Origin of the sequence: Roseateles sp. (genome assembly GCF_047654805.1) — a bacterium.
Lineage (GTDB): Bacteria > Pseudomonadota > Gammaproteobacteria > Burkholderiales > Burkholderiaceae_C > Pelomonas.
This window is the reverse complement of sequence record NZ_JASGIV010000001.1, coordinates 2227523-2283881: the sequence shown is the minus strand read 5'-3', so window position 1 is coordinate 2283881 and position 56359 is coordinate 2227523. Positions and strand designations below refer to the sequence as shown.

Below are 56359 nucleotides of genomic sequence, written 5' to 3'. Positions count from 1 at the left end.
ACGAAATCCATCGTCTTGTAGGGATGGTCCCACTCACCCAGCACGCCCAGGCGCTTGAAGTCCAGGCGCTGCTGGTCGATCTGTTCGGCGGCGTAGGCACGGCTCTTGGCCTGCACCTCGTCGCGCGGCAGGCCGCGGCCGAAGGTCTTCTCGATCTGGTTCTCGATGGGCAGGCCGTGGCAGTCCCAGCCGGGGATGTAGGCCGCGTCGAAGCCCGCCAGCTGGCGGGCCTTGACGATCATGTCCTTCAGGATCTTGTTGACGGCGTGACCCATGTGGATCTGGCCGTTGGCGTAGGGCGGGCCGTCGTGCAGCACGAACTTGGGAGCGCCGCAGCGCGCGTCACGCAGGCGCTTGTACAGGCCTTGCTCCTCCCAGGCCTTGACCCAGCCCGGCTCGCGCTTGGGCAGGTCGCCGCGCATGGGGAAGGGCGTCTCGGGCAGGTTGAGCGTGGAACGGTAGTCCGGGGTGGTCATGGCGTGCGGCCAGGCGGCGGGCCTGGCGGTCAGAAGGCGGGGGGAAGGCGAATGAGAGCGGCTGGGCGCCGCTTCAAATTCGGTCGCGCGTGGTCTGGCGGCGCTGAGCGGCGTGGGTGGCCAGGAAGGCGCGTGCTGCCTCGGTATCGGCGGCAATCGCGGCCGTCAGCGCGTCCAGCCCGTCGTAGCGGGCTTCGTCGCGGAGTTTGTGCAGCAGTTCCACGCGGGCGATTTTACCGTAGCCCCCTTCCGGATCCAGCGGCCACTGCAGGCAGTGGACTTCGAGCAGGACCCGGCCGGCCTCCTCCACGGTGGGGCGTCGGCCCAGGCTGGCCACGCCAGGCAGCGGTTCGGGTGTCAGGCCGTGGACAAGCACTGCGAAGATACCTTCGGCGGCGGGCTTGTCATGCGTGAAGCGCAGGTTCAGGGTCCGGAAGCCGTTGGCAGCGCCAGCGTGCGTCTCGCCGAGCTGGCGCCCGAGCTTGCGACCATGCGTGACGTGGCCCGAGATGGCGTAGGGCCGGCCCAGCAGCGCCGCAGCCGCGACCATGTCGCCCGCGGCCAGCGCCTCGCGCACGGCAGAGCTGCTGACGCGCAGGCCATGCACTTCGTAGCTCATCATGCGGGCGACGTCGAAGCCGCGGGCCTGGCCGGCGGCGTCCAGCGTCGCGTAGTCGCCCTGGCGCTTGGCGCCGAAACGGAAGTCGTCGCCGACCAGCACGTAGCGTACGCCCAGCCCTTCGATGAGGACCTCGCGGATGAAGTCCTGCGCCGGCAGCGAAGCCAGCCTTTCATCGAAGGGGAGGATGACGACCTGATCGATGCCGCAGCGCTCCAGCTCGACCAGCTTGTCGCGCAGCGTCGCGATGCGGGCCGGCGCCAGCTCGGGCTTGCCGGCCTTTGCGGCGAAAAAGTCGCGCGGATGCGGCTCGAAGGTCAGCACGCAGGTCGGCAGGCCGCGATGCCGGGCCTCGGATTGCAGCAGCGCCAGCATGGCCTGGTGGCCCCGGTGGACACCGTCGAAGTTGCCGATGGTCAGCGCACAGGCGGGCGCAATGCCGGGATGGTGAAAACCTCTGAAGACTCGCATGGGCGAGATTGTCAGGCCCAGACTTCGGAAGGACTCGCGACCCAGCGCCATTCACCCGGCTTGAGATCCGCCGGCAGGCTCAGCGCGCCGAACTGCGGTCGGTGCAGTGCCTCGACGCGGTTGCCGACGGCCGCGACCATGCGCTTGACCTGGTGGTACTTGCCCTCCAGCAGCGTCAGGCGCAGCAGTGTCTCGTCGGCGATCTCGGCGGCTTCGGCCTTGCTGATCTCGGGCGGGCGCTGGAACTTGCCCTGCGGCTCGCGCCGCAGCTTGTCTTCCGGCTCCTTGAGCTCGACCCCGGCCAGCAACTGCTCGGCCATGGCAGGCGTCAACGGGTGCTTGCAACGCGCCTCGTAGACCTTGGGTACATGGTGCTTGGGCGAGGTCAGCCGGTGGATCAGAGCGCCGTCGTCGGTCAACAGCAGCAGGCCGGTCGTGTCTTCGTCCAGCCGGCCTATGGGCTGCACGCCGCGTTCGCGCAGTGGCGCGGGCAGCAGGCTCATCACGCTGGGATGGTGTTTGGGCTTTTGCGAGCACTCGTAGCCCGCTGGCTTGTTCAGCAGGATGAGTGCCTTGTCGAAGCAGGGCCATTCCTGGCCGCCGACGGTGAAGCGCAGGCCCTGGGTGTCGAATTCGGCATCGGGGTCGTCGACGACATTGCCGTCGATGGAGACCTCGCCGTTCCAGACCAGCCCGGCACACAGCCTGCGCGTTCCGAAGCCCTGGCTGAAGAGAATCTGCGAGAGCCGCTGTTTCAAGGCTTGGCCTGGTCTTTCATCGGTTGAACGGTGCCGCAGTCACTGCCCAGCCAACGGCCTTCGCCGCTGACCTTGGTGGTCTCGGTCTTGCCCTGGCGCTGGTGGCGCACGGTGACGTCGTTGGTGAATCCCTCGTTGCCGCGCAGCGTGACGACGGCGTCACCCTCGGAGGCCGGGTCGGTGCAGACAAAATGGGTCTGGATGGTGCTGCCGCTGCGCTTGACGTCCTGGGAGCAGTTGCCGTGGTGGGTCATGGGCGCCATGTTGCGTTCCGCCTGCTCCTTGGTGATGCAGGTCTTGATGGTGATGGCGCCGCCGGACATGCTGACGTTGACACCCCGCTGCGCCATCATCTTTTCCATCATCTGCCGCTGCTCGGCAGGCATGTTTTCCATGGCTTTTTGCGCCTGCTCCATCTGCGCCTTGCGCGCCGGGTCGAGCTGGGGCGTTTGCTTGAACTCCCACAGTCCGGGTTTCATGGTCTGGGCATGGGCGGCGCCGGCCAGAAGGCCGGCAAGCGCCAGGGCAGGGGCGAGCTTCATGGGGTGACCTCCAAGGTCAGGCGAACACCCCTGCAGTGTCCTGCATCCGCGCGCTGACTTCACCGAGGTGATGCATCGTGTCACCCCATTGCATTTCCATGACGGTCAGCCGCTTGAAGTAGTGGCTGCCGGCGTATTCGTCGGTGACACCGATGCCGCCGTGCAACTGTGTGCACTGCTGGCCGACGAAGCGCATGGCGCTGCCGAGCTGTACCTTGGCCTGCGATACGGCGCGGCGCCGCACGGCCGCCGCATCGCCCAATCGCAGCGTGGCGTAGTAACTCATCGAGCGGGCCAGTTCGAGCTGCATCTTCACGTCGGCCGTGCGGTGCCGCAGGGCCTGGAAGCTGGCGATGGGCACGCCGAACTGCTTGCGAGTGTTCAGGTACTCGGCGGTCAGCGCGAGGTACTTCTCCATGACTCCGACGGCCTCGGCGGCCTGGGCCGCGATGCCGATGTCCGCCGCCAGCTCCAGAAGGGGCAGGCCCTGGTCCGGTCCGGCGATGAGCTGGGCGGGGGTGTTGTCGAGGTGGACCTCGGCGGCGCGTGAGCCGTCGTAGAGCGAGTAGGGCCGCGTATGCACCCCGACCGCCGAGCGCTCGACGAGGTAGAGGGCAATGCCATCGGGGGCGTCGTCGGCGCCGGACGCACGGGCCGGCACGATGAAGGCATCGGCCACGTCGCCGGCCGGGACCAGGCTCTTCACGCCGGTCAGCTTGCCGTCGACGACGCGCGTGACCACCCGGTTCAGTCGGTAGCGCGACCTGGGTTCCTGATGGGCCAGCACGACCAGGGCCTCGCCGCCGGCAATGCGCGGCAGCCAGGCCGCCTGCAAATCGTCGGGAGCCTTGCCCAGCAGCGCAGGGGCGATCAGTGCGCCCTGGGCCACCGGCTCGAGGACGAGCCCGCGACCAAGCTCTTCCATGACCACCATGGCCTCGACGGCGCCAAAGCCGAGGCCGCCGTGGGCCTCAGGCACGGCCAGCGCGGTCAGGCCCAGGCCGGCCAGGCCTTCCCACGCGCTGCGGTCGAAGCCACCGGCACGCTCGATCTGCGTGCGGCGCTCGAAGCCGTAGTCCTTGTCGATGAAGCGGTGCACGGCGTCGCGCAGCGCTTGCTGGTCTTCGCTGAAATCGAAATCCATTCTGTTTGCCTCCCTGTCAGCCGAGCACGGTTTGCGCGACGATGTTGCGTTGCACTTCGTTCGAGCCGCCGTAGATCGTCGTCTTGCGGACGTTCAGGTAGTTGCCGGTCAGCGGGATGGCATGGTCGGCCCCGCCGATCCAGGCACCACCCAGCCACTGGTCGCCTTGCCAGCCGGCCTCCATGGCCTCGTGGACATGAGGCAGGGCCAGCGGGCCGCCGGCGAGCATCATCAGCTCGGTGTAGCGCTGCTGCAGCTCGCTGCCGCGGATCTTGAGCAGGCCGGCCACGTCCAGCGGCTGTTTGCCGGTGCGCTCGCCGGACAGCACGCGCAGCACCATCATCTCCAGCGCCACGACGTCGACCTCGCACAGCGCGATTTGATCGCGGAAGCGGGCATCGTCCATCAGGCCCTCGGCCCTGGCGATGCGCTTGAGCCGCTCCAGCTCGCGCTTTGCGCGATTCACGTCGGCGATGTTGGTGCGCTCGTGGGAGAGCAGGTGCTTGGCATAGGTCCAGCCCTTGTTCTCTTCGCCGATGAGGTTCTCGGCCGGCACTTCGACGTTGTCGAACCAGACCTCGTTCACCTCGTGCTCGCCGTCCAGCATGATGATGGGCTTGACGCTGACACCGGGCGACTTCATGTCGATCAGCAGGAAGCTGATGCCAGTCTGCGGCTTGCCCTCGGATGACGTGCGCACCAGGCAGAAGATCCAGTCGCCGTACTGGCCCAGCGTGGTCCAGGTCTTCTGGCCGTTGACGATGTACTTGTCGCCCTGGCGTTCGGCGCGGCACTTCAGCGAGGCCAGGTCGGAACCCGAGCCGGGTTCGCTGTAGCCCTGACTCCACCAGACCTCCCCGCTCATGATGCCCGGCAAGAAGCGCTGCTGCTGCTCCGGTGTGCCGAAGGCCATGATGACTGGCGCCACCATCACCGGCCCGAACGGCACGATCCGTGGCGCGCAGGCGAGGGCGCATTCCTCCTCGAACAAATGGCGCTGCACGGCGTTCCAGCCCGGGCCGCCGAACTGCTTGGGCCAGGCCCAGCCGTGCCAGCCCTTGGCGCCCAGGATCTTCGCCCAGCGCTGCAGATCGTCCTTGTTCAGGCGCAGCGCATTGCGCACCTTGTGCGCAATGTCGGATGGCAGGTTGGCACGCACCCAGTCGCGTACCTCGGCGCGGAAGGCCAGTTCCGCCTCGGTGAAGTTGAGGTCCATGTCTCGCTGTGTTGTCGTGATGGGAATGCCGGGCTTTTTAGCACGGTCGTTCGCATCCTGGCTGTCCGGCCAGGGACAGGTCGGCGAGCTCGGGGCCTGAAGCAAAAAGGCACTCCGAAGAGTGCCTTTCGAGGTGGGGCGCGAAGCGGATCAGGCAGCGGTCTTGGACTGGCGACGGCGCAAGCCGGCCACGCCGATCAGCGCAACGCTGGCAAGTGCCAGGGTGGCCGGTTCGGGCACCTTGGTGGTCGTGCCGCCGCAGACCCCATTGGAATTGATGGTGCTCGTGCACTTCGTGCCGGCTGCGGCGAACAGCTTGAAGTAGTCGTCGCTGTTGGTCAGCGAACCGCGGTTCTCGGTGCCGGAGCTTTGCGTAAAGCCGCTGTTGTAGGCCGTGATCAACCACCAGCTGGACGTCTTGCCTTCGCTGTTGACCAGGTTGTAGGGATTGGACGTGTCCTTGATCATGTCGCCGTAGTTGCCCACCAGCTCCCAGCCGTCCATCGTGCCGGCAACGGTGCCAGCCAGCGTCGGGGCGGTGGTGCCGGTCCAGCGGAAGACGGAAATGTCGACCGTCACGTCGCTGGTCTTGGTGCCCTTGGCGCAGGAGCCGCTGCCGGTGACAGTGCCGATCACGGCGCCGCCGCTGACGCAGCCGTATTCAGCCGTGCCGGTGGTGGCGGTGAAACCCAGGCCGATGCTGGTCAGCACGGTCGAGGCACTGAAGCTCAGCAGCACGCCTTCGGTGTTCTGGTTGTTGTCCAGCGCGTGGTAGGGCGATCCGTTGTCCGAGCCCGAGTACATGCCCTGGCCGTTGCCCGCCCATTGCGTCAAGGCTCCAGAAGTCCACTTGCCCGTGAGCTTGTTGTTGGTCGTCGCATTGCCGACGTAGAAACCCGACATCTTGACGGTGTAGGGGTTCTGGGCCGTGGCGGCGCTGTCGTTGATCGTCGCGGTCGGCGTGGTGTCCAGGCTCCAGTAGGCCTGAGCAGCGCCGCTCCAGGCCAGGCCAGCGGCGAGCGCGATAAGGGCGGTCAGGCGGATGGAGCGGACTTTCATTTGTTTTCCTTGGTGGACGCCAAGCCGGCGGTCAATCTCGAGTGAACCTTAAGCAGATTCAGTGCCAATCGGAAAAATTCCTTGCCGTTCAAGCGTTTGCTGAATTGCCACGCTTGGCTTGATAAAAATTGTAAGAACAACCGACGCCGGTGGAAGGGGCCCGAACCCCTCAGTTGAGGGTGGATAGCAGCTTCCTGGCCTCGGCGGCCGAGGCGAAATTCACATTCGCCCGCAAAGCTGCGTTGAGCTCGTCCCGGGCCTCGCTCTTGCGCCCGGCCTTGGCCAGTACCGCGGCGAGGTGATAGCGGATCTCGGGGACGTCCGGTGCACGCAGGCGCGCCTCGCGGAGCAGTTGCAGTGCCCGGTCGCCATTGCCGGCCAGGTGGTTGGCCCAGCCTGCCGTGTCCATCAGCATGGGATTGCGCGTGTCGACCTTGTAGGCCCGCTCAGCCATGGCCACGGCGCCCGGGTCCTTGGTCACCATCAGCACGTTGGCGAGGTTGTTCAGCGTCTCGGCGTGATTGGGGCGCTGCTTCAGGATCGCCTCGTACTGCACTCGGGCGGCCGCGAAGTCGCGGCCGCGCAGGTTTTGCTCGGCGACGGCGCTGCGCACAGCCAGGTCGCCGGGGTTGCGCTTGAGCCAGGCCTCGCCGAGGTCGGTGGCTGCCTTGGGGCCGCTGTGGCTGCCGACCACTTGCATTAGCCTCGTGAGGCTGGCCTGGGATTTGTCGATGTCGTGCGCCTTGCGCAGCGCGTCGATGGCTGCAGGGGCCTGGTTGCGGTAGAGCGCGACGTCGGCCAGCAGGTTGTAGCCGATGGCCGACTTTGGCGCCACCTGGATGACCTGCTTGGCGCGTTGCTCGGCCTTGGCGGCATCGCCCTGGGCCAGGTCGATGCTGGACTGCATGGCCATGGCCGGCATGAAGTCGGGGCTGCCATTGAGGGCTTTCTCCAAGCTGTAGGAGGCGCCGCTGTAGTCCTTGATGCCGACTTGCTGGCGGGCGACTTCAAGCAGCCGGGACGCATCGAACGCGGCGCGGCGGGCTGCCTGGGTCAATGTCGACTTGGCGCCGGCCGGATCCCCGTTGGCTGCCTGGGCGCTGGCATAGGCCTGCAAGGCCTCGACGTCTTCCGGCAGCTTGGCCAGCAGGATCTTGGCGGCTTCGATGGCGCGGGCCGGCTGACCCTTGCGCACCTGCCAGGCGACGAGGGCGAAGTTGGCCCGGGTTTCTCGAGGGCCGGCAGCATCGGCGGCGCTTTCAAGCCATTTCAGTGCCTCGTCGTCCTTGCCCTGGCGCTCGTGCAGCAGGGCCAGTTCGAACAGTACGTCGGTGTTGCGCTCGTCGCCCTTCAGGATCTGGCGCAGCCGCTTGTTGGCGGCGTCGTAGTTGCCGGCCGCGGTATCGATGCGCACCAGGCCGAGGTGGGCCTCCGTCAGCTTGGGATCGAGCTTGAGGGCCTTTTCGTAGCCGGCGCGGCCGCCAGCAGCGTCGCCGGCCTGGGCCTTGGCATAGGCCTGGACCATGAGCACGGTGGCGTTGTTCGGGTTTGATCGGGCCAGCGTGTCGGCCACGGCGAGCGCCTTGGACACCTGGCCTTCGCGCAGGTACACGGTGATCAGCGCCAGGCCGGCATGGGTCTGCTTGGGATCGGCCTTGTAGGCCTTGGCCAGTTCGTCGGTGGCCGGTGCGACCTTGCCGCTCTGCAGCAGCGACAGGCCCAGGGCCGTTCGGTATTCGGGGGCGTCCTTGGCCCGGAGCGCCTCCTGCATCAGCGCGACGGCGCGCGAGTGCCGGCCCTGGCTCATGTGCGTCGACGCCAGCATCAGCAGGGCCTGACCATCGCCTGGTCGGGCCTTCACGTAGGCGTCAAGCAGTTCGACGGCGCGGTTGACGTTGGGCTCGTTCAGCGCGATCTGGGCCAGCAGCTTGACCAGCGGGCTGCCCGGGCCTTGCTGGCGCGCCGCGAGCTCGAGAAAGGGCTTGGCCTTCTCCTGCTCGCCCAGGCCGTAGTGCGCCAGGCCGTTGAGCATCAGCAACTGGGTGCGGTAGCGGATGTACTCGATCGGGACGGGGTCCAGCAGATCGGTGACCCGCTTCAGCGCTGCGCGGGCCGTGGGCTTGTCGTTGGCGCGCTCGGCCAGCACGGCGCGCAGATAGGCGCCGCGCGGATCGTTGGGCTTGAGGGTCTGCAGCTCGTTGATCTCGGCCAGCGCCTCGGCATCGCGGCTCAGGTCGACCAGCAGGCCGGCGCGCGCGAGGTGAGACTCTGCATGCTTGGGCTGAGCCTTGAGCGCGCGCTCGTATGTGGCCAGGGCCAGGGCGATCTGGCCGTTGGCGTGGTGGATGGAGGCCTTCTGGTAGAGCGCCTCGGCGTCGTCGGGAGCCAGCCTCAGTGCCTGGTCAGCGGCGGCATGCGCCTCGACGAACTGGCGGTTGCGCACGCGCAGGGGCACCTCGGCGAGCCAGGCGTTGACCTCGCTGGAATTGATGGCGCGAGCGTCCATCACGCTGGCCAGTGCTGCCTTGGTGTCGCCCATGTCGGACTGGGCCAGTGCACGCTCCAGCGTCAGTTGCTGCCGGATGCCGGGCGGCAGGCCGGCCGGCTGCAGTCGCGGGTCCTCCAGCACCTGTGGCTGCTTGCCCTGGGCGTTCAGGGTCATGGCCAGGGCGACGGCGACCTCCGCACGGTCGACGCCCAGGCGGATGGCCTCGCCGAGTTCGAACTCCGCAGCTGCCGGCTCGCTGTTCGCCAGCAGCGCCTTACCTAGCAGCACGTGTACAGGCAGCTGGTTCTTGTCGGCCTGCAGCGCGTTCTTGAGCTGGATGATGGCGCCGGAAATGTCGTGCTTCTCGTAGCGCTGCAGCGCATCTTCATAGAAGCGCGAGGCCTTGGCGGCGTCCTGGGCCAGGGCCGCTGGCGTGCCGGCGGTCAGCAGGGCGGCCAGCAGGCCGGTGAGCAGGGCGGTATGAGATGTCATCGATGGGGCCGGCGAAGGAGGGCGCCGGATTCTTGCAGAAGCCCCCTCGATGCGATCAGTAGCGCAGCTCCAGAGTCATGACGTCGTTCTCGCGCCGCATCTGGAATCGGTTCAGGAAGCTGTTGCCGAGCAGGACGTGGCTCATGATGCCGGGGATGACGATGGCTTCGACGTTGCGAACCTCGACGTCGCCAACCCGCACGCTGGCGAGCTGGAGCTGGTAGGCCGGTACGACGCCATTGGCGGTCTGCGTGACGACGCGCTTGCCGTACATGTAGCGCAGGCCGAGTTTTTCGGCCTCGATCTGGCTGATGGCCACGCTGGTGGCGCCCGTGTCGACGAGAAAATGGGTGACCTGGCCGTTGATCGTGCCAATGCTCGTGAAGTGGCCGCCGTGACCCATGGGCATGACGATCTGGCGCTGCGGCGGCACGGCGGTCTGCGCGACGACGCGGCCGGGCGCGGCACCCAGGGTCAGCGTTTGGCGCCGGTCTCCGTATTCGACGACGGCACGGCCGTCCTCCAGCGAAACCAGCTTCACGCCCGCGACCGTGGCGCCGACACCGACGGTGCGGGGCTCTCCGTCGATGATCAGCAGGGCTGCCCGTTCGCCCAGCGTGCCGTTGAGCTGGACCTGATCGGGCGTCTGCGCCTGGGCCATGGCCAGGAGGCCTGCCAGCAGCAGTGGCGTCAGGCGCCGCATGCTCAGTCGCGGAAGTTGTTGTAGGTCAGCGGCGTGTCGGCGAAGCTCTTCTTCAGGTGGGCAATGGCTGCCTGCAGGTCGTCACGGTTCTTGCCGGTCACGCGCACCGCGTCGCCCTGGATGCTGGCCTGGACCTTGAGCTTGCTGTCCTTCAGCGAGGTCACGATCTTCTTGGCGAGGGTGGCCTCGATGCCTTCCTTGATCTTGTAGACCTGGCGCACCTTGTCGCCCCCCAGCTTGTCGACCTTTTCGGCCTTGTCGAGGAAGCTGATGACGACGTCCTGCTTGGTCAGCTTGCCGTAGAGAACGGCCTCGATCTGCTCCAGCTGGAATTCGCTGTCGCCGGTGGCATGGATTTCCTTGTCCTTGAGCTCGACCTTGGCGCCCGTGCCCTTGAAGTCAAAGCGGGTGCCGATCTCCTTGATGCTGTTGTCCACGCCGTTGCGGATCTTGACGTGGTCGGGTTCGAGAACGGTGTCGAAGCTGGGCATATGCGGTCCGGGGAAGGTGTCTGCGAAAATTTTGCCGCTTGCGCGTCGCGCAAGCCATCCAAAAGTGTCCCATGTCCGCCGCCTCCCCGACCCCCTCGAACGAAGTCCCCGGCCTCCAGATCGAGACCGACGTCAATCTCAAGCCCTACAACAGCTTCGCCCTGCCGGCCGTCGCGCGTCGCCTGGTGCGTATCCGCGAGGCGGCCGACGTGCGCCGTGTCGTGGACCATCCCGACCTAGGCCGCGCGCCCAAGTTCGTGCTCGGCGGCGGCAGCAACCTGGTGCTGACCAAGGACCTGGATGCCGTGGTGCTGAAGGTTGAGATCCCCGGCATCCGGCTGCTGGAGGCGCGGGAGGACGCCTGGATCGTCGAGGCCGGCGCCGGTGTCGTGTGGCATGAGCTCGTCAGCTGGACGATGGATCACGGCTATCCCGGGCTGGAGAACATGGCCCTGATTCCGGGCACCGTCGGAGCCGCGCCGGTGCAGAACATCGGTGCCTATGGCATCGAGGTCAAGGACAGGCTGGAGGCGGTCGAGGTCATGGATCTCGTCACCGGCCGGCCGGCGCTACTGCCGGCCGAGGTGTGCCGCTTCGGCTACCGCGACAGCGTCTTCAAACACAGCGACTTCGGCGGCCTGGCGGGCAAGAGCGTCATCACGCGGGTGCGCCTGCGCCTGCCCAGGCCCTGGCAGCCGGTCCTCGGCTACCTCGAGATCGAGCGCAAGATGGCCGAGACCGGCATCGCGGCACCGGATGCCCGCCAGATCTATGACTGGATCTGCGCTGTGCGCCGCGCCAAGCTGCCCGATCCGGCCGTCATCGGCAACGCCGGCAGCTTCTTCAAGAACCCGGTGGTCACCGCCGAGCAATGCCGCGACATCATTGGCCGTGACCCCGGCATCGTTCACTATCCCATGCCGGACGGAAGCGTGAAGTTGGCCGCCGGGTGGATGATCGATGCCTGCGGCTGGAAGGGAAAGACGGTGGGCGGAGCCGCGGTCTACGAGAAGCAGGCCCTGGTGCTGGTCAACAAGGCGGACGCGCGCGGCGCCGAAGTCGTCACGCTGGCACGAGCCATCCAGGAAAGCGTCTATGGGCGTTTCGGTATCCGGCTGGAGCCGGAACCGGTGGTGATCTGACGATCGATGGCGCACGCTGCTGGCTCAAGCCCGTGGCGGGCGCCGGGTGTCGTCGCACCCCACGGCGCGGATTCACAGCCAGCTCAGCAGGCGCTGGATCCACTGGGGCAGCGGGCGACCGGGGACGTAGTTCTGGCGGTATTGGCTGTGCATGGCAGGCTCCTGGAGGAATACTGTTGATTTATACAGTATCCATCCAGGCGCCGTACAGCGCAGCCGTGTTTCTACTTACTCGATCTGCGGCAGACCGCCACCCGACAGCAGGCCTACGCCGGTGTAGATGCCCAGCTTGCCCCGGGTGTCACTGATGTCCAGGTTGCGCATGGTCAGCTGGCCGATGCGATCGGCCGGGCTGAACGGGGCGTCCTCCACCTTTTCCATGCTCAGGCGCTCGGGCGCGTAGGTCAGGTTGGGGCTGCGTGTGTCCAGCAGCGAGTAGTCGTTGCCGCGGCGCAGTTCGATGGCGACCTCGCCCGTAACGGCGCGGGCGATCCAGCGCTGTGCGGCTTCGCGCAGCATGATGGCCTGCGGGTCGAACCAGCGGCCCTGGTACAGCAGGCGGCCCAGCTTCATGCCGTTGATGCGGTACTGCTCGATGGTGTCCTCGTTGTGAATGCCGGTCACGAGGCGCTCGTAGGCGATGTGCAGCAGCGCCAAGCCCGGAGCCTCGTAGATGCCGCGGCTCTTGGCCTCGATGATGCGGTTCTCGATCTGGTCGCTCATGCCCAGGCCATGGCGGCCGCCGATCTTGTTGGCCTCGGCCAACAGGGCCACCGGGTCGCGGAACTCGACGCCGTTCAGCGCAACGGGCACGCCTTCCTCGAAGCGCACGGTGACTTCCTCGGCCTTGATGGCCACGTCGTCGCGCCAGAACGCCACGCCCATGATGGGGTTGACGATGCGGATGCCGCTGTTCAGGTGCTCCAGGTCCTTGGCCTCATGGGTGGCGCCCAGCATGTTGGAGTCGGTCGAGTAGGCCTTCTCGGCGCTCATCTTGTAGGCGAAGCCCTTGGCCGTCATGAAGGCCGACATCTCGGCACGGCCGCCCAGTTCGTCGATGAAGGTCTGGTCCAGCCACGGCTTGTAGATCTTCAGCGCCGGGTTGGTCAGCAGGCCGTAGCGGTAGAAGCGTTCGATATCGTTGCCCTTGAACGTCGAGCCGTCGCCCCAGATGTTGACGCCGTCGGCCTGCATCGCGGCGACCAGCATCGTGCCGGTGACGGCGCGGCCGATGGGTGTCGTGTTGAAGTAGGTCACGCCGGCGGTGCTGATGTGGAATGCACCGGCCTGCAAGGCGGCGATGCCTTCGGCGACCAGCTGTGCCCGGCAATCCACCAGCACGGCTTTCTCGGCGCCGTACAGCATGGCCTTGCGCGGGATCTCGTCGTAGTCGGGCTCGTCGGGCTGGCCCAGGTTGGCCGTGTAGGCATAGGGCAGGGCACCCTTGAGCTTCATCCAGTGCAGGGCCGCGGAGGTATCGAGGCCGCCGGAGAAGGCGATGCCGACCTTCTGGCCGACGGGAACGGATTGCAGGATCGTGGACATGGTGATGGTCTCAGGCGACGAGGTTTTGCCACTCGGGGTGGCGCTGGATGTAGAGATGGACGTAGCTGCAAGCCGGCACGACTTTGAGTCCCTGCTCGCGTGCCCATTGCAGGCCGGAATTGACGAGCAGCCCGGCCAAGCCTTGACCCTGGTAGGCGGGTGGCACGCCGGTGTGGGTGAAGACAACGCGGTCGCCGCTCAGTTGGTAGTCCAGCACGCTGGCGGGCGTGGTCGGCAGCGTGAAGCGCTGGTGCTCCGGTTCGTGCCGCGGTGTCATGCGGTGGCGGCCTTCAACGCGACAGGGTGGATCTCGACCGACGCGTTCGCGGTCGACACGTAGATGCTGCCGTCCTGGATGCTGATCTGCAGCTGCATGCTGCGTTCGGCAAGGGCGGCCAGGGCTTGCGATTGGTCAGCGGGGATCTGCCAGACCGTCAGCTTGGGCGCCCGGGTCAGCTTGCTCTCGAGGTTGCGCCACCAGACCTCAGTGCTCGAGGCATAGCTGTAGACGCTGACCCGCTCGCTGCGGCCATGGGCCTTCATCAGGCGGCGGTCGTCGGGCTGGCCGAGGTCGATCCAGTGCACGACGTCGCCCGTCAGGTCGAGCTGCCAGAGATCGGGCTCGTCGACATCGGACAGGCCTTTGGTGAACTCCAGTCGGCCACGCAGCTCGTCGGCTGGCACGTTCAGTGCGAACGCGAGCACGCGGATCATCAGCCTCTCCTCGGTCTCGCTCGGGTGGCAGGCGAGAGTGAGGTTGTGGTCGCCGTAGACATGGCGGTCCATGTCGGCGATCTGGAGCTGGGCTTTGTAGATGGTGGCTTTGAGCGCCATGGGCAGGAGGTAACCAAGAGCAGCCCGCGATTATCGCGGTGAAGCCCGTGGCATGATTCCGCCTCCCGTTTGGAACCTTCGCAACCCGAGTTGCGCCCTCGACATGAAACGCATCCTTCTCCCGCTGGCCCTGGTCATTGCTGTCTCCGCCCAGGCACAGATCACTACCAACACCAAGGCCAAGGTCGACCCGAAGAACAACAAGGTCAGCAACCCGGTCGTGGAGAAACCCAAGGTCAAGCTGATGACGCGCGACGAACTGCGCTCGTGCCTTGACCAACAGGAAAACAACAGCAAGGAAGCCGAGTCCATCAAGGCCGAGCAGAACGCCTACAAGGCCGGCGCCGAGCAACTCAAGGCCGAGAAGGCGACCCTGGAAGCCGGCGAAGCCGCACTGGCCAAGCGGGTCACCGAAGTGAAGGAGGAGCGCGAGGCCATCCTGAAGGCCCACGAGACGCTGACTGCCGAGGCGCCCAAGCTGTCCAAGGAAGACCTCAAGGCCCGCAACGAGGCCTACCAGGCCCGTGCCGCAGCCTTCGGTCCGATGGTCGATGCCGTGAAGGCCTCCGACGCCGAGCAGGGCGTCAAGCGCAAGGCCTTCAGCGAGAAGGTCGATGCGCTGGAGGCACAGTTCAAGGGCATCGAGGATCGCACCGAGAAGCACTTCGACGCCAACGACAAGTGGAAGGCCGAGTGCCAGAACAAGGCCTACGACGAGAACGACGAGAAGGCCGTCCGCAAGGAAAGGGCCGCCGCCGCGGGCAAGTGATCCGCGACGCGCACTGACGATCGTTGACGGGCCGCCTCCGGCAGGAAGCGGCCCTTCTTGTTTTTCCCCACCAGGATCCCCCAGGAGGCCTCCGCATGAGCAACCCGCTGCTGAAGGACTGGGCCGGCCCACACGGCTTGCCGCCCTTCGCCGACATCGCCCCGGCGCATTTCCAACCCGCCTTCGATGCTGCCCTTGCCGAGCATCGCGCCGAGATCGACGCCATCGCCAGTCAGGCCGAGGCGCCGAGCTTCGCCAACACCCTGGCTGCCTTCGATGCGAGCGGCCGCCGGCTGACCCGGCTGGAACACCTCTTCTACACGCTGGCCGCCTCGGCCACATCGCCCGAACTGCAGGCCGCGCAGCGTGCATTGGCCGCACCCTTGGCCGAGCACGGCAGCGCCGTGTACATGCATCAGGGCCTGTTCGCGCGCATCGAGGCGCTGTTCGAGCGGCGTGGGCAACTGGATCTCGCGCCTGAACAGCGCCGGTTGCTGGAGCGTGTGCACCTGGATTTCCTGCGTGCCGGTGCCCGCCTTGCACCCGATGCCAGGGTGCGCTACGCCGCTGTCATGGCCCGGCTGGCCGAGCTGAACACCAGCTTTGCCCAGAACGTGCTGGCGGCCGAGAACAGTTACCAGCTGCGCCTGACCAGCGAGGCTGAGCTGGCGGGCCTGCCTGGCTTCGTGCGCGCCGCCGCCCGGCAGGCGGCCATCGATCGTGGCCTGGGCGATCTGGACGACGGAACCATCCACGTCATCACGCTTTCCCGCTCACTGATCGTGCCCTTCCTGAGCTTCAGCGCGCGGCGCGACCTGCGCGAGCAGGCTTGGCGTGCCTGGGTGGGCCGGGGCGATGCCACTGGCGAGACCGACAACCGCGAGATCTGCCGCGAGATCCTCGAGCTGCGCGCTGAAGCAGCCCGGCTGCATGGCCATTCCTGCTACGCCGACTATGCGCTGGAAGACACGATGGCGCGCAGCCAGGGCGCCGTCATGGGTCTGCTGCAGCGCGTCTGGGACCCCGCGCTCGCGGCCCAGGCCCGTGAGCGCGAGGCCGTGAAGGGCGCGATGGCCGCCGCGGGCGCCACGCACCCGCTGGAAGCCTGGGACTGGCGCTTCTACGCCGAGCAGGCCCGTCGCGCCCGCTTCGAGCTGGACGAGGGCGAGGTCAAGCCGTATTTCTCGCTGGACCGCATGGTGGCCGCCATGTTTGACTGCGCCAGTCGCCTGTTCGGCCTGCAGTTCAAGGCCCGGCCGGATATCCAGGGCTACCACGCCGACGTGCGCGCCTATGAAGTCTTCGACGCCGACGGCAGCCTGCGCGGGCTGTTCCTGCAGGACAACTTCGCACGCCCGCCCAAGCGCAGCGGCGCCTGGATGAACCCGCTGCGCAACCAGTGCCGCTCCCTGGCGGCGACGCCCATCATCCTGAACAACAACAATTTCGCGCGTGGCGCTGCGGGTGAACCGACCCTGCTGAGCTTCGACGACGTGCGCACGCTGTTCCATGAATTCGGCCACGGCCTGCATGGCCTGCTGTCCAGCGTCGAGCACGAGCGCCTGGCCGGCACACAGGTGCTGCGTGACTTCGTGGAGCTGCCGTCGCAGCTCTACGAGCACTGGATGGCCGAGCCACAGGTGCTGAAGAAGTTCGCCCGCCACTGGCAGACCGACGAGCCGCTGCCTGACGCACTGCTGGCCAAGCTGCAGGCTGCGCGCCAGTTCGGCCAGGGTTACGAGACACTGCGCTACACCGCCAGCGCAATCGTCGACATGGCGGCGCATGCGCTGCCGGCGGCGCCAGCCGATGTGGTCGCCTTCGAGCGCGACACGCTGGCGCAATGGGGGCTGCCGGCCGAGGTCGGCCTCAACCACCGCCTGACTCACTTCCAGCACCTGTTCAGCAGTGCCGGCTATGCGGCGGGCTACTACGTCTACCTGTGGGCGGAGGTGCTGGACTGTGATGCCTTCGACGCCTTCGTCGAGGCTGGCGACGTCTTCGACCCGGCCGTGGCGGCGCGGCTGCGCGAGTGCATCCTGTCGGCCGGAAACAGCGTGGAGCCAGGCCAGGCCTTCCGTGCCTTCCGCGGACGTGACCCGGTCGTCGAGCCCATGCTGAAGGACCGCGGCTTGCTGCCGGCCTGATCCCGGTGTCGCAGCCGCCGCGTCAGCGCGGCGGCGCCACTCCCGCCAGATGCATGCCGCTGTCCAGCAGCAGCAGTTCCCCCGTCACCGTCCTGGCGCCGTCGACCAGCCAGGCAATGGCTTCGGCGACGTCCTCGGGCGAGCAGGCGCGCTGCAGCGGCACGCCAGCCTCGTAGGCCTGGAGGCCCTTTTCGTAGCCCTCCTGCCCGACACCGCGCACGAACCAGCGCGAGGTGATCAGGCCCGGGCATACCGCGTTGACGCGTACGGCCGGCGCCAGGGCACGGGCCAGGTGCAGCGTCATCGCATTGATGGCGCCCTTGGAGGCGATGTAGGGCATGGACGCCCCCACGCCCAGTGCGCCGGCCACGGACGACACGTTGACGATGCAGCCTCGTGCCGCCTTGAGGGGTGCCATGCAGGCCCGCACCATCTGGAAGCTGCCCAGCGCGTTGACGCCCAGAATGTGCTGGAAGGTCTCGGCGTCCAGCGCGTCCCACTCGGCCGCCTTGCCGAAGACGGAAATGCCGGCGCTGTTGACGAGGGCGTCCAGGCGCCCCCATCGCTCGAGGGCGGCCTGAGCGAGCGCACGGCAGTCGGCGTCCTGCGAGACGTCGCCCTGCATCACCTGCGCGTCGGCTCCCACCTCGCGGCAGGCCGCCGCGCTGGCCTGTGCCTCGTCCGCACTGCGCGAGTAGTTGACGAGCAGGTCGTACCCCTTGCGCGCCAGCAGCAGTGCGGTCGCGGCGCCGACGCCAGTGCCGCCGCCGGTGATCAGCGCGACCTTGCGTTCCGTCGTCATGTGCGTTCCCCGAGGAGTGTGGCAGGCCCAGTCTAGGGCCTGCGGGCCGAGGCGGCGCGCCTAGCGTTCCGGCCGACGCCAGAGCCAGACGGCGACCACCAGCATCACTGCCGGCACGCCGACCTTGGCCGCCGAGTGCAGGGGCGACAGCAGCAGCACGATGGCGCTGGCCGTCATCATGAGGGTGGCCAGCCATTTGGCGCGGCGCGGCACGGCGCCGTGTTCCCGCCAGGCCTGAATGCTGGGGCCAAAGCGCGGATGATGGAGCAGCCAGAGCTCGAGTGCCGGCCAGCCCTTGCCGGCGGCCCAGGCGGCCAGCAGCAGGAAGGGCACCGTGGGCAGCACCGGCAGCACCACACCGACCAGCGCCAGCGCGAGGCTCAGCAGCGCAAGCGCCTGCCAGAGCAGCCGGCGCATGACTACTTCAGGCCGCCAGAGAGGAACTGCTGCAGACGCTCGCACTGCGGGCGCAGCAGCATCTCCTTGGGGTTGCCTTGCTCCTCCACCTTGCCCTGATGCAGGAAGAGGCAGTGATTGGATACCTCCCGGGCAAAGCCCATCTCGTGGGTCACGACGATCATCGTGCGGCCCTCGGCAGCGAGGTCCCGCATGACCTTGAGTACCTCGCCGACCAGTTCCGGGTCCAGCGCCGACGTGGGCTCGTCGAAGAGCATGACCTCCGGGTCCACCGCCAGCGCACGGGCAATGGCCACGCGCTGCTGCTCGCCGCCCGACAGCTGGGCCGGGTAGACGTCGGCGCGGTGGGCCACGCCCACCCGAGCCAGCAGCGCCCGCGCGCGCTCGATGGCCTCGGCCTTGGGTTTGCCCAATACGTGCACCGGGGCCTCGATGACGTTCTCCAGCACCGTCATGTGGGCCCAGAGGTTGAAGTTCTGGAACACCATCGCCAGCCGTGCGCGCCAGCGCTGCAACTGCTTCGCATCGACGGCCTTGAGGCTGCCGTCGCGGTCGCGAGCGAGCTTGAGGTTCTCGCCGCCCAGGCTGAGCTGGCCCTCGTGCGGCTGTTCCAGCAGATTGAGGCAGCGCAGGAAAGTGCTCTTTCCCGAGCCCGAGGAGCCGATCAGCGTGACGACGTCGCCACGGCGGGCGCTCAGCGAGATGCCCTTGAGCACCTCACGCTCGCCGAAACGCTTGTGGATGTCGGTGGCCTGGAGTTGGATCGTCATGTCAGTTCTAGTTTGCGGGCCGACTCCAGCCCCCAAGCTGACCCGCGCTGGCGATGCCCTCGGCCGGATGCGACGAACAAAAGCGTCCGTCCTGGGGGGGCGAGCGGGCATGCCCGTCTTGAGCGGGGCCGGGGCGAGGCTGCGCAGGCGCAGGAGTTCATGGTCAGGCGCCGAGCAACTTGCCGGTGCGCTTGGCTTCGCGGCCGGAGACCTTGGCGACGCGCATGCCGGCGAACGCGAAGCGCAGGAAGTCGCGCGCGAACAGCAGTCCGTCGACGGGGCTCTTCAGCTCTGTCACCTCGGCCGTGATGGGGTCGATGACGTGGGCCAGCACCTCGCCAGCCTTGACTTCGGCGCCGACGTCCTTCAGGAAGGTCAGCACGCCGGGCTTGGGCGCGTAGATGGGCATGCTGCCGGCCAGCGGGCGGGCCTCGCCCTGGGGCGCGGGCAGGGCAGGCTTGTCGCCCTTGAGCAGACCGCGCCAACGCAGGAAGTCGATGATGTTGCCGGCATCGGCTGCAGCCAGTTCATGCGTCACGTCGGTGGCGCCGCGCAGCTCCACGGTGACCGACAGGCAGGCTTGCGGGATGGGGTGCTTATCGCCGAATTGCCTGGCCCACTTCCACCACACTTGCGAGCAGGCCTCGTCGAAGGGGCTGTCGCCCGACTCCTGGGCCAGCAGCGTCACGCGGGCGCCGAGGAAGCGCGCCAGCGGTTCGCAGTCGGGCCAGCAGGGCGTCTCGGTGTAGAGATGCATCAATGCCTGCGCGTCACAGTGCAGGTCCAGCACGATGTCGGAGTCGCAGGACAGGCCTAGCAGCGTGCGGCGCAGCGACTGCAGCTCGGTCTCCACCGGTGCGGCTGTCACGGCGGCCTTCAGAGCACGTCGCAGCGTGGCGACGTTGGCGGCCGCATCGGCACCCAGCTCGGGCGCCACGGCGGCGGCCACGGCGGCGATCTGGTCTGGGTAGTGGCGGTTGAAGTTCTCGCCGGTGGTCTGCTCGAAGCGGCCCAGGTGAAGGTGCAGCAGGTGCTGGCTCAGCCCGATGGGGTTGGCCATGGGCACAAGCACGATCTCGCCGGCGATCTGGCCGGCCGCGTCCAGTGCGTCGAGCTGCTGGCGCAGGTGGTAGCCCACCAGCATGCCGGGCAGTTCGTCGGCATGCAGCGAGGCCTGGATGTAGGCCTTGCCTGCGGCGCTGCCGGGCTGGCCGTAGTGCAGCGAGACCAGCTCGCGCTGGGTGCCGGGGGCGGGGGAAAGCAGTGGGTGTCGGACGACTTGCATGGCGGTGGGCTTTAGCGGCTCATCATGGGCTTGAGCCAGCGTGCCTCGGCCCAGCGGAACAGGCCGACAAGGCCCAGCGTGAGCACGAAGTAGAAGGCGCCGGCCGTGATGAAGGCCTCGAAGGGAAGGTAGTACTTGGCATTGACGGCGCGGGCGGCGCCGGTCACGTCCAGCAGCGTGACGACGCTGGCGAGCGCGGTCCCGTGCAGCATGAAGATGGCTTCGTTGCCGTAGGCCGGCAGCGCGCGGCGCAGGGCCGCGGGCAGCACGATGCGGCGCAGCATCAGGCCACGGCCCATGCCGAGCGCCTTGGCAGCCTCGATCTCGCCGGCGGGCAGCGCACGGATGCTGCCGGCGATGATCTCGGTCGTGTAGGCCGCCGTGTTCAGAGTGAACGTCAGCCAGGCGCAGAAGGACGCCGACGACAGCCAGGGCCAGGCCCAGCTGTCGCGTACAGCGTCGAACTGCGCGAGGCCGTAGTAGCAGAGGAAGAGCTGCACCAGCATGGGCGTGCCGCGGAAGGCGTAGGTGTAGACCCAGACCAGCCGGGAAGCCCAGCCTTTGGACACCGTGCGCACCACGGCAAGTGGCAGGGCCAGCAGCAGGCCGCAGGCCAGCGACAGCGACAGCAGCTTCAGCGTGACGACCAGTCCCGACAGGTAGAGCGGGAAGTTCTCGCCTATGGCTTCGAAGTTCATGGGGCAACCCTCGCGCTGCACGCACCGCTGCTGGCCGAGATGCGAGCCCCTTCACGGGAGCGTGCGGCACTCACAGCTTGCCCTCCTTCACGCCGATGGCCAGATGCCGCTGCGCCCAGCTGAAGGCAAGCTCGGACAGGCTAGTGAAGACGAGGTAGATCAGCGCCACCGCGAGGTAGAAGCTGAAGGGCTCGCGCGTGGTGCCGGCGGCCTGCTGGCCGCGCGTCATCAGGTCGGACAGTCCGATGATGGAGACGATGGCTGTGCTCTTGAGCAGCACCAGCCAGTTGTTGGAAATTCCCGGCAGCGCATGGCGCAGCATCTGCGGCAGCGTGATACGCCACAGCACCTGGCGCGGGCTCATCCCGTACGCCAGGCCCGCCTCGCGCTGGCCCGGCGGCACGGCCAGGAAGGCGCCCCGGAAGGCTTCGGTCAGATAGGCGCCGAAGATGAAGCCTATGGTCAGCACGCCGGCGAGGAAGGGGTCGATGTCGATGTAGTCCTCGTGACCCAGCATGGGCGCGACGGTGTTCACCGCCACCTGGCCACCATAGAAGATCAGCAGCATCAGCACGAGGTCTGGCACGCCGCGGATCAGCGTCGTGTAAGTCGCCGCCAAACCCTGGGCCACGCGCGAGCGCGAGAGCTTGGCCAGGGCGCCGCTCAGGCCCAGCAGGGCCGCAATGACGAGCGAGGACAGGGCCACGGCCAGCGTGATCGCGGCGCCTTCGAGGAGGCTGGGTAGGAATCCGTGCAACAACATGGGAGGGGCGTCGGCGCCTGGAGGCGACCGTGTGTAAACCGCCGCGCGCCGTCAGCGCCGGCGTCGTGCGTCACTGCTTGGTGCGCGGCGCGATGTCGTAGTCGAAGTACTTGCCGGCCAGCTGCTTGAAGGTGCCGTTGGCCTGCAGCGCGTCGATGGCGGCGTTGAATTTCTTGCCCAGCGTGGCCTCGTCCGCCTTGCGCATGCCAACGCCGGTGCCGACGCCGAAGATCTTGTCGTCCAGTATGGACGGGCCGGCGAAGGCGAAGCCCTTGCCCTCGGGCTTCTTCAGGAAACCGAAGTCGGCGGCGGGCGAGTCCATCAGCGTCGCGTCGATACGGCCGCTCTTCAGATCCAGGAAGACCTGGTCCTGGCTGCCATAGCGCACGATCTCGCTCTGCGTGAAGGTCTTGGCCGCGTAGGTCTCGTGCGTGGTGCCGCGCTGCACGCCGATCTTCTTGCCCTTCAGGCCGGCGGCCGTTGGGTCGAGCTTCACACCGGCCTTGGCGACGAGGCGGGCGGGCGTGTTGTAGTAGGGCTTGGAGAACGCGATGACTTTCTGGCGCTCCTCGGTGATGGAGACACTGGCGAAGATGGCGTCCACCTTGCGGGACTGCAGTGCGGGGATGAGGCCGTCGAAGTCCTGCTGCACCAGGGTGCACTGGGCCTTCATCTCCGCGCAGTAGGCCTGCAGCAGCTCGATCTCGAAGCCCTTGAGCTTGCCATCCGGGCCGATCTCCGAGAAGGGCGGGTAGGCGCCCTCGACGCCGATGCGCAGCTTCTTCCACTCGGGGGCCTGTGCCTGGGCGAGGCTGGCCGCAGCCAGCATGGCCAGGGCGAGCAGGGATGATTTCTTCATGTTGGACCTCTCGGGTGAGACGGGTTCAGCGGGCGACCTGGGGCAGCCAGTCGCGCAAGGCCGCAAGGGTAGCAGCCGGGTCCTCCTCCTGAGGCACATGGCCCAGGTTCGGGAAAACCACCAGTTGGCTGCCGGGAATGGCCTTTTCGAACTCATGGCCCCAGCGCAGCGGGATCAGCCGGTCCTTGCCGCCCCAGAGGATGAGGGTGGGGACCTGGATCTCGGGCAGCCGCTCGAAGGGACCCGGAGCAAGTTGGTCCATGCGCCGCATCAGCGCGACGCGGTTGCCCTCGCGCAACGCCAGCTCGTAGTAGCGGTCCACCAGTGCGGCGCTCACCTTCCCCGGGTCGCCGTAGACGTCCAGCACGCTGTCCTCGATGGCTCGGCGCGGCAACAGCCAACGCATGGGTTCGCGCAGCACCGGGATGCGGGCGATGCGGAAGCCCAGCGGCAGGGACTCGGGCACGAAATCAAATCCGGCCGCGTCGACCAGCACCAAGCCGGCAACGCGTGTCGGGTCGGCCAGGGCCATCTGCCAGGCGATCTCGCCGCCCAGCGAGTTGCCGCCAACGATGGCCCGGCCCACGCCCAGGCGTGAAAGGAACTGGCGCATGAAGGCCACGTAGCGGGCGTCGCTGTAGTCGTTGTCCGCGTTCGGCCCGGTCAGGCCGAACCCGGGCAGGTCCAGGCTGATGATGCGGCGGGTGGGCTTGAGTTCGGCCACCCAGCCCTCCCATGTGTGCAGGCTGGCGCTGGTGCCATGGATGAGGACCAGGGGCAGGGGATCGCCGCTGGGGCCTTCATCGCGGTAGTGAACCAGCAACCCGTCGATGTCGATGAAGTCGGACGGCGGCGGCGCCCAGCGTGGCACCAGGCTTTCCAGCGAGCGGTCCGGAGCCTTGCTGACGGCAAAGCCCAACGCCGCCAGCATCAGCAGGATGCCGACGGCCTTGAGCAGGAACTCCGTGATGCGGCTGCTCACTCGACGGGGCTCAGGTCCGGCGCCAGCGACTCGCGCTCATCGAAGACGAAACAGCCGCCGTGGTAATGCTTGCCGCCGGTGTCCTCGAAGTACTTCAGGATGCCGCCGTCCAGTTGCCAGGCCCTCAGGCCCTGTTCCTCCAGCACCATGGCAGCCTTCTCGCAGCGGATGCCGCCGGTGCAGTAGCTCACCACGGTCTTGCCGGCCAGTTCATCGCGGTGAGCGGCCAGCGCATCGGGAAAATCGCTGAACTTGTGCAGACGCCAGTCGATGGCACCGTCGAAGGCACCATGGTCGACCTCGAAGCCGTTGCGTGTGTCCAGCATGACGACCTCGCGGCCGGCGTCATCATGGCCCTGGTCCAGCCAGCGTGCCAACACGGCCGGCGCCAGAGCCGGCGCGCGTGGCGCCTGGTCGGGGCGGATCGCGGGGCGGTTCATGCGGATGATCTCGGCCTTGACCTTGACCTTCAGGCGCTGGAAGGGCTGGCCCTCGCTCCAGCTTTCCTTGGGTGCCAGCGCCGCGAACCGAGGATCGGCGCGCAACTCGTCCACCCATGCGTTCACGGCCGTTGCCGGGCCGGCCAGGAAGAGGTTGATGCCTTCCTCTGCGATCAGCACCGTGCCCCTGAGGGCAAGTGCCTGCGCCCGCGCATGCAGGCGCTCGCGCAGCGCCGCCGTATCGGTCAGCGAGACGAAGAGGTAGCAGGAGATGTTCAGGATGGCGGCTGGCTGCATGAGGAGCCGGATTATCGATGCCTGCCGTTGCTGCCGGGCCAACGGCGCCGCCCCTTGATGGGGACGCCGGAGTCGCCAGGGGGGGTCAATCCGCCCACCGGGAGGCGATGGCCCGCACCTGGGCCAGGCAGGCGTTCAGCGCCTCGACGACGCGAGGGTCAAAGTGGCTGCCTGCGCCGCCGCGGATGAAGGCCAGCGCCTCGTCATGGGTCATGGCCTGCTTGTAGGGGCGCACGCTGATCAACGCGTCATAGACGTCGGCCACGGCCATCAGCCGTGCTGCGAGCGGGATGGCCTCGCCCGCCAGCCCGTCCGGATAGCCACTGCCGTCCCATTTCTCGTGGTGGTGGCGCGCGATCTGCTTGCCGAAGGTCAGCATCAGGCCGGCATCGTCGCCGAGACGGTCGATGGCACGCTGCAGCAGGTCGGCGCCGTGCTCGGCGTGGGTCTTCATGATCTCCCACTCGTCGGGGGACAGTCGGCCGGGCTTGAGCAGGATGCCGTCGGGAATTGCGACCTTGCCGATGTCGTGCAGAGGCGCGGCCTTGGCCAGCTCGTCGATGGCGAACTCGGTCAGGTCGGCCGGGCCGTCGGGCTGGGCGGCGATCCACTGAGCCAGCGTGCGTACGTACTCCTGGGTGCGCTGGATGTGGTTGCCAGTGTCGGCATCGCGGAACTCGGCAAGGCTCACCATGACGAAGAGGGTGGTGTCGCGCAGCCGCTCGACCTCGCGCCTGCGCGCGCCGAGCTCGCCGCTGAGCTGCGCGTTGTGGCGCAGCAACTGGTCCTCGGCGAGCTTGAGCTGCAGGTGAGTGCGCACCCGGGCCCGCACGGTGGCCGGGTTGAAGGGCTTGTGGATGAAATCGGCGCCGCCGGCCTCGAAACCGGCACTCTCGTCCTCGGGGCGGGTCAGCGCCGTGAGGAAGATGACGGGCACCCGTCGCGTGGCCGGATCGGCCTTGAGCTGGCGGCAGACCTCGTACCCATCGAGCTCCGGCATCATCACGTCGAGCACGACGAGGTCGGGCGGCTGGCGGCGGCATATCTCCAGCGCCTTGGCGCCGCTGACCGCGAGCTGCACACGGTAGCTGGGCTTGAGCACCTGCGCCAGCAGTGTCAGGTTGGCAGGCGTATCGTCGACGACGAGGACGGTGGCCTGTGCCGCCGGTTGGGTGAAGGTCTCGGCCTGGGGGGTGATCTCGGGCGGCATCATCGTCATGGTTTCGCGGCGTCCTGCATCCCGCCGCGCAGTGCGGCCCTGGCTCCGTCGAAATCGAAGCGCTGCATCGCGCCGGCCAGGGCCTTGGCCTGGTGGGCGGGCAGGGCGTCGATGATCGCCGACTCATGCTGCTCCCAGAGCGTCAGCGCCTGGCTGTCGGCATCGCCGAGCAGGGCGTCGAGTTCGCCGAACAGCGCGACAGAGGCCGGGCCGGCGACGGCCGGCGCGGCCGCGTCAGGTGGGGGCAGTTCCGCAGGCAACGGGCGCTCCAGGTCTAGCAGGCGGCGCAGCGTGTGCGGCAGCAGCGGCTTGGCCGCCAGTGTCTCCGCGCCTTGGCGCCTGGCACGCTCGCGCAGCACCGGCGTGTCGAAGGCGCTCAGCAGCACCATGCGGCGCGCTCTCGGCGGACCACTCTGGGCCAGACGGGCCAGCAGCTCGCCGCCCTCCATGTCGGGCAGCACCCAGTCGATGAGGACGAGGTCATAGGGCTGGCTGGCCGGCTGGGCCACGAGACGGGCCAGCGCCTGGCGGCCCTGGGCCAGCACGTCGACGCGGGTTGACGGTGCCAGCGCCTTCAGCAGCGCTGCCAGGGCCTCGTGGCCACCGCTGTGCGCGGCCTGCACCAGCAGCACGCGGTGCGCCGCAGGTGGCGGCGGTGGCTTGAATCCAGGACAGGGCGAAGACGGCAGCGTCAGCTCGAACTCGCTGCCCTGGCCCGGCGCGCTGCGCGCCGTGAGCGAGCCGCCCATGCGCTCGGCCAGCGCCCGGCAGACGGCCAGGCCCAGGCCCGTGCCTCCGAAGCGCCGCGTGGCGCCGGCCTCGGCCTGGGCAAAGGGCGTGAACAGCCGGGCAAGCTGTTCGGGTCCCAGGCCCACGCCGCTGTCGCGCACGCGCAGCACCCAGCCTCCGGCGGCATCGAGGGTCGCGACCAGCCTGACCTGGCCGTTCGATGTGAACTTGACGGCGTTGACCAGCAGCTCGGTGACGAGCTGAGTCAGGCGCACAGCGTCGCCACGACGCGCACCCGCCTCACCCAGCATCTCTGGCGCGATGTCGCAGATCAGGTCAAGATGCTTGGCTTGGGCGGCCGGCCGTACGGCGTCGAAAGCGTGGGCCAGCAGCTGCTCCAGGTGCAGCGGATCTGCGCCCAGCTGCATCCGGCCGGCGTCCAGGTCGGCGTAGTCCAGCAGCCCGTCGATGAGCTTGACCAGCGACTCGCCCGCCGTGGCCACCTCGTGCAGCCGCGCGCGCTGGTCGGCCGGCAGTCGGCCCTGCAGCAGCAGCCGGGTCTGGCCGAGCACGGTGTTCATCGGCGTGCGGATCTCGTGGCCGATGTTGGCTAGGAAGTCGGACTTGGCGCGCGACGCGGCCTCGGCCGCCGCCCGTGATCGTTCCAGCTCGGTCAGTCGGGCGGCGACGAGGTCGTCGGCGGTGGCCAGGGCGCCAGCGGACGGTGCGAGCTGCGTCAGCCGCCCGAGCTGGCGTGACAGGCCCCACAGCGCAATGCAGAACATGGTCTGGCACAGCGCCAGGTTGGCGATCAGCGGCCAGCCCTCGACCAGCCAGGGAGGGGGCGTGCCCAGGAAGCGAAGCAGCGTCGGCGGCGCCAGCATGACGGCGAGCAGGCCCAGCGAGATGAGCAATGCCTCGCGGGCGCGCCAGGTCGTGAACAGCAGCAGGCTGCTGACCATGGCCCAGGGCGCGAAGCTGCCCAGCGTGTAGAGGCTGGGGCCGGCGCCGTTTCCCAGTGTGAAGACCAGCATGCTGGCGCTGAAGTAAAGCGCCAGCAGCGTGACGCCAGTGCGTTGCCACAGCGGCAGCCGCTGCGGTTGGCGCCACACGAGCAGGGCCAGGGCCATGAAGGCGGTGGCGATCAGTGGATAGGCGACGCGGTCGCTGGGCTCGATGACGCCCGTGGCCGCCTCACTGGCCCAGGCAAGCAGTGCAGACGCGACGACGACGGCGAACAGCCAGCGCGTACCCAGCGGGCCGAGGACGACGATCAGTCCCGGCCTCATCCGCCACCCTGCGTCGAAGGCCCCAGGGCCTGGGCCGCGGCGTCGAAATCCAGTGCCGCCAATGCGCGGTCCAGCTGCCGCCGCCTCTCGGCGTCCAGGCCGCTGTGAGCGCCGTGGGCCTGCCACCAGTCCAGGGCTCGGCTGTCGCTCTGGGCCAGCAACTGGCGCAGCTCCTCGACATTGCCTGGATCCGCCAGCACATCGGCATGTGGCGCGGCCGCGTCCCAGGGGCGGCCGAGGGCGGTCCGGAGCTCGGCCTGTACCAACGAAAGAGCAGCCCGGACCTGATCCAGCTGAGCGCCGGCGGCGGCGGCGTCGGCCACGACCGCGCTGCGTTCCAGCGCCAGCGCGGCCTGCTGCAGGGGCTGGGCACCCAGCGTCGCGGCCAGGCCCTGCAGCGTGTGGGCCGCGCGGCGCAGATCGACCCAATCGCCCCGCCCCAGCCATCCGGGCCAGGTGGCCAGGCCATCCGCGTACTGGTCGGCGAAGCCCTGCAATGTGCGGCGGTAGAGAGCGACCTGGCCGTCGAACTGGCGCAGGCCCAGTTGCAGGTCCAGCACGGGCTGTGGCGGCGAAGGCTGCGCTGGCGGGCGGTAGCGCTGCAGCTCACGTACCAGGCGGGCCACGTCCAGCGGCTTGGCGATGTGCCCCTGCATGCCGGCGGCCAAGCATGCGGCGCGCTCCTCGGCGAGGGCGTGGGCCGTCATCGCCAGCACCGGCAGCTTCTCGAAGCCGGGCAGCCCGCGCAGCCGGCGCGTGGCGCTGAGGCCGTCTAGCACGGGCATCTGCAGGTCCATCAGCACGATGTCGTAGGCGCCGGGGCCGCGGGCCTGCAACTGGTCCAGGCATTGCTGCCCGTCGGCAGCGAGGTCGACCTGAGCGCCGCGGCTGCTCAGCAGGCGCACGGCGATCTCCTGGTTGATGGGATGGTCCTCGACGAGCAGCACTCGCAGGCCGTCCAGCGACTGGAGGTCCGCGCTGGCGGTGCGCTCGCCTGGGGCATCGCTCAGCAAGCGGCGCAGCTCTCCGGGCAGCAGCGGCTTGGGGCAGAGTGCGCGCGCGCCGAAGGCGCGGGCCTGGGCCGGTTCTTCGCCCTGGCCGGGCGGGCTCAACACCGCGATGCGCAGCGACGGGTGGTCTCGGCGCAGCTGAGCAAGCAGTTCGGCGCCTGTGGCCCCGGGGCCGGGTAGCCGCCAGTCCAGCAGCAGCCAGTCAAAGGGCTGGCCCTCCCGGCGGGCCTCGTCCAGCGCCGCCAGCGTGCCGGCAACGTCGCTGCTGGCGGCCAGCCCTGGGCCGAGGCCGAGGTGGCGCAGCAGCGTCAGCGTCGCCTCGCGGCTATCGACTTGGGCCTTGGCGAGCAGCAGGCGCTGGGGTCGCAGCGGCGCTGGTGACAGGCCCTGCGGGTCCAGCGGCAGCGCGATATGGATCGCGAAGCTGCTGCCCCGGCCTGGCTGGCTGTGCACGTCCAGCCGGCCGCCCATCAGCTCGACGAGGCGGCGCGTGAGACCCAGCCCCAAACCGGTGCTGCCGTGGCGGCGGGTGAGGGGCGCGCCACCTGGCCCGGACTCGCGGAACAGGCCGTCGAGCTGCTCGGCACTCATGCCGATGCCGCTGTCCTGCACGATGATGTCGAGCGGCACCCGGCACTGCTCGTCACCCGGGCGGGTGGTCAGTCGTAGCAGCACCTGGCCGGACGGGGTGAACCTGAGCGCGTTGGAAAGCAGGTTGACGAGCACCTGTTGCAGTCGCTGTGCGTCGCCGCGCAACTGGCCGCGCTCGGCGAGCAGGCTGGCATCCGCCCAGTCGCAGATCAGCGCGACGTCGGGGTTGCCGTGCAGCTGCCGCACCCGTTCGATGGCATGGGCGACGACGTCCTCCAGCCGCAGCGGTTGCGATTCGATCTGCATCTGCCCCGCCTCGACCTTGGAGACATCGATGACGTCGTTGATCAAGCTGAGCAGGCTGCGCGAGGCAGCATCGGCCCGCGTCAGCAAGTCGCGCTGCTCGGGCGTGAGCTGGGTCTGCAGGGCGAGCTGGGTCATGCCCATGACGGCATTCATGGGCGTGCGGATCTCGTGGCTGATCTGGGCCAGGAAGCGGGACTGGGCCTGACCGGCCTCGCCTGTGTTGCGGCGCCACGCGAACAGGCACCAGGGCGGCAGAGGGAGCAGCAGGGCATTGATCACGAGGGCGACATCGATGGCCGCGCCGCTGGTGCCGCGCAGGCTCCAGAGCAACAGGAAAAGCACGGCCAGCGCCGCCATGGCAAGCCAGAGGAGACCGATCGTGAGCGTGCGCAGAGGCATTGGGCGGTGGTGTGAACGGAGCCGATTATGGGAGTGCTCAATGCGCGAAATGTGCGACGGATTTACTGCGCGGCCCCTGGGGAAAGCCCAGGGCAGGGCTGCGGCGTGAGGCCTGAGGCTGCGGTTATCCTGAGCCGTCATGCCGCTCATCCTCGTCGTCGACGATCAACCCAGCAATATCCACGCGCTCTACCAGTTGCTGGTGGACGAATGCGAGGTGTCCATGGCCACCGGCGGCGCCGAGGCCCTGGCCTATTGCGCCCAGCAGTTGCCCGACCTCATCCTGCTCGATGTGCTGATGCCGGAAATGAGCGGCTACGAGGTCTGCGATCGCCTGAAGGCCGATCCGCGCACGCGCGGCATCCCGGTCATCTTCGTCACAGTGCAGGGTAGCGCGGACGACGAGGCCGAGGGCTTCGCCCATGGCGCCGTCGACTACATCCCCAAACCCTTCGTCGACGTCGTCGTCAAGGCGCGCGTGCGTACCCAGCTCGCGCTCAAGCTCGCCTCCGAGAGCTTCGCGCGTTCGCAGATCGAGCTGTTCCAGCGCGACAAGCTGGCGTCGGTCGGCCGCACCATTGCCGGCATCGCCCAGGAGCTGAGTTCGCCACTGGGCAATGCGCTGATCTCGGCCTGCACGCTGCAGGACGACCTGGCCAAGCTGCGTGGCCTGTCACACGCCGGCAACATCAAGCGCAGCGACCTCGACAAGCACCTGCGTGTCAGCGAGGAGAGTGTCGGCCTGGTGCTGTCCAACCTGCAGCGCACGCTGTCGATCGTGGACTCCTTCCTGCAGTCCACGGCCGACAACTTCGGCGACCAGCGCCGCAGCTTCTCGCTGTTGGAGCTGATCCACGAGGTCGTTGCCAGCCTGGCGCCGGCGCTAGAGACCCACCAGGTGCGCTGCGAGCTGGACGCCGGGGACGACCTGCACCTGCTGAGCTTCCGCGGTGCGTTGGCCAAGGTGTTGGCGACGCTGATCCAGAACGCCGTCAAACATGCCTACCGCGAGGCCGGTGGCGAGGTGCATCTGCGTGTGCGCCCGCTGGGGGCCGACCAGCTCACCATCACGGTGCAGGACCACGGTGTCGGCATCCCTCCGGGCATGCTGGGACGCGTCTTCGACCCTTTCTTCTCGACGCGTTTCGGTCTCAACCGCAGCGAGCCGGGGCTCTATATCGTGCGCAACCTCGTTACTTTTGCGCTGGGGGGACAGATCCAGGTCGAGTCCACGCCCGGCCTTGGCACGACGGTGAGGCTGACACTGCCCCTGATCTCGCCCGAGGCGCGGCGCTCGGCGGGCTAGGCCATGCAGGCTTTGCGGCCACGATGGGCGCTGCTGGGCGGCCTGCTGCTGGTGCTGGCGCTGGTACTGGCGGCCTACTTCGTGCAGAAGCCGGCCACGGAGGCCGATCGCAGCCCCATCGTCATTGGCCTGCTGCACGCCCTCAGCGGCCCTATGGCCAAGAGCGAGGCGCCGCTGGTTGCAGCGGTCAAGATGGCGGTGGAGGAACTCAACGCCGGAGGCGGATTGCTGGGCCGTCGCGTGGAGCTGAAGATCGAGGACTCGCGCTCCGACCCTCGCGTCGCGGCGGCCGCGGCTGAGCGCCTCATCGGCGCGGAGCGCGCAGTGGCCCTCTTCGGCTGCTGGTCATCGACTTGCCGAATGGCCGTCCGTCCGGTCGTTGAGACCCACCGGCACCTGTTCTTCTACCCGGCCGCCCATGAGGGCATGGAGCAGTCGGCGCACATCGTCTACACCGGCCCGACGCCCAACCAGCAGGCGCTGCCGGCAACCGACTGGGCCATGAGAGGCTTCGGCCGGCGGGTCTATCTGGTCGGCACCGACGGTCTCTACCAGCGCCGCCTGGGCGCCGTGCTGCGCGACTTCATCCAGCTTGGCGACGGCCGGCTGCTGGGGGAGCGCTACGTGCCGCTCGGTGCGGACGACATGGGCGCCGTCATGGCCGACCTGCGCCAGCTCCGTCCCGACGTCGTGCTCAGCGCGATCAGCGGCGACAGCAACCATGCCTTCTTCGATGCGCTCGTGACGGCCGGGCTGGGCGACCTGCCCCTGCTGTCCCTGGGCGCCGCCGAACCCGAGATGAAGGCCTTCGATGGCGGGCGGCTCGGCCGCCACTTCAGCGCCTGGAGCTATCTGCAGTCCCAGCCTGGGCCAGCCAACGAAGCCTTCCTGGCACGGCTGCGGCGCAGCCAGGGCGAGGCCACTCAGGCCAGTGATCCCGCCGTGTCTGCCTATCTTGGCGTGCTGCTCTGGGCCGCGGCGGTGCGCGAGGTCGGCAGCCCGCAGACCGATGCTGTCAACACCAACGTGCTGCACCAGTCCGTGATTGGTCCACAGGGGTCCGCAGCCGTGGACAGCCGAAGCCGCCACCTGTGGCGCCAGTTGCGCATCGCTCAGGTCAAGCCCGACGGCCGGCTCGACGAGGTCTTCGTGCTGCCGCGCTACATCAGGCCCGAGCCGTGGCCGACCTTCCGCTCCACCGAGCAATGGGTGGCCGAGATGGCCCGCATCGAGGTGCAGCATTGAGCGCCGCCGCGGCCACGGCCGCCAACGAGTCGTCGCGCCCAGCCTTGCGCGTCGGGCCGGCGCTGCTGCTGGGCCTGGTGCTGCTGTCCATCCTGCCGCTGGGAATGGTGGGGCTGTGGCAGCTCGTGAACTTCGAGCAGCGCCTGCGCGAGACGGTAACCGAGGGACTCATCGTCCTGTCGCGCAAGAAGGTCTACGAGATCAACGAGTACCTCAACGAGGTCCAGATCGATGGCCGCGTCGTCGCCCAGGCCCGCGATACCAGCGAGCTGCTGGCGCAGCGCGCTGATGCCGCTGCGACGCATGTGTCCGCGGCCAGCCAGGCCTTCTTCGAGCGTCCGTACGACACCGGCAAATACCTCAATCTGATGCTGGTCCAGCCCGATGGCCGCATCAGCTTCGCGATGAAGGCGTCGGCTGCGCCGGGTGCGATGCGCCTGGACGGCGGTGACTTCGAGGGCAGTGAGCTGTTCGCTGCCCACCGCCGCGCCATCGGCCAGCTCGATGCGCAGCTGACGTCGGTGCAGCGCCTGCGCGGCGGGGAAGGGCAGACCCTCTTCTTCGTCCAGCCGGTGGTCGTCAACGACCGCGTGCTCGGCAGCGTCGTCCTGCAGCTGGGCCTCGAGCGGTTGCTGCGCGTCGCGACCGAGCGGTCCGGCCTGGCACTGGCCGGCGAGACGGTGCTGGTGCGCCGCGACGGCGACAAGGCTGCCTTCATCAACGACCTCAGGCGTGCTCCCAGTCAGAGCCTGACCGGCATCATGGACCTGGCGGCGCCCGATGCGCCGCCCGCGCTGCGTGCGTTGCGCGGTGAGAGCGGCAGCGGGTTGACGCGGGACTACGCGGGGGTCGAGGTCATCTCGTCCTGGCGCCACCTGCCGGCGCTGGACTGGGGCATCACCGTCAACCTCGACGCTGCGGAGGCCTTCTCGCCGGCGCATGCGCTGCGCGACCGCTTGCTTGTCGCCCTCGGTCTGGCCCTTTTGCTAGCGCCTGCGCTCGGTCTGCTGCTGAGGCGCCGCATCGTCGAGCCGGTGGAGATGCTCAACGGCGCGGTTGCTCGCATTGCTGGAGGCAAGCTGGACGAGCGCGCACCTGTCTGTGGCTTTCGCGAGTTCCGCGAGCTGGCGCGCGGCTTCAACCACATGACCGATCAGTTGGTCGTCGAGAGGCAGTTGCTGGAGGCTCGGGTTGAGCAGCGCACGCGGGCGCTGAACGACAGCGAGCAGCGCTTTCGTGGCGTCTTCGAACGCGCCCAGGTGGGCATTGCGCTGTGCGATGCGCAGGGCACCATCCTTGACGTGAACCAGGCGCTGACGGCCATGCTCTGCCGTGAGGCCGGCGAGCTGCAGGGCGCCAAGCTTGCCGACCTCCCAGACTTCCGTCCTGGGCGCGTACTTGGCGGCGAGCTGACCCGACTGGCCGGCGGACGGATGGAGCATGTGCGCTTCGAGCGCGGCTTCGCGCTGCCCGGCGGCGGCGAGCTGTTCGTCGATGCCAGTGCCAGTGCCATTCGCGACCGGCGTGGCCGCCTCGTCAACGTCGTGCAGATGCTCATCGACGTGACCGAGCGGCATCGCGCCGAGGTGGAGCTGGTGCGCGCCCGCGTCGCTGCCGAGGCGGCCAGCCAGGCCAAGAGTGACTTCCTGGCCAACATGAGCCATGAGATCCGCACGCCGATGAATGGTGCCCTGGGCATGCTCAACCTGCTGCTGCGCACCGAGCTGTCGCCGCGCCAGCACGACTACGCCAGCAAGGCCCGCACGGCTGCACAGGCCCTGCTGGCAGTGATCAACGACGTGCTGGACTTCTCCAAGGTGGAGGCCGGCAAGATGGAGCTGGACCCGCACCGCTTCGAGCTCAGCGACTTCATGCGCGAGCTGGCAGTCATCCTGTCGGCCAACGTCGGCGCCAAGGACATCGAGGTGCTGTTCCGCCTTGATCCGCACCTGCCGGCAGCGCTGGTCGGCGATTCGATGCGACTGCGCCAGGTACTGCTCAACCTGGCCGGAAATGCGCTCAAGTTCACCGAGCGGGGCGAGGTGGTGCTGGGCCTGAGGCTGCTGGGCGAGGAGGGCGCAGGACCTCAAAGGAAGGCGCGGCTTCGCTTCGAGGTCAGCGACACCGGCATTGGCATTGCCCCCGACAAGCTGGAGCACATCTTCGGTGGCTTCAGCCAGGCCGAGCAGAGCACGTCGCGGCGTTACGGTGGCACCGGGCTGGGCCTGGCCATCAGCCGTCGCCTGGTCGCCCTCATGGGCGGCGAGCTGCGCGTGGATAGCCAAGTCGGCGAGGGCAGCCGCTTTCATTTCGAGCTCTTGATGGAGGGCGCGTCGGCCGGCGACGGCGAGGCTGACCCGACGCAGCGCGGCCTCAAGGTTCTCATCGTCGACGACAACCCCATGGCCCGCGAGGTGCTGCAGGGCATAGGTGCAAGCTTGGGCTGGGACTGTGACCTGGCGGCCAGCGGCGAGCAGGCGCTGGACCTGGTGCACGAGGCTGCGGCGCGAGGCGAGCCGCGCTACCAGCTCATCCTGATGGACTGGCGCATGCCCGGGCTGGATGGCTGGGAGACAGCGCGCCGCATCCGCGACAGCCACGAGTCGGACGCGCCCGTCATCATCATGGTCACGGCCCATGGCCGAGAACTACTCGCCGAACGCAGCGAGCAGGACATGCAGAGCCTGGGAGGCTATCTCGTCAAGCCCGTCACGGCGTCCATGCTGTACGACGCAGTTGCCGAGGCTACGGGCGGACGCCCCTCGCAGCCGCAGCGCGATGCATGCGCGGCGCAGCGCCTGGCGGGCATGCGGCTGCTCATCGTCGAGGACAACGCCTTCAACCAGCAGGTCGCCCAGGAACTGCTGGAAGGCGAGGGCGCCGTCGTCACGCTGGCCAGTGGCGGCGTCGAGGGAGTGCACCTGGCGCTGGTGTCCGAGCCCGCGTACGACGCGGTCCTGATGGACGTGCAGATGCCCGACATCGACGGCTTCGAGGCGACGCAGCGCATCCTTGCGCGTCGCCCCGACAGCCTCGTCATCGCAATGACGGCCAATGCGATGGAGGCCGACCGCCAGGCCTGCCTGGCGGCCGGGATGCGTGACCATGTCGCCAAGCCGGTGGACCTGGAGCAGCTCGTCGCCTGCCTGTGCCGCTACGTCGGGCCGGTCGCGCCGGCTGCGGCGCCTGCTCGGAGTGCCTTGCTGGAGCCCGAAGCGGCGCTGCGGCGTCTCGGCGGGCGGCAGGCGCTGTATGAGCGACTTGTGAAGTCCTTTGCCCAGGATGCACCGGCAGAGATCGAAGCCCTGGGCCGCCATTTGCGGCAGCACGCTCCGACCGATGCCATACGCGCCTTGCACACTTTGCGCGGGCTGGCCGGTGCCGTCGGTGCCAGCGCGCTGGCTGCGCTGGCTGGCCGGCAGGAGCAGGCACTTCGCGAGGGCGCGGCGACACAGGCGGTCGACCTCGGCGCCTTGCAAGCCCTGCTGGAAGACAGCCTGACTGCGCTGGCAGCTCTCGGCACGGCCGTGCCGCCGGCACCGGCCGGCCTGGCCACGTCAGCTGAACCAGTGAGTGGTGACCCGCTCGACGCCCTGCGCCGACTGCGATTGCTGCTGGTGGAGCGCAACATGCGTTCGGTCGCCGTTTGCGAGCAGTTGGCAGCCGCCCATGCGGGTCAGCTCGGCCCGGAGGTGGCGCCCCTGTCGGCCGCTGTCGCGCGCCTGGATTTCGCCAAGGCGCTCAAGGCTTGCGACCAACTGCTGGATCGTCTCAATCCGCGCTGAGCGCGGTAGGCCGAAGCGTCTTCGCGGCCAAAACCCGGTTTTGCGTGCCGGGTGGAGTTGGCATGAGTACAATGAGAATCATTCTCATCAAAACGACTGCCTGTCGATCTGCCCATGTCCGAGCCGCTGCCCTCCAGCCTCGCCGCCGCCCCTGCCGGGCAGGCGCTGACCGTCGAGCAGGTGCGCGCCCCCCAGCATTCGCCGGAATGGGCCGCCTGGCTGGCCGACCTGGGCTTTCTTCCAGGTGAGGCCGTGCGTGTGCTGCGCCGCGGCGCCCTGCGCACGGGCAATCTGGTGGTGCGCGTCGGGCAGTCGACGTTTGCGCTGCGCCACGCCGAAGCCGAATGCATCGCCGTGACGACGCGCCGTCATGACTGAGGCGGTTGTCCACGTTCATCGCGGCGGCAAGCTCGTCGCACTCGTCGGCAACCCCAACTGCGGCAAGACGGCCCTCTTCAATGGCCTGACCGGCAGCCACCAGAAGGTGGCCAACTACGCAGGCGTCACCGTCGAGCGCAAGGAAGGCCGCCTCGTGACGGCCGCGGGCAAGACATTGCGTCTGCTGGATTTGCCTGGCACCTATAGCCTGCATCCGCGCTCGCCTGACGAGCGCGTCACCTGCGATGTGCTGGCCGGCCGGGCCAAGGGCGAGAAGCGGCCCGACCTCGTCGTCTGCGTGCTGGACGCAACCAATCTGCGCCGCAACCTGCGCCTTCTGCTGGCCGTGCGCCGCCTGGGCCTGCCCGTCGTCGTCGCGCTGAACATGGTCGATCTGGCTGCGCGCCGCGGCTTGAAGATAGATGCTGCGGCACTGAGCGAGCAGCTGGGCCTGCCGGTCGTGCGCACCGTTGCCATCCACAAGGAAGGCCTGGACGAGTTGCGCGTTCTGCTCGACAAGCCCGAGGTCTGGGAGGGGGCGGCCATTGCCGCCGGGCAGCCTGACGATGATCACGCCACCGTCAAGACTTGGCTGCACGCGCTGGATCTCGACCATGAGCTGCCCACTCTGCCCAGTGACCGCGTGGACCGTGTGCTGCTGCACCCGGTGGCCGGCTCGGTCATCCTGGCGGTGCTGCTGTTCCTTCTCTTCCAGGCGGTGTTCTCGTGGGCCGAGAAGCCCATGGGGATGATCGAAGGCAGCATGGCCTGGCTGGGTGAGCAAGTGGGCAACTTCATCCCGGCAGGCTGGTTCCACAGCCTCATCGTCGACGGGATCATCGCGGGCGCTGGCGGCGTGCTGGTCTTCCTGCCGCAGATCCTGATCCTGTTCTTCTTCATCCTCGTGCTGGAGGAGTCTGGCTACCTGCCGCGCGCCGCGCTGCTGCTGGACCGGCTGATGGGCAGCGTGGGCCTGTCCGGGCGCAGCTTCATCCCGCTGCTGTCGAGCTTTGCCTGTGCCATCCCCGGCATCATGGCCACGCGCTCCATCGCCAATCCGCGTGACCGCATCGTCACCATCATGATCGCGCCGCTGATGACCTGCTCGGCTCGGCTGCCTGTCTATGCGCTGCTGATCGGCGCCTTCGTGCCGCAGCGCACGGTGGCCGGACTTGAGCTGCAGGGCCTGGTGCTGTTCGGCCTGTACCTGGCCGGCATCGTGGGGGCCCTCGCCATCGCCTGGGTGCTCAAGCGCTTCACCAGCACCGGCCGTCTCGTCAGGCCGCTGATGATGGAACTGCCGAGCTACCACTGGCCGCATCCGCGTTCCATCGCGGTCGGCCTGTGGCAGCGCGCGGTGATCTTCGTCAAGCGCGTGGGCGGCATCATCATGGTGCTGACCCTGTTGCTGTGGCTGCTGGCCAGCTTCCCGGCGCCCCCCGAGGGCGCGACGGGTGCACCCATCCAGTACAGCGTCGCGGGCTGGCTGGGCGCGGGGCTGGCGAAGATCTTCGAGCCCATCGGCTTCAACTGGCAGATCAGCCTGGCGCTGGTGCCGGGGCTGGCGGCACGCGAGGTGGCCATCAGCGCGCTGGGTACGGTCTACGCGCTGTCCGCCACCGGCGACGAAGCCGCGCAAGCCCTGGCGCCGCTGATCGCGCAGAGCTGGAGCCTGGCGACGGCGCTGTCGCTGCTGGCCTGGTACGTGTTTGCGCCGCAGTGCGTCGCGACGCTGGCCGCCGTGAAGCGCGAGACCGGCGGCTACCGGGTGCCGCTGATCATGACGGCCTATCTGTTCGGGCTGGCCTACGCGGCCTCCTTCATCACCTACCGGGTGGCGCTGCTGCTGGGTGCCGGCTGACGGGCCTCAGGGCGGCGTCGGCCGCGTCGGCACACCGGCGCTGCAGATGTCGATGTGGCCCGGGCTGTGCACGAACCAGCCGCCGCGGTACCGCCGGGCGTCCAGCAACCGGGTCCAAGTGGCGGACTCGGTCTTCAGCACCTGTAGCGCCGGCCGTTCGGCCACCGGCACCTCGGCCAGCAGGCGTACGCGCTGGATGCCGGTGCGCTGCTCGGGCTTGTCGTAGAAGCCCATCGCCGCGCTGCCGCGAGGCAGGGCGGACAGCAGCTCCATGCCCTTGATGACGCGGCCCACGACGGTGATGTTCAGGTCCAGCCCGCGCGGTGCGTGGCCGATGACGGCGTAGAGTTCGCTGCCATTGCTGGAGTCGATGGCGTCACTGCGGCCTGCACCGACCATGCCGTAGCAGTGAGCCAGCCAAGCCTTGCCGGTCTTGGGGTCGGCGGCGACGGGGAAGCCTCCGACGAAGCCGGTGCGCGGCGCCCAGCCGTCCACGTCGGGCAGGCGCGAAAACCCGGCGGCCTTGCCGATGCGGTCCAGGGGCACCGAGAACTCGGCTGGGAGCTTGGCCGCCGTGCCTGCCGGAAGCGGCCTGGCCTTGGTGGCGTCTTCACCGTCGGGGTCGCCCCACTGGGTGACGAAGTTGTCCTGCACGCGCACGATGGCCAGGCCGTCCCAGTAGCCGCCCTTGGCGAGCGCGCGGATGTTGGCCGCGTGAGCGGGCGCGAAGCGGGGCGCCAGCTCGATGATGACCTGGCCCGAGGCGAGCTCCATCAGCAGCGTGTTTTCGGGATCCAGTGCGCGCCAGTCGCCGGCGGGTGCGGCTGCCAGGATCTCGGCAGCGGTCTTTTTCTTGGCGGGGGACTTGGACGGCGCGGCGACTGCGGCGGTGCACAGCAGGCTGGCCATGGCCAGAGCGAGGGCGGAGTGTTTCATGGGCGCGGAGCTTAACGGCTGCCCCGGCGCACGGAACGCCTAGAACTGGGCCAGGCCCTTCCAGAGCATGTAGGCCGCGAGCGCGAACAGCAGGCCTGCGAACACCTTCTTCAACTGGGCCACGTTCATCGCGTGCGCTGCTCGGGCGCCCAGCGGCGCCATGGTCACGCTGGCCATGGCGATCAGCGCCAGCGCCGGCAGGTAGAGATAGCCCGCCGCGCCCGGCAGGGCGGGCTCCAGTCCCCAGCCACCGGCGACGTAGCCGAGCGTGTTGGCGACGGCGATCGGGAAGCCCAGCGCGGCGCTGGTTGCGACGGCCATATGCACCGGTACGTTGCACCAGACCATGAAGGGAACGCTGACGAAGCCGCCGCCCGCACCCACGAGGCCCGATAGCAGGCCGATGCCGGCGCCGGCACCGAGCTGCCCGGTTGTGCCAGGCATCTGGCGGCTGGGCGCGGGGCGGCTGTTTCGCAGCATCTGCCAACCCGAGAAGCTGACGAAGGCCGCGAACACCAGGGCCAGCCATGCGCCCCGGATGAGGGTGAACAGTCCGGCACCTGCAAGCAGGCCGCCAAGCAGGATGCCGGGGGCCAGCCCCTTGACGAGGTCCCAGCGCACTGCGCCACGCCGGTGGTGGGCGCGAACGCTGGACAGCGACGTGAACATGATGGTCGCCATCGAGGTCGCGATCGCCATCTTGACGGCCAGGCCGGCCTCGACACCACGCTGGTCGAGGATGAAGGTCAGGAAGGGCACCATCAGCATGCCGCCGCCAATGCCGAGCAGGCCGGCCAGGAAGCCCGCAGCGAACCCGAGCGTCAGCAGCTCGACGACGAGCGAGGCCGTCACGCCGAATGCAGCCGCTTCAGCACCGCCTGCCATTCGGTCGGCGTGACCGGTGTGATGGACAGCCGGCTGCCGCGTTCCAGCACGCGCATGGAGGCCAGCTCAGGCGCTTCGCGCATCTCCTTCAGGCTCAGCAGCCGAGTCGTCTCGCGCCAGCGCACGTCCACATGCACCCAGCGCGGGGCCTCGGGCTTGGACTTGGGGTCGTGGTAGTGGCTCGCCGGGTCGAACTGGGTCGCGTCGGGGTAGGCGGCGCTGCAGACTTCGGCCAGGCCCGCGATGCCGGGCTCGGGACAGGACGAGTGATAGAACAGCACGCCGTCGCCCTGGCGCATGTCGTCGCGCATGAAGTTGCGCGCCTGGTAGTTGCGCACGCCGGTCCAGGGCAGAGTGCCGGCCCTCTGCAGGTCGAGGATGGAGGCCTCGTCGGGCTCGGACTTCATCAGCCAGTAGTTCATGGGCCGATGCTAAGGGGATAAGGTGTCCACCGCGATCCGGGGGCCGAGATCCTGAACACCCAGGGGTAATCAGGTGGGCGAGGTCAGCCGGACTTCGGGTTCATCTGACGCGAGACGATCACGCCCGTCCGGAATTTTCCAAGCCCTTGCTCATAGAGCATCGGATGAAGGAAATAAAAGCCCGTCGGTGCGGTGGACGGGGGTGATTCTAGAACCTGCGAAGGTGGCTAGGATGCGCCGCCGAAAAGACAAGAACTGCAGGGAGGGTTTCATGAATCAGGCGGACTTCGTGCACATGGTGCGCGTGAGCGAGCAGGCCAGTGCGCAGGACAGCCGCGGCTACCGCCGCGGTGTCGCCGCATTCGCGGCCCTGGGCTATGCCTGGGTGCTGGGTTGCCTGGCGCTGGCGGCCGGACTCGTGGCCTGGCTGTTGCCGCAACTGCTGCACGGGCGTTTTCGCATCGGGCTGGCGTGGGGCCTGCTGGCGGCCCTGGGTCTGCTTTGGACGAGCCTCAGGGCGCTGTGGGTGCGTCTTGACCCTCCGCAGGGGCAGCTTCTCACGGCGCGCGAGGCGCCGGTGCTGTTCGAGGCCCTGGAGCGCATTCGCAAGAAGATCCACGGGCCGCCCATCCACGCCGTCTACCTTGACGCGGAGTTCAATGCCAGCATCCGGCAGACGCCGCGCTGGGGGCTGCTGGGCGGCGCTGTGAACACGCTCACCATCGGCCTGCCGCTGTTGATGGCGCTGGACAAGCCCCGTCTGTTCGCTGTACTGGCGCACGAATATGGCCATTTGCGGGGTAACCATGGGCGCTTCGCCGCCTGGATCTACCGCACACGGCTCTCGTGGCTGCGCCTGTACGACAGCATGCGCAACGATTCCGGCATGGCCGCGGCGGCCACGCAGGCATTCCTCAACTGGTACGTCCCTCGCTTCGCGGCCAAGACCTTCGCACTGGCACGCCAGGACGAGTACGAGGCCGACCGCATCGCCGGCCGGCTGGTGGGCCACGAGGCCGCAGCGGCGGCGCTGGTGGAGATCGAGGTCAGGGGGGTGTGGCTGCAGCAGTTCTGGGGTGACCACTGGCGCAGCGCGGCCGCAGCAGCGCTGCCCGCCGGGCCGTTCCAGGCAATGCGCGCCCAATTGCTCCTGCCGCCCGAGCCCGGCTTCGCGCGGGAGGCATTGCGCCAGGCGCTGGCGCGAGTCAGCGACCTGGACGATACCCATCCCAGCCTGCGCGATCGCGTGGCCGCGCTGGGCGCGCAGGCGGTGCTGCCTGAGTGGTCGCGCCGCGGCGCGCTGTCGCTGCTGGGCGATGGGGTGGAGCGCTGGATCGCACATTTCGACCGCCAATGGGGCAGGGACAACGCCAGCGACTGGAAGCAGCATCACGCCTGGCTTGGCCGCGTAAGTGAGCGGGTGCAGGTGTTGGCGGCCTCGCGGGCGACCAGCAATGCCAACGACCTTGTCGAGGAGGCCAGGCTGCGCGTTCGCCTTGATCGTCATGCCGACGTGCGGACGCTCTACGAGCTGGCCCTTCAGCGCAGCGCCGAGCATCCGGGTGCGCTGCAGGGGCTGGCATTGGCGCTGGCCGACGGCGACCGTGCTGCTCGCCTGCAGGCCCTGCAGCGCTTGTGGGACGCTGGCGGCGACCACCGCTGGTGGGCGGCGCGTCGTGCCGTGGATGAGCTGGAGACGCCTCGCGCGGGCCTGGCGCACGACGCGGCCGCACTGAAGCTCTGGCGCGAACGCGCCAGGCAGGCGCAGGAGGGGGAGGAGCGGGCCTGGGAGGAACTGCGCCAGGTGCCGTATTTCAGCCAGATCACGCGGCACGACCTGTCCGCCTTCGAGCTGGGCGAGGTGCAGGCGGAGCTGGCGCGCTGCAAGCCCGTGGCGCGCTGCTGGCTGGTGAGCAAGACCTTGCGCGAGTTTCCGCGCCGCCGGGCCTACATCGTCTTCGTCGAGCTCCCGGGCATGTCGGACGAGGACCGCTTCGCGCTGTGCCGATGGCTGGAAGGGAACCTCAGCCTGCCGGGGCCTGTGCTTGCGCTCTGGGCGGGCGAGGCGCCGACACTGGACGAGATCCGCCGCGGCGCCTTCGAGCCCATCCATCCGCACATGCCGGCCTGAAGGAGCGCCATGGGCGAAGAATTCGCCCGGTGCTCCCTAGAGCAGTTGCCCGTCGTGCTCCAGCGCCTCGTCCAGGCGCTTAACGAGAGCGTCCAGCTCGGGCGTCGAAGCCGGGGTGGCCGCGCGCGGCTGCGCCTCACGCGGCGTCTCGGCGAGCTGGTAGGCGAGGTTGAGCGCGGCCAGCACGGCGATGCGTTCGCGCGCCTTGACCTTGCCGGCGTCACGGATGGCGCTCATCTCGCGGTCCACCTGGGCCACGGCGGCTGTCAGCGCGGCCTCGCCGCCGTCGGGGCAGCCGAGCAGATAGCTCTGGCCCATGATGGTCACTTCCATCTGCTTCATGGCTGCTCCTCCTTCGGGGCTTCGGCGGGCAGGCGCTCCAGCAGCGCGTCGACCCGCGCGCGCGCGGCATTCAGGCGCGAGCGCAGGCTGTCGCGCTCCTGCGTGATGGCGGTCAGCTGCACCTGCAGCAGCAGGTTGGTGCGCAGGATTTCGTCGTGGCGAAGGAGCAGGCGCTCCACGCGGTCGGTCAGGTCGGTCAGGCTGGCCATGGATGGGCGGGTGTCAGGCGGCTGCCGATTTTAGGTGGCGGCCGTGGTCGCATTCGTCGACGACCGCGCAAACGTTACACAGGGGCTTGCGCGCCTGGCACACATAGCGGCCGTGCAGGATCAGCCAGTGGTGGGCGTCGACCCTGTAGGCAGGCGGTATGCGCTTGATCAGCCCCAGCTCGACGGCCAATGGCGTCTTGCCCGGTGCCAGCCCGGTGCGGTTGCTGACGCGGAAGATGTGGGTGTCCACCGCCATCGTCGGTTCGCCAAAGGCGACGTTGAGCACGACGTTGGCCGTCTTGCGGCCCACGCCGGGCAGGGCCTCCAGGGCTTCGCGGGAGCGCGGAACCTCGCCGCCGTGCAGATCGACGAGCATGCGGCAGGTCTGCAGCAGGTGCTTGGCCTTGTTGCGGTACAGGCCGATGGTCTTGATGTGGGACTCCAGCCCCTCCAGCCCCAGCCCGAGGATCTGGGCCGGCGTGTTGGCTACGGCGAACAAGCGGCGGGTGGCCTTGTTGACGCCGACGTCGGTGGCTTGGGCGGACAGCAGCACCGCCGTCAGCAGCTCGAAGACGCTGGCGAACTCCAGCTCGGTCTGCGGCGCCGGGTTGGCGGCCTTCAGCGTGGCGAAGAAGCGTTCGACTTGGGCGTCATTCATGCCGGCATTGTCGGCCGCCTTCGGCCAGCTTCAGCCGCGCTTGGCGCGCGCGCGCGCCAGCGCCGCCTCGATGACGGCACGCTTGGCGGAGAGCTGCACCGGGTCGGTGATGACGGATGCCCCGGCCAAGTCGGCCAGCTTGGCCTCGGCCTTGACCATCAGGCGAGCTTCGTTCTCCTCGGCATCGCGATGGCGGCGCAACTGGCGGAAGGCGTACCGCTCGCGGGCTTCGTCGGCCTGCGGCTGGCTCCAGGCCGCCCAGCCCGTGGTCGTGGTGACCTCGGGCATGGAGATGCAGTCCACCGGACAGGCCGGCACGCAGAGTTCGCAGCCGGTGCACTGGGCCGCGACGACGACGTGCATGGCCTTCGGCGCGCCGACGATGCAGTCCGCCGGACAGGCCTTGATGCACAAGGTGCAGCCTATGCACCAGGTCTCGTCGATGACGGCCACGCCGCGCGTGGCCTCGACGCCGTTGGCGGGGTTCAGCGTCAGGACCGGGCGGCCGGTGATGGCTGCAAGCCGGCGGACGCCCTCTTCGCCGCCCGGTGGGCACTGGTTGATCTCGGCTTCACCGGCGGCGATGGCGTCGGCATAGCGGCGGCAGTCCGGATAGCCGCAGCGGGTGCACTGGGTCTGCGGCAGCGCGGTGTCGATCAGCTCCGCGAGCTTCACGCCTGGCGACGCGAGCGCTTGGCGACCGGCTTGGCGGCCGCTTTGGCTGCGGTGACCTTGGCGGTCTTCTTCAGCGGGGCGGCTTCGTACTTGGCGATGAAGTCGCGCACCTCGGGGTAGACCTTCTCGCGCCAGCGGCGGCCCGAGAAGATGCCGTAGTGGCCGGCGCCGATGGCGTCGTAATGGAACTGGTGTTGCTTGGGCACGCCCGAGCAGAGGTCGTGGGCGGCTCGGGTCTGGCCGGCGCCCGAGATGTCGTCCAGCTCGCCCTCCACCGTCAGCAGTGCGGTGGTCTTGATGTCCTGCGGGCGCACGAGCTGGCCGTCCACCGACCAGGTGCCGTTGACCAGCGCGAAGTCCTGGAAGACGGTCTTGATGGTGTCCAGGTAGTACTCGGCCGGCATGTCCAGCACGGCGTTGTATTCGTCGTAGAAGCGGCGATGGGCCTCGGCGCCCTCGTCGTCGCCGCGCACCAGGTCCAGGAAGTAGTCGTAGTGCGAGGTGAGGTGGCGGTCCGGGTTCATCGCAACGAAGCCGGTGTGCTGCAGGAATCCCGGGTAGACCTCGCGGCCGGCACCTGGGAAGTTGGTCGGCACGCGATAGATGACGTTGTTCTCGAACCAGCTGAAGCTGCGGTTCATGGCCAGGTTGTTGACGGCGGTCGGGCTCTTGCGGGCGTCGATGGGGCCGCCCATCATGGTCATGCTTCGCGGCGTGGCCTCGCCGGCACTGGCCATCAGCGAGATGGCCGCCAGCACGGGCACCGTGGGCTGGCAGACGGAGATGACGTGGCAGTCGGCGCCGCCGACGTGCCGGATGAACTCCTGCACATAGCGGATGTAGTCGTCCAGGTGGAAGGGGCCGACTTCCAGCGGCACCATGCGGGCGTCGGTCCAGTCGGTGATGTAGACCTTGTGCGACTTCAGCAATTGCTTGACGGTTTCGCGCAGCAGCGTCGCGTGGTGGCCGGACAGTGGTGCGACGACCAGCACTGTGGGCTGGTCCTTCATCTTGGCCAGCACCTTCAGGTCATCCGTGTAGCGCTTGAAGCGCAGCAGGCGACAGAAGGGCTTCTCCAGCGGCACCAGTTCCTGCACGGCGACGTCCACGCCGTCAACTTCGACCGAGCGGATGTCGAATTCCGGCTTCTCGTAGTCCTTGGCCAGTCGGTGCGCCAAGTCGAGCCCGGCCGACAGGCGTTGGGCCATGGGCGTGTGCGCGAAAGGCGACAGCGGGTGGCTGTAGAGCTTGGCCGACGCTGCCGCGAACTCGGAGAAGGGGCTGAGCAGGGCGCGCTGGGTTTCGAAGAGCTGATACAGCATGGCCTTGATTCGGGGGACAGGGAGCGCCAATGGTGCCAGAAAACGCTTTCGCCGTTGTGCGGCGCAACATCAGGACGGGCGGCCAAACCGCCAATCCTGCGCACTCCGTGGCGGCTTCAGCCCTTCATGACGGCCGCCATCGCGGCTGCCACGACGGGCAGGTTGCCCTCGTTCAATGCGGCCACGCAGATGCGGCCCGAGTCCACGCCGTAGACGCCGAACTCGCTGCGCAGGCGTTGCATCTGTGCGGCGGACAGGCCGGAATAGCTGAACATGCCCAGTTGCTCGGTGACGAAGGACAGGTCCTGTGCCACGCCGGCCGACTTCAGCGCCGAGACCAGGGCTGAACGCATGGCCTTGATGCGCACGCGCATGCCGGCCAGCTCCTCCTCCCACAGGCCGCGCAGCTTGTCGTCGGACAGCACCTGGGCGACGACCTGCGCGCCGTGCGTGGGCGGGTTGGAGTAGTTGGTGCGGATCATGATCTTCAGCTGCGACAGCACGCGGGCAGCCTCGTCGTCACCCGTGCAGACCACGCTCAGCGCGCCAACGCGTTCGCCGTACAGAGAGAAGCTCTTGGAGAAGCTGGTGGACACGAAGAAGCCCACGCCGGCGGCCATGAACTGGCGCACGGCCTCGCCATCCTCCTTCAGGCCGAAGCCGAAGCCTTGGTAGGCCATGTCAAGGAAGGGCGTCAGGCCCTTGGCCTTGACCGCCGCGACAACCTGGGCCCATTGCGCGGCGCTGATGTCGTAGCCGGTGGGGTTGTGGCAGCAGGCGTGCAGCACGACGACGGTGCCGGCCGGGGCAGCGTTCAGCGCGGCCAGCATGCCGTCGAAGTTCACGCCCTTGTTGGCCGCGTCGTAGTAGGGATAGGTCTCGACCGTGAAGCCGGCCTGGGTGAACAGCGCACGATGGTTCTCCCAGCTGGGGTCGGAGATCAGCACCTTGGCACCAGGGCTGAGATGCTTGAGGAAGTCGGCGCCGATCTTCAGTGCGCCGGTGCCGCCCAGGGCCTGCACGGTGGCGACGTGCTTCAGCTCGCCGCCGAAGACCAGCTTCTGCACGGCCTTGTCATAGGCGGCAATGCCGTCGATGGGCAGGTAGCCACGCGGCTTGGGCGCGGCGGCCATGGTGGCTTCGGCCGCCTGGACGCATTTCAACAGCGGCAGCTTGCCGTTTTCGTCGTAGTAGACGCCGACGCCGAGGTTGACCTTGCCGGCGCGGGTATCGGCATTGAACTGCTCGTTCAGGCCGAGGATGGGATCACGAGGGGCAAGGGCGACATCGGCGAAAAGCGACTGGGACATGACGGGTTTCCTGAAGGGACGTTGGCAGCAGGGGAGGGCTTGAAGGTCAGGGTCTGCGCTAACCTGCCTGGTTTCGCAGCGCAGCAATTTTGCCCGTGAACCCAGGGAACTCCCCATGCAAGAAGCCTTGAACGCCATGCCCGGCTCGGAAAGCGACTCGGAGGAGCGCAAGGGCGAATTCGTCAGCTTCGAAGGCTCGCCGTTTCAGCTGTTCCAGCCTTTCCCGCCGGCGGGGGATCAGCCGACGGCCATCGCACAGCTCGTGGAAGGTGTCAACGACGGCCTGAGCTACCAGACCCTGCTGGGCGTGACGGGCTCGGGCAAGACCTTCACGATGGCCAACGTCATCGCCCGGCTGGGCCGGCCGGCCATCGTGTTCGCGCCCAACAAGACGCTCGCGGCACAGCTCTACAGCGAGTTCCGGGACTTCTTTCCCAAGAACGCGGTCGAGTACTTCGTCAGCTACTACGACTACTACCAGCCGGAGGCCTACGTGCCGCAGCGCGACCTGTTCATCGAGAAGGACAGCGCGATCAACGAGCACATCGAACAGCTGCGCCTGTCCTGTACCAAGAGCCTGTTGGAGCGGCGAGATGTGGTGATCGTGGCGTCCGTGTCGGCGATCTACGGCATCGGCAACCCCAGCGACTACCACCAGATGGTGATGACGCTGCGGGTGGGCGACAAGATGGGCCAGCGCGACGTGATCGCGCAGCTCATCCGCATGCAGTACACCCGCAACGAGATGGAGTTCACCCGGGGCCACTTCCGTGTGCGCGGCGACACCATCGACGTGTTCCCGGCGGAACATTCCGAGCTGGCATTGCGCATCGAGCTGTTCGACGACGAGGTCGACGGCCTGTCGCTGTTCGACCCGTTGACCGGGCAGATTCGCCAGAAGATCCCTCGCTTCACCGTCTACCCCAGCAGCCACTATGTGACGCCCCGCGAGCGCGTACTGGCGGCCATCGACACGATCAAGGAGGAGTTGCGCGAGCGCGTGGGCTTCTTCGTCAAGGAAGGCAAGCTCGTCGAGGCGCAGCGCATCGAACAGCGTACCCGGTTCGACCTGGAAATGCTGCAGGAGGTGGGTCACTGCAAGGGCATCGAGAACTACACGCGCCACCTGTCGGGGTCCGAGCCGGGTGACCCGCCGCCGACCCTGGTGGACTACCTGCCGCCAGACGCGGTGATGTTCCTGGACGAGAGCCATGTGCTGATCGGCCAGTTCGGCGGCATGTACAACGGCGACCGGGCGCGCAAGACGACGCTGGTGGAATACGGTTTCCGGCTGCCGTCGGCGCTGGACAACCGGCCGCTGAAGTTTGCCGAGTTCGAACGCAAGATGCGCCAGGCCGTCTTCGTGTCGGCCACGCCGGCGCAGTATGAGCAGGACAACGCCGGCCAGGTCGTCGAGCAGGTCGTGCGGCCCACCGGGCTGGTGGACCCCATCGTCGAGGTGAGGCCGGCCACGCACCAGGTGGACGATGTGCTGCAGGAGATTCGCCTGCGGGTGGAGGCCGGTGACCGCGTGCTGATCACGACGCTAACCAAGCGCATGGCCGAGCAGCTCACCGACTACCTCAGCGACAACGGCGTCAAGGTGCGTTATCTGCACTCCGACGTGGACACCGTGGAGCGCGTGGAGATCCTGCGCGACCTGCGCCTGGGTGCCTTCGACGTGCTGGTGGGCATCAACCTGCTGCGCGAGGGGCTGGACATACCGGAGGTGTCGCTGGTGGCCATCCTGGATGCCGACAAGGAGGGTTTCCTGCGCGCCGAGCGCAGCCTGATCCAGACCATTGGCCGGGCGGCGCGCAACCTGAACGGCAAGGCCATCCTGTACGCGGACCGCATCACCGAGTCCATGCGGCGCGCCATCGGCGAGACCGAGCGCCGCCGTGCCAAGCAGATGGCCTTCAACGAAGAGCACGGCATCACGCCGCGAAGCGTGCAAAAGCGTATCAAGGACCTGATTGACGGCGTCTATTCCGAGGAGGCTGGCCGGGACGACGCCAAGTTGCTGGCGGCTGCCCAGGTCGAGGACTTGTCGGAGAAGGATCTGGCCAAACGTATGGCCCAGCTTGAAAAGCAGATGCTGGAACATGCGCGCAACCTGGAGTTCGAGCAGGCCGCCCGGCTGCGGGACCAACTGGCGCAGCTGCGTGAGCAGGCCTTCGGCGCGTTGGTGCACGACAACATCGTCCCGCTGGACAGTGCCCGCAAGCCGGGCACTCCTCGCTGACGCTGTTGCACTGCAGCAAGAAACCCCTCGATGGCTGTGGCTACCGGGGGCGCCTCCGGGGCTCCCCCAGTAGTCGAGTAAAATCATCGGAAATGATTCGCTCGGCTATTGTCTGGGCTCCTCGGGTTAACCCGAATTCATTGGTCCCGGACGACTTCCGCCTGGGCCTCTCGCAAAGGAGTTTGTATGCGTCTCACCACCAAAGGCCGGTTTGCAGTCACCGCGATGTTGGACCTGGCGCTGCGCGAGAATACGGGGCCCGTGGCCTTGGCGGCCATCAGCCAGCGGCAGCAGATTTCGCTGTCCTATCTGGAGCAGCTCTTCGGCAAGCTTCGCCGCCATGAGCTGGTGGAGAGCACCCGTGGTCCGGGCGGCGGCTATTCGCTGGGTCGCAAGGCCGAGGACATCACCGTCGCCGACATCATCGTCGCCGTGGACGAAGCGCTGGATGCCACTGGTTGCGGCGGCAAGGAAAACTGCATGGGTGAGGACAGCGGCCGCTGCATTACCCATGAACTCTGGACCAATCTGAACGCCAAGATGATCGAGTACCTCGACTCAGTCTCGCTGCGCAAGCTTGCCGATGAGCAACTGGCGAAGGGCTTCGAAGTGGAGGCGGCGCCGGTCAAGCGCGCCATCTCCAGCCAGCCAGTCCTCAAGCCCATCCGGGTGACTGCGCCGAATTCGGTGTTCGCCTTGGGCGGCGCGTTCAGCAAGTAAGAAGAATCAAAGTAGTCGTTCCATGGACATGACCCCGCACTTCCCGATCTACCTCGACTACGGCGCCACGACGCCGTGCGACCCCCGCGTGGTGGACGCGATGATTCCCTGGTTGCGCGAGCACTTCGGCAACCCGGCGTCGCGCAGCCACGCCTGGGGCTGGGAGGCGGAAGAGGCTGTCGAGAAGGCGCGCACGCAGGTTGCCGAGCTGATCGGCGCCGACCCGCGCGAGATCGTCTGGACCTCCGGCGCCACCGAGTCCAACAACCTCGCGCTCAAGGGCGCCGCGCAGTTCTACAAGACCCGCGGCAAGCACCTGATCACGGTGAAGACCGAGCACAAGGCCGTGCTGGACACCATGCGAGAGCTGGAGCGCCAGGGTTTCGACGTGACCTACCTCGACGTGCTCGAGAACGGCCTCGTCGACCTGGAAGCGTTCAAGGCTGCGCTGCGTCCGGACACCATCCTGGCCTCGGTCATGTATGTGAACAACGAGATTGGCGTCATCCAGGACGTCGTTGCGCTGGGCAACCTCTGCCGCGAGCGCGGCATCATCTTCCACGTCGACGCGGCGCAGGCCACCGGCAAGGTGCAGATCGACCTGGCAAAGCTGCCCATCGACCTGATGAGTCTGGCTTCGCACAAGACCTACGGTCCCAAGGGCATTGGCGCGCTGTACGTGCGCCGCAAGCCGCGCGTGCGGCTGGAGGCCCAGATGCACGGCGGTGGCCACGAGCGTGGCATGCGCTCAGGCACGTTGCCGGTTCACCAGATCGTCGGCATGGGCGAGGCCTTCCGCATCGCCCGCGACGAGATGGGTACGGAAAGCGAGCGCATCCGCGCCCTGCACAACCGCCTGATCCAGGGGCTGTCCGGCATCGAGCAGACCTTCATCAATGGCGACCTCGAGCAGCGCGTGCCGCACAACCTGAACATCTCGTTCAACTACGTTGAAGGCGAGTCCCTGATCATGGGCGTCAAGGGCATTGCCGTGTCGTCCGGTTCGGCCTGCACCTCGGCCAGCCTGGAACCCAGCTATGTGCTGCGCGCGCTGGGTCGCTCGGACGAGCTGGCCCATTCATCCCTGCGCATGACCATCGGCCGCTTCACGACCGAGGAAGAGATCGACTACGCGGTCAGTGTGCTGACCGACCGTGTCGCCAAGCTGCGCGAGTTGTCCCCGCTGTGGGATATGTACAAGGACGGCATCGATCTGAGCACCATTCAGTGGGCCGCCCACTGAGGAGAACAACATGGCATACAGCGAAAAAGTCGTTGATCACTACGAGAACCCCCGCAACGTTGGCAACTTCGACAAGGGCGACGAGGACGTCGGCACCGGCATGGTCGGTGCTCCGGCCTGCGGTGACGTGATGAAGCTGCAGATCAAGGTCAACCCAGCGACCGGCCTCATCGAGGACGCCAAGTTCAAGACCTACGGCTGCGGTTCGGCGATTGCTTCCAGCTCGCTCGTGACCGAATGGGTCAAGGGCAAGAGTCTGGACGAGGCACTGACCATCAAGAACACGCAGATCGCCGAGGAGCTGGCGCTGCCGCCGGTCAAGATCCACTGTTCCATCCTCGCCGAGGACGCCATCAAGGCGGCCGTGGACGACTATCGCGCCAAACACGCGAGCTGATATGTCGGTGACCCTGACCGAGGCCGCGGCCCGCCACGTCAAGCGCTACATCGCCAAGCGCGGCAAGGGCATCGGCGTGCGCCTGGGCGTCAAGACCACGGGTTGTTCGGGCCTGGCCTACAAGCTGGAGTACGCCGACGAGGCCGCGCCCGAGGATGTGGTCTTCGAAGGCCACGAGGTCAAGATCCTCATCGATCCCAAGAGCCTCCCCTATCTCGATGGCACGGAGCTGGACTTCGTCCGCGAAGGCCTGAACGAAGGCTTCAAGTTCCGCAATCCGCGTGAGAAGGACCGCTGCGGCTGCGGCGAATCCTTCCGTGTTTGACCGGCGCCGACGTTTCGCTGAGCGCGGCACCGGCCGCGCTTTTTGCTTTTTCACCTTGCCATGCGCCTGACCGACAACGACTTTCAGCTCTTTGGCCTGCCTGAAGCGCAGGCCCAGGACCGCGCTGCCATCGACGCGCGCTGGAAGTCGCTGCAGGCCGAGGTCCATCCCGACCGTTTTGCGTCGGAAGGCGCTGCCGCCCAGCGCGTGGCCATGCAATGGGCCATGCGCGTCAACGAGGCCTACCAGCGCCTGCGCAACCCGCTGGCCCGTGCTGCCTACTTGTGCGAGCTGAGAGGAGCGCCGGTGCAGGCTGAGAACAACACGGCCATGCCCGCGGCCTTCCTGATGCAACAGATGGAATGGCGCGAGGCGCTGGACGAGGCCGGTGACGAAGCGGCGCTGGAGGCGTTGGACGACGATGCGGCCCGCGCCGAGGCCGCCGCGCTGGAGCAGGCGCGGAGCCTGCTCGACGAGGTGGGCGACGCGCCCGCTGCTGCATCCCAGGTCCGCGCGCTGATGTTCATCCAGCGCTTCCGGGCCGACATTGACAAGCGCCTTGCTGCGCTGGACGCCTGATGGCTCTTCTACAGATCTCCGAACCCGGCGCTTCGCCCGATCCTCACCAGCGCCGCATTGCCGTGGGCATAGACCTCGGCACTACGCACTCGCTGGTTGCCGCCGTGCGCCATGGCGTAGCCGAATGCTTGCCCGATGAGCAGGGTCGTGTGATCCTGCCGTCCGCCGTGCGCTACCTGCCGGAAGGCCGTCGCCAGATCGGCGCAGTCGCGCTCGCGGCCCAGGCGGAAGACCCCGAGAACACCATCGTCTCGGTCAAGCGCTTCATGGGGCGCGGCGTCGCCGACGTGGCCGATCGCGAGCATCTGCCGTATCGCTTCGAGGATCGTCCCGGCATGCTTGCCATCGCGACGCGCGATGGCGCAAAGAGCCCGGTGGAGGTGTCGGCCGAGATCCTGGCCACGTTGCGCTTCCGTGCCGAGGACAGCTTCCTGGACGACCTGTTCGGCGCCGTCATCACGGTCCCGGCCTATTTCGACGATGCCCAGCGCCAGGCCACCAAGGATGCGGCAGAGCTGGCTGGCATCAAGGTGCTGCGTCTGATCAACGAGCCGACCGCTGCCGCCATCGCCTACGGACTCGACAACGCCAGTGAAGGCCTCTATGCCGTGTACGACCTGGGCGGTGGCACCTTCGACATCTCGCTGCTGCGCCTGACGCGCGGCGTGTTCGAGGTGGTGGCGACCGGTGGCGATGCGGCCCTGGGGGGCGACGATTTCGACCGCGCTCTGGCGGATTGGGCGCTGGGAGGCCGGATCCTGGAGTCGGCCCACGACAAGCGCGCCATCCTGATCGCCGCGCGTGCAGCCAAGGAGGCGCTGTCCGATGCCGACTCCACCGAGCTCGTCGCTGCGCTGGACGGGGGCGAGCTGTGCGTGCAGGTCACGCGGGCCCAGTTCGAAGTGCTGGTTCAGCCCCTGATCGCCAAGACCTTGTCCTCCGTGAAGCGCGTGCTGCGCGATGCCAAGGTCAAGGCGGCCGAGGTGCAAGGCGCCGTCATGGTGGGGGGCTCGACGCGCATGCCGGTCGTGCGCCGGGCCGTCGGCGAACTGTTCGGCCCGGATGGTCAAGCCAGGGTGCTGACCAACCTGAACCCCGACGAAGTGGTCGCGCTGGGTGCGGCCGTGCAGGCCAACCAACTGGCCGGCAACGCTGCCGATGGCGAGATCTTGCTGCTGGACGTGATTCCGCTGTCCCTTGGCCTGGAGACGATGGGTGGCCTGGTGGAGCGCATCATCGAGCGCAATGCCACCATCCCAGTGGCGAAGGCCCAGGACTTCACGACCTTCAAGGATGGCCAGACGGCGCTGGCGCTGCACGTGGTGCAGGGCGAGCGCGAGCTGGTTAGCGAATGCCGCTCGCTGGCTCGCTTCGAGCTGCGCGGCATCCCGCCGATGGCCGCCGGTGCCGCGCGCATCCGTGTCAGCTTCCAGGTCGATGCGGATGGCCTGCTCAGCGTGTCGGCCCAGGAGCTGACCTCGGGCGTGGAGGCCTCCATCGCCGTCAAGCCCAGCTACGGGCTCTCGGACGACCAGATCGCCGGCATGCTGAAGGATGGCTTTGCCAGCGCGGACGCCGACATGGCCGCGCGCAAGCTTCGTGAAGCGAGGGTGGAGGCCGAGCGCATGGTGCTGGCCACGCGCAGCGCCCTGGCCGCCGATGGCGACTTGCTGCCCGCTGCCGAGCGCCAGGCGCTGGAGGTCCGGCTGTCGGACCTGGCCGCGATGACCGAGGACGCCGATGCCATCGAGACTGCCACGAAGGCGTTGGCCGAAGCCACCGAGGGCTTTGCCGCCGAACGAATGAACCGCAGCATCGCGCGCGCGCTGACCGGCCGCGATGTCAGCCAGCTCTGAGATCCACACCATGCCCGTCATCAAGATCCTCCCGCACGCCGAGTACTGTCCTGACGGCGCCAGCATCACGGCAGCGCCTGGAACCTCCATTTGCGAAGCGCTGCTCGACAACGACATCCACATCGAGCACGCATGCGACCAGGTCTGCGCCTGCACGACCTGCCACGTCATCGTGCGCGCGGGTGGTCGCTCCCTCTCCGAGATGGAGGAGGACGAGGAAGACATGCTGGACCGCGCCTGGGGGCTGGAGCCCGACTCGCGCCTGTCCTGCCAGGCGCTGCTGCGGCAGCAGGACATCACGGTCGAGATTCCCAAGTACTCGATCAATCACGCCAAGGAAGGCAAGTGACTGCCGTGCGGCGCATCCTCGGGTTCGAGTCGTCCTGCGACGAGACCGGGGTGGCGCTCGTCGAGGTGGCGGGCGACGCGCCGCCACGGTTGGTCGCGCAGGCGTTGCATAGCCAGATCAGCATGCACCAGGCCTATGGCGGCGTGGTGCCTGAACTGGCCTCTCGCGACCATGTGCGGCGCGTGCTGCCGCTCACGCGCGAGGTGCTGTCGCAGGCCGGCCTGGCGCTGCGGGACGTGGACCTGGTGGCCTACACGCAGGGGCCGGGCCTCGCCGGAGCGCTGCTGGTGGGCGCCGGCGTGGCGGTATCGCTGGCGGCCGCGATGGACGTGCCGGCGCTGCCCATCCACCACCTGGAGGGGCATCTGCTGTCGCCCTTCCTGTCGGCGGATCCTCCGGAGTTCCCGTTCGTCGCGTTGCTGGTCAGCGGCGGCCACACTCAGCTGATGCGCGTGGACGACGTGGGTTCGTACGAGATCCTCGGCGAGACGATCGACGACGCGGCCGGCGAGGCCTTCGACAAAAGCGCCAAGCTGCTGGGGCTGCCGTATCCCGGCGGACCGCATCTGGCGCGCATGGCGGAGTTCGGCAACTCGCAGGCCTTCGAGCTGCCCCGTCCGTTGCTGCACAGCGGCAAGCCGGACTTCAGCTTCGCTGGATTGAAGACGGCCGTGCTGACGCAGGTGAGGAAGATTGGTGAGTCGCCCTGCGAACAGACCAAGGCTGACCTGGCTGCCTCGACGCAGGCGGCCATCGTCGAGGTGCTGGTGAAGAAGTCGCTGCTGGCGTTGAAGGAGACGGGGTTGAAGCGCCTCGTCGTTGCCGGTGGCGTGGGTGCCAACGCCTGGCTGCGCGAGCAGCTGAATACGGCCTGTGCCAAGCGCGGTGTGCGCGTGCACTACCCCGAGCTGCAGCTCTGTACCGACAACGGCGCAATGATTGCGATGGCGGCCGCGCTGCGTGTGCAGCGCGGCATGGCCCAGACCAGGCGGGACGGCGGCTTCGAGGTCCGCCCGCGCTGGGATCTGAGTGCGGCTTAGTTGATGGTCAACTGGCCGCCGTTCTCGGCGACGCGCTTGACCAGGTTCAGCGTCAACACGCCGTTCTCGAAGCGGGCCTGCGACTGGGTCTGGTCAATCTCGACCGGCAGCGTGAAGCTGCGGGCATAGCTGGCGGCGCGGCGCTCGCGGTAGAGCACGCGGGAGCCATCGGTCGGCGCGGAAGCTTCCGGGGTGGCAGTCTCGATATGCACGCGGCGGCCCTCGATGCGGACCTTGACGGCCTCCTTGGCAACACCGGGCATGTCGACCGTGACGCTGTAGGCCTTGTCGTCTTCGCTGACGTCCAGCGCCGGGGTGCGGGTGGTGTCGGCGTCGAACTGGCGCAGCACGCGGGTGACTTGGCGGGGATGGGTCAGATAGAACATGG

The 56359-nt window shown here is 68.0% G+C and carries 53 protein-coding genes (1 of these 53 only partly in view); 18 read left to right on the top strand and 35 right to left on the bottom strand.

Annotation, left to right across the window (positions count from 1 at the left end; all coding sequences use genetic code 11):
* The 10 genes from ileS to QM732_RS10050 form a co-directional block, all read right to left on the bottom strand.
* Positions 1-476, bottom strand: partial view of an isoleucine--tRNA ligase gene (gene ileS / locus QM732_RS10095; protein WP_415656030.1) — the 5' end (the start) only. Its footprint begins 2347 nt before the window's first position; only the first 476 of its 2823 coding nucleotides appear in the window; the start codon lies at positions 474-476; the stop codon falls past the left edge of the window.
* 73 nt (positions 477-549) lie between these two features.
* Positions 550-1566, bottom strand: a complete 1017-nt coding sequence (locus tag QM732_RS10090) for a bifunctional riboflavin kinase/FAD synthetase (protein WP_415656029.1) — start codon at positions 1564-1566, stop codon at positions 550-552.
* Positions 1567-1577: 11 nt separating this feature from the next.
* Positions 1578-2324, bottom strand: a complete 747-nt coding sequence (locus tag QM732_RS10085) for a pseudouridine synthase (protein ID WP_415656028.1) — start codon at positions 2322-2324, stop codon at positions 1578-1580.
* On the bottom strand, positions 2321-2866 hold the full coding sequence (locus QM732_RS10080; RefSeq protein ID WP_415656027.1) for a DUF3617 domain-containing protein: 546 nt from the start codon (positions 2864-2866) through the stop codon (positions 2321-2323). The genes QM732_RS10085 and QM732_RS10080 overlap by 4 nt, the downstream gene beginning before the upstream one ends.
* Before the next feature lie 16 nt (positions 2867-2882).
* Entirely contained in the window at positions 2883-4010 is a 1128-nt protein-coding gene (locus tag QM732_RS10075; protein WP_415656026.1) for an acyl-CoA dehydrogenase family protein, read from the bottom strand.
* 16 nt (positions 4011-4026) lie between these two features.
* Positions 4027-5226, bottom strand: a complete 1200-nt coding sequence (locus tag QM732_RS10070) for an acyl-CoA dehydrogenase family protein (RefSeq protein ID WP_415656025.1) — start codon at positions 5224-5226, stop codon at positions 4027-4029.
* Positions 5227-5376: 150 nt separating this feature from the next.
* Complete coding sequence (locus QM732_RS10065; RefSeq protein ID WP_415656024.1) at positions 5377-6285, bottom strand: PEP-CTERM sorting domain-containing protein; 909 nt, start codon at positions 6283-6285, stop codon at positions 5377-5379.
* Between the two features lie 169 nt (positions 6286-6454).
* Complete coding sequence (prsT, locus tag QM732_RS10060; protein WP_415656023.1) at positions 6455-9265, bottom strand: XrtA/PEP-CTERM system TPR-repeat protein PrsT; 2811 nt, start codon at positions 9263-9265, stop codon at positions 6455-6457.
* A 55-nt stretch (positions 9266-9320) separates the two neighbouring features.
* The gene (locus tag QM732_RS10055; protein ID WP_415656022.1) at positions 9321-9968 is read right to left on the bottom strand and encodes a TIGR02281 family clan AA aspartic protease; all 648 of its coding nucleotides are present in this window, start codon (positions 9966-9968) and stop codon (positions 9321-9323) included.
* A 2-nt stretch (positions 9969-9970) separates the two neighbouring features.
* On the bottom strand, positions 9971-10459 hold the full coding sequence (locus tag QM732_RS10050; protein WP_415656021.1) for a YajQ family cyclic di-GMP-binding protein: 489 nt from the start codon (positions 10457-10459) through the stop codon (positions 9971-9973).
* Between the two features lie 71 nt (positions 10460-10530).
* On the opposite strand from QM732_RS10050, the gene murB reads away from it, so the two are divergent.
* On the top strand, positions 10531-11601 hold the full coding sequence (gene murB, locus QM732_RS10045; RefSeq protein ID WP_415656020.1) for a UDP-N-acetylmuramate dehydrogenase: 1071 nt from the start codon (positions 10531-10533) through the stop codon (positions 11599-11601).
* 228 nt (positions 11602-11829) lie between these two features.
* Here murB and argG read toward each other — a convergent pair whose 3' ends face one another.
* The 3 genes from argG to QM732_RS10030 are packed head-to-tail and all read right to left on the bottom strand — an operon-like array spanning position 11830 to position 13980.
* Positions 11830-13146, bottom strand: a complete 1317-nt coding sequence (argG, locus tag QM732_RS10040) for an argininosuccinate synthase (RefSeq protein ID WP_415656019.1) — start codon at positions 13144-13146, stop codon at positions 11830-11832.
* A gap of 10 nt (positions 13147-13156) precedes the next feature.
* Positions 13157-13423, bottom strand: coding sequence for a GNAT family N-acetyltransferase (locus tag QM732_RS10035; RefSeq protein WP_415656018.1), 267 nt, complete (start codon positions 13421-13423; stop codon positions 13157-13159).
* Positions 13420-13980 carry a YaeQ family protein gene (locus QM732_RS10030; RefSeq protein ID WP_415656017.1) on the bottom strand — a complete coding sequence of 187 codons (561 nt, stop codon included), beginning with the start codon at positions 13978-13980 and terminating at the stop codon, positions 13420-13422. The genes QM732_RS10035 and QM732_RS10030 overlap by 4 nt, the downstream gene beginning before the upstream one ends.
* Positions 13981-14083: 103 nt before the next feature.
* On the opposite strand from QM732_RS10030, the gene QM732_RS10025 reads away from it, so the two are divergent.
* Positions 14084-14749, top strand: coding sequence for a hypothetical protein (locus QM732_RS10025; protein WP_415656016.1), 666 nt, complete (start codon positions 14084-14086; stop codon positions 14747-14749).
* 95 nt (positions 14750-14844) lie between these two features.
* Positions 14845-16896, top strand: coding sequence for a M3 family metallopeptidase (locus QM732_RS10020; RefSeq protein WP_415656015.1), 2052 nt, complete (start codon positions 14845-14847; stop codon positions 16894-16896).
* A gap of 22 nt (positions 16897-16918) precedes the next feature.
* Here the strand turns inward: QM732_RS10020 and QM732_RS10015 are convergent, their stop codons facing one another.
* From QM732_RS10015 to QM732_RS09960, 12 genes are all read right to left on the bottom strand, one after another.
* Entirely contained in the window at positions 16919-17698 is a 780-nt protein-coding gene (locus tag QM732_RS10015) for an SDR family NAD(P)-dependent oxidoreductase (protein WP_415656014.1), read from the bottom strand.
* Positions 17699-17758: 60 nt separating this feature from the next.
* Complete coding sequence (locus QM732_RS10010) at positions 17759-18115, bottom strand: YbaN family protein (RefSeq protein WP_415656013.1); 357 nt, start codon at positions 18113-18115, stop codon at positions 17759-17761.
* Between the two features lie 2 nt (positions 18116-18117).
* Positions 18118-18885 (bottom strand): ABC transporter ATP-binding protein, encoded by a 768-nt coding sequence (locus QM732_RS10005; RefSeq protein ID WP_415656012.1) that lies wholly within the window; start codon positions 18883-18885, stop codon positions 18118-18120.
* Between the two features lie 163 nt (positions 18886-19048).
* Positions 19049-20170, bottom strand: a complete 1122-nt coding sequence (locus QM732_RS10000; RefSeq protein WP_415656011.1) for a succinylglutamate desuccinylase/aspartoacylase family protein — start codon at positions 20168-20170, stop codon at positions 19049-19051.
* Positions 20171-20181: 11 nt separating this feature from the next.
* On the bottom strand, positions 20182-20868 hold the full coding sequence (locus tag QM732_RS09995; protein WP_415656010.1) for an ABC transporter permease: 687 nt from the start codon (positions 20866-20868) through the stop codon (positions 20182-20184).
* 70 nt (positions 20869-20938) lie between these two features.
* A complete protein-coding gene (locus tag QM732_RS09990) occupies positions 20939-21631 on the bottom strand; it encodes an ABC transporter permease (RefSeq protein WP_415656009.1) in 693 nt (230 codons plus the stop codon).
* A gap of 70 nt (positions 21632-21701) precedes the next feature.
* Positions 21702-22490 (bottom strand): ABC transporter substrate-binding protein, encoded by a 789-nt coding sequence (locus QM732_RS09985; RefSeq protein WP_415656008.1) that lies wholly within the window; start codon positions 22488-22490, stop codon positions 21702-21704.
* 25 nt (positions 22491-22515) lie between these two features.
* A complete protein-coding gene (locus QM732_RS09980) occupies positions 22516-23472 on the bottom strand; it encodes an alpha/beta fold hydrolase (RefSeq protein ID WP_415656007.1) in 957 nt (318 codons plus the stop codon).
* Positions 23469-24209, bottom strand: a complete 741-nt coding sequence (locus tag QM732_RS09975) for a sulfurtransferase (protein WP_415656006.1) — start codon at positions 24207-24209, stop codon at positions 23469-23471. The genes QM732_RS09980 and QM732_RS09975 overlap by 4 nt, the downstream gene beginning before the upstream one ends.
* 85 nt (positions 24210-24294) lie before the next feature.
* Positions 24295-25428: an HD-GYP domain-containing protein gene (locus QM732_RS09970; RefSeq protein WP_415656005.1), complete on the bottom strand. Its 1134-nt coding sequence runs from the start codon at positions 25426-25428 to the stop codon at positions 24295-24297.
* Complete coding sequence (locus QM732_RS09965; protein ID WP_415656004.1) at positions 25425-27446, bottom strand: hybrid sensor histidine kinase/response regulator; 2022 nt, start codon at positions 27444-27446, stop codon at positions 25425-25427. Before QM732_RS09965 ends, QM732_RS09970 begins: the two co-directional genes overlap by 4 nt.
* Complete coding sequence (locus QM732_RS09960) at positions 27443-29752, bottom strand: response regulator (protein ID WP_415656003.1); 2310 nt, start codon at positions 29750-29752, stop codon at positions 27443-27445. Before QM732_RS09960 ends, QM732_RS09965 begins: the two co-directional genes overlap by 4 nt.
* 139 nt (positions 29753-29891) lie before the next feature.
* Here QM732_RS09960 and QM732_RS09955 point away from each other — a divergent pair, with 139 nt between their 5' ends.
* From QM732_RS09955 to feoB, 5 genes are all read left to right on the top strand, one after another.
* Entirely contained in the window at positions 29892-31058 is a 1167-nt protein-coding gene (locus QM732_RS09955; RefSeq protein WP_415656002.1) for a sensor histidine kinase, read from the top strand.
* A 3-nt stretch (positions 31059-31061) separates the two neighbouring features.
* Positions 31062-32303: an urea ABC transporter substrate-binding protein gene (locus QM732_RS09950; RefSeq protein ID WP_415656001.1), complete on the top strand. Its 1242-nt coding sequence runs from the start codon at positions 31062-31064 to the stop codon at positions 32301-32303.
* Positions 32300-36088, top strand: coding sequence for a response regulator (locus tag QM732_RS09945; protein ID WP_415656000.1), 3789 nt, complete (start codon positions 32300-32302; stop codon positions 36086-36088). Before QM732_RS09950 ends, QM732_RS09945 begins: the two co-directional genes overlap by 4 nt.
* Before the next feature lie 114 nt (positions 36089-36202).
* Positions 36203-36466: a FeoA family protein gene (locus QM732_RS09940; RefSeq protein WP_415655999.1), complete on the top strand. Its 264-nt coding sequence runs from the start codon at positions 36203-36205 to the stop codon at positions 36464-36466.
* On the top strand, positions 36459-38327 hold the full coding sequence (gene feoB / locus QM732_RS09935) for a ferrous iron transporter B (RefSeq protein ID WP_415655998.1): 1869 nt from the start codon (positions 36459-36461) through the stop codon (positions 38325-38327). The genes QM732_RS09940 and feoB overlap by 8 nt, the downstream gene beginning before the upstream one ends.
* Before the next feature lie 6 nt (positions 38328-38333).
* Here the strand turns inward: feoB and QM732_RS09930 are convergent, their stop codons facing one another.
* From QM732_RS09930 to QM732_RS09920, 3 genes are read right to left on the bottom strand one after another with little or no spacing between them, the layout of a single operon-like run.
* Positions 38334-39263: a peptidylprolyl isomerase gene (locus tag QM732_RS09930; RefSeq protein WP_415655997.1), complete on the bottom strand. Its 930-nt coding sequence runs from the start codon at positions 39261-39263 to the stop codon at positions 38334-38336.
* A 39-nt stretch (positions 39264-39302) separates the two neighbouring features.
* On the bottom strand, positions 39303-40148 hold the full coding sequence (locus tag QM732_RS09925; protein WP_415655996.1) for a sulfite exporter TauE/SafE family protein: 846 nt from the start codon (positions 40146-40148) through the stop codon (positions 39303-39305).
* Positions 40112-40570: an EVE domain-containing protein gene (locus tag QM732_RS09920; protein WP_415655995.1), complete on the bottom strand. Its 459-nt coding sequence runs from the start codon at positions 40568-40570 to the stop codon at positions 40112-40114. The genes QM732_RS09925 and QM732_RS09920 overlap by 37 nt, the downstream gene beginning before the upstream one ends.
* A 271-nt stretch (positions 40571-40841) precedes the next feature.
* Between QM732_RS09920 and QM732_RS09915 the strand changes: the two genes are divergently transcribed.
* Positions 40842-42701: a M48 family metalloprotease gene (locus QM732_RS09915; protein ID WP_415655994.1), complete on the top strand. Its 1860-nt coding sequence runs from the start codon at positions 40842-40844 to the stop codon at positions 42699-42701.
* 36 nt (positions 42702-42737) lie between these two features.
* Here QM732_RS09915 and QM732_RS09910 read toward each other — a convergent pair whose 3' ends face one another.
* From QM732_RS09910 to QM732_RS09885, 6 genes are all read right to left on the bottom strand, one after another.
* Positions 42738-43043, bottom strand: coding sequence for a cell division protein ZapA (locus tag QM732_RS09910; RefSeq protein ID WP_415655993.1), 306 nt, complete (start codon positions 43041-43043; stop codon positions 42738-42740).
* Complete coding sequence (locus QM732_RS09905; RefSeq protein ID WP_415655992.1) at positions 43040-43252, bottom strand: DUF904 domain-containing protein; 213 nt, start codon at positions 43250-43252, stop codon at positions 43040-43042. The genes QM732_RS09910 and QM732_RS09905 overlap by 4 nt, the downstream gene beginning before the upstream one ends.
* Positions 43253-43265: 13 nt before the next feature.
* On the bottom strand, positions 43266-43910 hold the full coding sequence (gene nth / locus QM732_RS09900) for an endonuclease III (protein WP_415655991.1): 645 nt from the start codon (positions 43908-43910) through the stop codon (positions 43266-43268).
* Positions 43911-43940: 30 nt separating this feature from the next.
* Positions 43941-44585 (bottom strand): electron transport complex subunit RsxB, encoded by a 645-nt coding sequence (gene rsxB / locus QM732_RS09895; protein WP_415655990.1) that lies wholly within the window; start codon positions 44583-44585, stop codon positions 43941-43943.
* Positions 44582-45907, bottom strand: coding sequence for a polyhydroxyalkanoate depolymerase (locus tag QM732_RS09890; protein ID WP_415655989.1), 1326 nt, complete (start codon positions 45905-45907; stop codon positions 44582-44584). The genes rsxB and QM732_RS09890 overlap by 4 nt, the downstream gene beginning before the upstream one ends.
* Positions 45908-46023: 116 nt before the next feature.
* The gene (locus QM732_RS09885; protein ID WP_415655988.1) at positions 46024-47217 is read right to left on the bottom strand and encodes an amino acid aminotransferase; all 1194 of its coding nucleotides are present in this window, start codon (positions 47215-47217) and stop codon (positions 46024-46026) included.
* A 115-nt stretch (positions 47218-47332) separates the two neighbouring features.
* Here QM732_RS09885 and uvrB point away from each other — a divergent pair, with 115 nt between their 5' ends.
* The 9 genes from uvrB (at position 47333) to tsaD (ending at position 55971) form a co-directional block, all read left to right on the top strand.
* Complete coding sequence (uvrB, locus tag QM732_RS09880) at positions 47333-49462, top strand: excinuclease ABC subunit UvrB (RefSeq protein WP_415655987.1); 2130 nt, start codon at positions 47333-47335, stop codon at positions 49460-49462.
* 186 nt (positions 49463-49648) lie between these two features.
* A complete protein-coding gene (gene iscR / locus QM732_RS09875) occupies positions 49649-50182 on the top strand; it encodes a Fe-S cluster assembly transcriptional regulator IscR (RefSeq protein ID WP_025563988.1) in 534 nt (177 codons plus the stop codon).
* A gap of 22 nt (positions 50183-50204) precedes the next feature.
* The gene (locus QM732_RS09870) at positions 50205-51425 is read left to right on the top strand and encodes an IscS subfamily cysteine desulfurase (protein WP_415655986.1); all 1221 of its coding nucleotides are present in this window, start codon (positions 50205-50207) and stop codon (positions 51423-51425) included.
* A 10-nt stretch (positions 51426-51435) separates the two neighbouring features.
* Positions 51436-51822, top strand: a complete 387-nt coding sequence (gene iscU / locus QM732_RS09865) for a Fe-S cluster assembly scaffold IscU (protein WP_415655985.1) — start codon at positions 51436-51438, stop codon at positions 51820-51822.
* A gap of 1 nt (position 51823) precedes the next feature.
* A complete protein-coding gene (iscA, locus tag QM732_RS09860) occupies positions 51824-52147 on the top strand; it encodes an iron-sulfur cluster assembly protein IscA (RefSeq protein WP_233373042.1) in 324 nt (107 codons plus the stop codon).
* 60 nt (positions 52148-52207) lie between these two features.
* The gene (gene hscB, locus QM732_RS09855; protein ID WP_415655984.1) at positions 52208-52726 is read left to right on the top strand and encodes a Fe-S protein assembly co-chaperone HscB; all 519 of its coding nucleotides are present in this window, start codon (positions 52208-52210) and stop codon (positions 52724-52726) included.
* The gene (gene hscA, locus QM732_RS09850; protein ID WP_415655983.1) at positions 52726-54582 is read left to right on the top strand and encodes a Fe-S protein assembly chaperone HscA; all 1857 of its coding nucleotides are present in this window, start codon (positions 52726-52728) and stop codon (positions 54580-54582) included. Before hscB ends, hscA begins: the two co-directional genes overlap by 1 nt.
* A 10-nt stretch (positions 54583-54592) precedes the next feature.
* On the top strand, positions 54593-54931 hold the full coding sequence (fdx, locus tag QM732_RS09845) for an ISC system 2Fe-2S type ferredoxin (protein WP_415655982.1): 339 nt from the start codon (positions 54593-54595) through the stop codon (positions 54929-54931).
* A 5-nt stretch (positions 54932-54936) separates the two neighbouring features.
* Positions 54937-55971: a tRNA (adenosine(37)-N6)-threonylcarbamoyltransferase complex transferase subunit TsaD gene (tsaD, locus tag QM732_RS09840; protein ID WP_415659361.1), complete on the top strand. Its 1035-nt coding sequence runs from the start codon at positions 54937-54939 to the stop codon at positions 55969-55971.
* Here the strand turns inward: tsaD and QM732_RS09835 are convergent.
* Positions 55968-56357, bottom strand: coding sequence for an Hsp20/alpha crystallin family protein (locus QM732_RS09835; protein ID WP_415655981.1), 390 nt, complete (start codon positions 56355-56357; stop codon positions 55968-55970). The two genes, tsaD and QM732_RS09835, sit on opposite strands and share 4 nt — an antisense overlap.
* Positions 56358-56359: the final 2 nt, after the last annotated feature.

Bases quoted from the DNA above. Each gene is read 5' to 3' on its own strand.
- fdx (WP_415655982.1), top strand. From the start codon at position 54,593: ATGCCCGTCATCAAGATCCTCCCGCACGCCGAGTACTGTCCTGACGGC.
- iscR (WP_025563988.1), top strand. From the start codon at position 49,649: ATGCGTCTCACCACCAAAGGCCGGTTTGCAGTCACCGCGATGTTGGAC.
- QM732_RS09920 (WP_415655995.1), bottom strand. From the start codon at position 40,570: ATGAACTACTGGCTGATGAAGTCCGAGCCCGACGAGGCCTCCATCCTC.
- QM732_RS09890 (WP_415655989.1), bottom strand. From the start codon at position 45,907: ATGCTGTATCAGCTCTTCGAAACCCAGCGCGCCCTGCTCAGCCCCTTC.
- QM732_RS09985 (WP_415656008.1), bottom strand. From the start codon at position 22,490: ATGAAGAAATCATCCCTGCTCGCCCTGGCCATGCTGGCTGCGGCCAGC.
- QM732_RS10070 (WP_415656025.1), bottom strand. From the start codon at position 5,226: ATGGACCTCAACTTCACCGAGGCGGAACTGGCCTTCCGCGCCGAGGTA.
- prsT (WP_415656023.1), bottom strand. From the start codon at position 9,265: ATGACATCTCATACCGCCCTGCTCACCGGCCTGCTGGCCGCCCTGCTG.
- QM732_RS10065 (WP_415656024.1), bottom strand. From the start codon at position 6,285: ATGAAAGTCCGCTCCATCCGCCTGACCGCCCTTATCGCGCTCGCCGCT.
- QM732_RS10035 (WP_415656018.1), bottom strand. From the start codon at position 13,423: ATGACACCGCGGCACGAACCGGAGCACCAGCGCTTCACGCTGCCGACC.
- QM732_RS09910 (WP_415655993.1), bottom strand. From the start codon at position 43,043: ATGAAGCAGATGGAAGTGACCATCATGGGCCAGAGCTATCTGCTCGGC.
- QM732_RS10000 (WP_415656011.1), bottom strand. From the start codon at position 20,170: ATGCAAGTCGTCCGACACCCACTGCTTTCCCCCGCCCCCGGCACCCAG.
- QM732_RS10025 (WP_415656016.1), top strand. From the start codon at position 14,084: ATGAAACGCATCCTTCTCCCGCTGGCCCTGGTCATTGCTGTCTCCGCC.
- QM732_RS09925 (WP_415655996.1), bottom strand. From the start codon at position 40,148: ATGGCAGGCGGTGCTGAAGCGGCTGCATTCGGCGTGACGGCCTCGCTC.
- QM732_RS09930 (WP_415655997.1), bottom strand. From the start codon at position 39,263: ATGAAACACTCCGCCCTCGCTCTGGCCATGGCCAGCCTGCTGTGCACC.
- QM732_RS09990 (WP_415656009.1), bottom strand. From the start codon at position 21,631: ATGTTGTTGCACGGATTCCTACCCAGCCTCCTCGAAGGCGCCGCGATC.
- hscA (WP_415655983.1), top strand. From the start codon at position 52,726: ATGGCTCTTCTACAGATCTCCGAACCCGGCGCTTCGCCCGATCCTCAC.
- QM732_RS09915 (WP_415655994.1), top strand. From the start codon at position 40,842: ATGAATCAGGCGGACTTCGTGCACATGGTGCGCGTGAGCGAGCAGGCC.
- QM732_RS09965 (WP_415656004.1), bottom strand. From the start codon at position 27,446: ATGAGGCCGGGACTGATCGTCGTCCTCGGCCCGCTGGGTACGCGCTGG.
- iscU (WP_415655985.1), top strand. From the start codon at position 51,436: ATGGCATACAGCGAAAAAGTCGTTGATCACTACGAGAACCCCCGCAAC.
- QM732_RS09835 (WP_415655981.1), bottom strand. From the start codon at position 56,357: ATGTTCTATCTGACCCATCCCCGCCAAGTCACCCGCGTGCTGCGCCAG.
- iscA (WP_233373042.1), top strand. From the start codon at position 51,824: ATGTCGGTGACCCTGACCGAGGCCGCGGCCCGCCACGTCAAGCGCTAC.
- argG (WP_415656019.1), bottom strand. From the start codon at position 13,146: ATGTCCACGATCCTGCAATCCGTTCCCGTCGGCCAGAAGGTCGGCATC.
- nth (WP_415655991.1), bottom strand. From the start codon at position 43,910: ATGAATGACGCCCAAGTCGAACGCTTCTTCGCCACGCTGAAGGCCGCC.
- QM732_RS09955 (WP_415656002.1), top strand. From the start codon at position 29,892: ATGCCGCTCATCCTCGTCGTCGACGATCAACCCAGCAATATCCACGCG.
- QM732_RS10050 (WP_415656021.1), bottom strand. From the start codon at position 10,459: ATGCCCAGCTTCGACACCGTTCTCGAACCCGACCACGTCAAGATCCGC.
- QM732_RS09970 (WP_415656005.1), bottom strand. From the start codon at position 25,428: ATGACGATGATGCCGCCCGAGATCACCCCCCAGGCCGAGACCTTCACC.
- QM732_RS10080 (WP_415656027.1), bottom strand. From the start codon at position 2,866: ATGAAGCTCGCCCCTGCCCTGGCGCTTGCCGGCCTTCTGGCCGGCGCC.
- QM732_RS09870 (WP_415655986.1), top strand. From the start codon at position 50,205: ATGGACATGACCCCGCACTTCCCGATCTACCTCGACTACGGCGCCACG.
- QM732_RS10090 (WP_415656029.1), bottom strand. From the start codon at position 1,566: ATGCGAGTCTTCAGAGGTTTTCACCATCCCGGCATTGCGCCCGCCTGT.
- QM732_RS09905 (WP_415655992.1), bottom strand. From the start codon at position 43,252: ATGGCCAGCCTGACCGACCTGACCGACCGCGTGGAGCGCCTGCTCCTT.
- hscB (WP_415655984.1), top strand. From the start codon at position 52,208: ATGCGCCTGACCGACAACGACTTTCAGCTCTTTGGCCTGCCTGAAGCG.
- QM732_RS10010 (WP_415656013.1), bottom strand. From the start codon at position 18,115: ATGCGCCGGCTGCTCTGGCAGGCGCTTGCGCTGCTGAGCCTCGCGCTG.
- murB (WP_415656020.1), top strand. From the start codon at position 10,531: ATGTCCGCCGCCTCCCCGACCCCCTCGAACGAAGTCCCCGGCCTCCAG.
- QM732_RS10005 (WP_415656012.1), bottom strand. From the start codon at position 18,885: ATGACGATCCAACTCCAGGCCACCGACATCCACAAGCGTTTCGGCGAG.
- QM732_RS09960 (WP_415656003.1), bottom strand. From the start codon at position 29,752: ATGCCTCTGCGCACGCTCACGATCGGTCTCCTCTGGCTTGCCATGGCG.
- QM732_RS10055 (WP_415656022.1), bottom strand. From the start codon at position 9,968: ATGCGGCGCCTGACGCCACTGCTGCTGGCAGGCCTCCTGGCCATGGCC.
- QM732_RS10075 (WP_415656026.1), bottom strand. From the start codon at position 4,010: ATGGATTTCGATTTCAGCGAAGACCAGCAAGCGCTGCGCGACGCCGTG.
- uvrB (WP_415655987.1), top strand. From the start codon at position 47,333: ATGCAAGAAGCCTTGAACGCCATGCCCGGCTCGGAAAGCGACTCGGAG.
- QM732_RS09950 (WP_415656001.1), top strand. From the start codon at position 31,062: ATGCAGGCTTTGCGGCCACGATGGGCGCTGCTGGGCGGCCTGCTGCTG.
- feoB (WP_415655998.1), top strand. From the start codon at position 36,459: ATGACTGAGGCGGTTGTCCACGTTCATCGCGGCGGCAAGCTCGTCGCA.
- QM732_RS09995 (WP_415656010.1), bottom strand. From the start codon at position 20,868: ATGAACTTCGAAGCCATAGGCGAGAACTTCCCGCTCTACCTGTCGGGA.
- QM732_RS09975 (WP_415656006.1), bottom strand. From the start codon at position 24,209: ATGCAGCCAGCCGCCATCCTGAACATCTCCTGCTACCTCTTCGTCTCG.
- QM732_RS10030 (WP_415656017.1), bottom strand. From the start codon at position 13,980: ATGGCGCTCAAAGCCACCATCTACAAAGCCCAGCTCCAGATCGCCGAC.
- QM732_RS10015 (WP_415656014.1), bottom strand. From the start codon at position 17,698: ATGACGACGGAACGCAAGGTCGCGCTGATCACCGGCGGCGGCACTGGC.
- QM732_RS09940 (WP_415655999.1), top strand. From the start codon at position 36,203: ATGTCCGAGCCGCTGCCCTCCAGCCTCGCCGCCGCCCCTGCCGGGCAG.
- QM732_RS10020 (WP_415656015.1), top strand. From the start codon at position 14,845: ATGAGCAACCCGCTGCTGAAGGACTGGGCCGGCCCACACGGCTTGCCG.
- QM732_RS09885 (WP_415655988.1), bottom strand. From the start codon at position 47,217: ATGTCCCAGTCGCTTTTCGCCGATGTCGCCCTTGCCCCTCGTGATCCC.